This is a genomic window from Apilactobacillus zhangqiuensis (genome assembly GCF_019656215.1).
Taxonomy (GTDB): domain Bacteria; phylum Bacillota; class Bacilli; order Lactobacillales; family Lactobacillaceae; genus Apilactobacillus; species Apilactobacillus zhangqiuensis.
In genome coordinates this window covers 230,029-270,737 of sequence record NZ_BPLK01000002.1, presented here as the reverse complement: position 1 = coordinate 270,737, position 40,709 = coordinate 230,029, and the positions used below count along the sequence as shown (strand labels likewise).

Here is a 40,709-nt window from a genome sequence, read left to right as displayed (position 1 = left end):
TTTAATTCTTACAACCAAGTTGTAAGTTCCTTACACATCATCGATTATCAATCTTGTTCAGTTTTCAAAGATCTACCCTTTTTTAATATCAACTGTTGTCTCATTCGACAACTATTTAATATTAACAAATTATCAACACAGTGTCAATAACTTTTTTATTTATTTTGCTGATGAATGTTTTAACATCAACGTTTGTCGCTTATCGACAACAATAAATATTATGCCATCTTATTAACGTAAAGTCAACAGTTTTTTTATTGATTTTTTAGCGTTTTTTGTGAGGTTTTTGACCGCCTCATCAACAGCAATATTTATATTATCAAAATATCGACACGGCGTCAACATTAATTTCAAAATAAAAAGGGACGACTTTAAAAGTCATCCCTTTCGTTTTGATACTATTTCAATTCTGGTGCATCGGTCTTGTATAAGTTCATTGTGTCTTTCTTCTTCAACTTATTCAATAGATCGGTTTTCTTCTTCTTATCCATTTCCTTAAGAAGTCTCATTCCATCAGCGTACTTGTAGCTGTAATCCTTCTTATCTACCTTCTTGAATCCTTTAGGTGTGTAGAAACGTAGTAAGTCACCTAATACTACCTTATCTGAAAGTGATAGTTCTGTAGTAACGTGGTTTTGCATCTTCTTAATTTCATCAGCTTGTTTCTTATTAGGTGTAATTTGTTTACCTGTCTTAGTTAGGTATACACTTCCACCGACTACTGTGTATTCAGGAGATACAAAGTCCCCATTTCTAAATGCAACAACTTGGTTTCTCTTCTTAGATAGTAAGTCATTACCGAATTGAATTGTATTATCATCCTTTACACCTAGTAAATGTAATAGTGTTGGTAATACGTCAATTTCACCACCATAGGTATGATCAATTCCACCCTTTAGGCCATCCATGTGAATCATGAATGGAACCTTTTGGAATTGTGCTAAGTCATAACTATTGATGGACTTCTTGTGTAGTAATTGCGCAATAGCTGGTCTATGGTTGTTTGAAATACCATAGTGATCACCATATAGCACAATCATACTGTTCTTCATTAGACCTGTCTTAGTTAGGTAATTAATGAATTCACCAAAGGCTTGGTCTAGGTAATGAGCAGTTTGTACGTATGGATCTACAGTATCATCACCAGTCTTAGTAGCTGGGAATGATACATTTTGTTTATCCAATTCGTATGGGTAATGGTTAGTTAATGTAATTAGTTTTGCATAGAATGGTTGTGGTAATTGTTGGATGTATTGAGCTGCATCCTTGAAGAAGATTTTATCCTTCAAACCGTAACCAACACTGTATGATGGTTTTTCAGTGTAGTAATTTGAGTCAAAGAAGTATTGGTAACCCCATGACTTGTATGCATTATCTCTATTCCAGAAACTTGGAACATCCCCATGGAATGCAGCAGTACTGTAACCCTTTTGAGCTAAGATAGCTGGTGCAGCTTGGTAGGTGTTTTGGGTACCATAAGTAACCATTGCTGATCCTTCTGGTAGACCAAACAATGAATTTTCTAGCATCATTTCAGCATCAGAGGTCTTACCTTGTGCTACTTGATGATAGAAGTTATCAAACGATAGTGTGTTTTGGTTATGGTAGAACTTGTTTAGGTTTGGAGTTACTTCCTTACCGTCCACCTTGTAATCAATTAAAAATTGTTGAAAACTTTCCAAATGAATTATGAATACGTTCTTACCTTTAGCCTTACCGTAGTATTCAATATTAGCTTTACTGCGGTTATGCTTTAGATATGTAAATACACTATTCAAGTCAGATGGTTTAGCATGCGCTCTAGTTTCACTTTCCTTGTGAGTTTGGTATGCGTTAAATGCTGCATATTCATTTAAGCCAAGGTACTTAACAATGTAGTTGTTATCAAAAGTTCTTGTTAGTAGTCCTGATCTATCTGCATTAGATACACCAAATTCAGCAAACATCAATACTAAGGATAGAATGGTGATTGCAAAGGCGTTCTTCTTTTTAAATGGAGCATGATCAACCTTAATTACTCTGAATAACAATAATAAAATCAATACAATAATATCAATAAATACGAAGAAATCTAATGGATGTAAGATTTCAGCTAAACTCTTACCGAGGTTATTTTGCACAGTACCTGAACCCTTGATAATTCCAAATGATAGGAAGTCTGAGAATTCACGGTAGTATAAAACGTTGGCAAAAATCCAGATTGATTCAATTAAATCAATAATAAGCATTAGCCAGTAAGCTAACTTACCTCTAAAGTACAAAGCAATCCCAAAGATTAGTAAGGCAGCTGGTAATGGATTAACAGCTAAAAGGAATTGTTGAATTCCTCCCTTTGCACCTAAGGTAAAATCAATACGGTATGAAATATATGTTTTCAACCAGAATAAGGCCACAATTAATACAAAAAAGCCAAATTTTGTATTAAAGAACTTTCTGGTGTTCTTAATATGACTAGACATTTCTATGCCTCCAAAATAAAAAAATATAAAGTGTTAGTAAACTTACTTATCAATCTTATTAGGACGAATGAAGAATGCAACCGCCCCTAAAATCATTCCTAAGTAATAAGTTATCAAGCGCCAAGCAATTAACGCTAGAATCAACTTCGTGTTATTGGTGATAAAACTCTTGAACAAAGTCTCGAAACTGTACTCTGCTCCCCCAGCTCCCCCAGGGATTGGGAATAACGAGATTATCATAAAGATTAAAACATGTAGGCTAACAATCATGATGATGTTAACTTGATCAAACCCTAACGCCAAAATAATAAAGTATGGAATTAGGTAATAGAAAGCTAGTTGGAAGAAAGTAATAACAATAATCTTTAACATTAACTTCCATTGTTTAGCGATTCTGATGCTTTCCATATGGAATGTATCAATTTTATTGTCCAACATTTCTTTGAATGAAAGATACTTGTCGTCCTTCATGAATATCTTAAGTGGTTTTACCAAATTATCAACAAGTTTCTTAGTAAATGTATACCAATACATAATTAATAACAAGGCAATAATCACAAATAAGTGAACGAAAAAGCCAAACAATACAAGCCAAGCTAAGTAGTGCAACTTTTCTTCAACATATTGAAATCCGACAATAAGACTCAAAATGAAATTAATTACTATCATGGTCTGAAAGACCACGAACTTCATCAAAAGCGTTGAGCTAGCCTTACCAGCATCCACACCGGTTTGAACCATGACGTATAGTTGTCCGGGTTGTCCACCAGATGAAAATGGTGTAATTCCATTGAATAGTTGTTCAACCAATGGAACCCTAATCGCATCCCACCATGTAAAGTGATCAACTTGGGTATCGACAATTGTCTTCGTGACCACAGCTTCCAGTCCTAAGTATAACAACATACATAGGAAAGCAACGGCGATCCACCACCAATTAATAGTAAAAAAATCTGCAATCAATACATTCATGTTGATGTCTCTAACAAAATACCAAAAAATCAGTATCCCAATTAGAAACATCATAAAGAACGTTATTACATTTCTCTTCGACATTACTATCCCTCTTTTATCTGACCTTTATAGAATTTATGCCAAATTGAAGCTAGATGATCTTCTGAATAGTAATCAGATGCAGCCAAAGCTTTATCAGATAACTCTTTTAGTTCATCTCGATTATCAATTAAGCGATGCAAACTATCATTCATTTCTTCAAAAGTAGTAAATGGTTCATAGTAACCACTGATGATTTCTTTATATAAGTCCAAACTTCTTAACATCACTGGAGTTCCACAAGAAAATGCTTCCAATACTGACATTGGGAACAATTCATTAAATGATGGTAATAGGAACAAATCAGCAACATTATAGTATTGAACAAGCTTATCACGATCAACAATTCCTGGGAAATGAAGATTTGCAGGTGGAGTATCTACCAATAGTTTTAATTTCTTATATCCATCAGTAATTTTACCAAAAGAAAAACCACCTGCCCAAATAAATTCGACATTTGGATTTTCCTCTGCTAGTTTGGCAAAATCCAGAATTCCCTTTCTAGTTTGCACCTGGCCTGTTCCAACCACTACGAACTTGTCTTTATCAATACCAAGTTCTTTTCTAACATTTAACTTTTCATCTTCAGTAAAAGGATAGAATTCCTTTTTGCTAACAAAGTTTGGAATATAAGTAATTTTATCACGATTAATTCCATATGCTTCCAACTTAGGTATAAAAGTTGGGTTAACAACTACAATGTGTTCCATTCGTTTGTAGAACGCAATTACATACTTATAAAAAATCCATTTGATTGGCTTAGGTAGACTTAAGCTACCTTCCAATGTTTCTGGTAGAAAATGCACGTATCCAATTCTTCTTCCACGTTTCTTTTGAAAAGTAGAAAAGTAATATCTTAGATTAATTGTATGGTAGTGAGTAATGTCAGATTTCTTTGGATCATTGATTTCAATCTCAAACTCATCTGAAAAACGCTTTTCCATTAATTTAATTAACTCTAGATAGGCACTACCGACTCCTTGTCCCTTTACCTTGTCGGCAGTTGAAAACATATCTATTTTTATCATAAATCCTCCTAGTCGCTTATCCCATTATCATCACTAAATTCTTTGTTGAAATCCAATTGGGCAGCCTTGTAGAAAGCCACAATGCGATTGGCAAAGTTTTCTGATGATATTTCATGTAACTTAGTTTGTCTAAGTTCTTCCTTTGATGGATCTGGTTTAGCTTTAGTTTGATTCAAGTATTCCAATACGCTTGAAACATAGCCATCATTATTTGAGAAAGTCATCCCTAATGCTTTATCACTTAATAAGTCTTCTGTATATGGACTTGATGCAACCACTACTTTGACTCCGGCAGCCATTGCTTCAATATACGTTAAACCTTGTGATTCTGAATTTGATGTCGATACAAATAAGTCGGCATCTCGGTAATATTTATATACCTCATCGTTATTGATTTCACCAACAAACTTAACGTTGGCGTTTAAATTCATGTCATCGACTTGTTTCTTCAAATCGTCTCTAGCTGGTCCATCCCCTACAATCACAAGTTGGGTTGATGGTTTGTCAGCTAAAATCTTAGGCATAGAGCTAATCAATTCTTCAATATTTTTCTCATAAGCCAAACGACTCACTGATAATAACACAGGCGCATCACCTTGAACGCCTAAATTTTTGCGTATGTCAAAATCAGATTCAGTCGCAAACTTATTGATGTTAATTCCGGTTGGGATAATCCTAATCGGACTCTTTACCCCGTATCTTACTAGTGTATCTAATACCTTCTTACTTGGCGCCACTACCCCTGACATATTGTGACAAAATGCTAACGTTGCATCTTTAACATGTACTGGTCTTAATAGCTTACCTTTGGCCACATAGTGTAAATAGTCTTCATACATTGTGTGATAAGTATGTATACATGGTATTCTTAAAAATTTAGCCACAAACTTACCAATGATCCCCATTGAGAACTCGGTTTGTGTATGAACAATGTCCAAGTTAAGTTTCTTAGCAATTTGATAAGCTTGGATCATTCCCCTTACCGCAATTCGGCGGTCAGTAAAAGAAATAAAGGGGATACTGGAAAATCTAAAAATATTTTTTTCATATGCGGTCTTATCAACGTGGGGATCAGTAGTTGTGAAGATATATACCTGATGACCATCTTTTTCCAATTGATCCTTTAGTGTCTTAATAGATGTGGCAACCCCACTGACCTGTGGAAAATAAGTATCAGTAAAGATCCCAATATTCATAGTAGCACCTCTCTTTCTTTTAATATTAATTATTTGTAATTATATTGTTTTGCTGTTTGCATTGCAAACTCATACGAATGCCATAATTGTCTATTCTAATAAAAAAACGAGCCAGAACAATTCTATCGAAGTAGTTGTTTCCATATTTGTTCAATAATGACAATGAACTATTATGACAACCAAACATAAAATATTTCTGACTCATTATTTTAATAAACTTACCATATATAACTTGTAATTAATCAGTTAATCCTTCATCTTTGAATGATTTTGCAATTGCTTCAATTGCGTCTTTTTCGTCAGGACCATCAGCAATAACAGTTACTTCGGCGTTTTGACCAACACCTAATGACATAACACCCATGATTGACTTTAAGTCAACAGTGTTGCCAAGGTATTCTAGTTTTAATTCTGATTTGAATTTAGTAGCAGTTTGAACTAAAAGTGTTGCAGGACGAGCATGGATTCCGGTTTCAGAAACAACTTTAAATTGACGTTTTTCCATTTTGAAAATCTCCTTTTATTCTTATACTAATTTTAGAATATCAATTAATGTGATAAAACTCAACATTTTTAACTATTGGTACCACTATCAGATAGGTAAGTATACGTAATTATACCGTTCTGATCGGCCTTCCCTATCACGCGCTTTCTAGTATCAAAGTTCATGTATGCAACTTGAAACTCAGTGAACTCGTCGGGTTTGACTACCAATTCTTTGATTTTGTTGTCTTTTAGGTCATTTAATAATTCAGTATAATTCTTATCTGCGATAATTATATTCCCTCTTTCAATATATATTATATACGATTGGTACTAATTAAAACATATCATAATTAAAAAATATGAAAAAAATCATCATTATTTTAATCTAAACAAATTGCTTGCACTAAATTTACGATGAGTTATAATATTTCTACAAATGGTCAGTAAAGGTCAAAATAATCTTTAACCATTTAGTTGTTTTCAGAAAGGAGCAGTCGTATGAAATGTGAAAACTGCCATATAAATGAGGCAACCATTCATTTACTCGTCAATTTCAATGGCGAGAAAAGACATATCGATATTTGTCAGGACTGTTACCAGAAATTGAGTCAGCAATCCGAACAATATCGCAATAACGGAGGTGTTGATATGATGAATGATCCATTTGGATTCAGTAGCTTAGATGATTTATTTAATGCGATGAATCAAAATAATCAAAATTCTATCCGCCGTCCTGACAACAATCAGCAAAAAAATAACAATAACAACAATTCCAATTCTGTGTTAGCAAAGTATGGATATGATTTAACCGACCTAGCAAGAAAGAACAAGATTGATCCGGTTATTGGTCGTGATAAGGAAATCAATCGTGTGATTGAGATCCTAAACCGTAGAACCAAGAACAATCCTGTTTTGATTGGTGAAGCTGGTGTTGGTAAGACTGCTGTCGTTGAAGGACTAGCACTTAAAATTGCCCATCACGAAGTTCCAGATAAATTAAAGAACAAACGTGTTATTAGATTAGATGTTGTTTCCATTGTTCAGGGAACATCAATGCGTGGTCAATTCGAACAAAGAATGCAAGAACTAATCAAGGAAGTTCAATCCAACAAGAACATCATTTTATTTATTGATGAAATTCATGAAATTATGGGCGCAGGTAACGCCGATGGTTCAATGGATGCCGGTAATGTATTGAAACCTGCCCTTGCTCGTGGTAGTTTCCAATTAATTGGTGCCACTACTCTTAACGAATACCGTGGTATCGAAAAGGATTCAGCACTTGCTCGTCGTTTCCAAACAGTGCAAGTCGATGAACCTTCATTGAAACAAGCTCTTCATATCTTAAATGGTATCAAGGGACGTTATGAAAAGTATCACCACGTCAAATACAGTGATGATGCAATCAAGGCTGCCGTTTACCTATCAAATCGTTATATCCAAGATCGTTTCTTACCGGACAAGGCAATTGATTTAATTGATGAAGCTGGTTCAAAACTTAACATTAAATCAGACGTTAAGTCCCCAGATGATTTAAAGGATGAACTAAGCAAGTGTGAAAACGAAAAGAAGGATGCTTTGAAGAAAGAAGATTACGAAAAAGCCGCCTTTTATCGTGACAAGATTGAAGAACTTAACTACAAGTTAAAGGACTTCGATGAATCAGACAATACCTACCCTACTGTATCTACGAAGGATATCGAAGGAATTATCGAATCCATCACTAAGATTCCTGTTGGTCAATTACAAGAACAGGAACAGGACAATCTAAAGGATCTTGATAAGAAACTTGCGGGTAGCGTTATTGGTCAAAATCAAGCAATCGAAAAGGTTGCTCGTGCCATCAAACGTAACCGTATTGGCTTCAATGGAACCGGTCGTCCAATAGGGTCATTCCTATTCGTCGGAACTACTGGAATTGGTAAGACTGAACTTGCTAAGCAATTGGCAAAGCAACTATTCGGTTCTAAGGAAGCCATGATTAGATTTGACATGTCTGAATATCGTGAACCACATTCAATTTCAAAACTAATCGGTTCACCTCCTGGCTATGTTGGTTATGATGAAGCCGGACAATTAACCGAAAAAGTTAGAAGAAATCCATACAGCCTAATTCTTTTTGATGAAATTGAAAAGGCTCACCCAGACGTTCTTCATGCATTCCTACAAATTCTAGATGATGGTCGTCTAACCGATTCTAAAGGTCGAACAGTATCATTCAAAGATACCGTCATCATCATGACAAGTAACGCTGGTACTGGTGCTTCAACCGCTAGTGTTGGTTTTGGTGCCGAAGCTAACAACAAGACTCATTCTGTATTGAATAAGTTAGGAGATTATTTCAAACCAGAATTCCTAAACAGATTCGATGACATCGTTGAATTTAACCAACTAAGCAAGGATGACTTGAAGAAGATTGTCAGCCTAATGCTAGACAATGTGAATAAGATGCTTGAAAACCGTGGTATTACCATCGATGTTTCAGATGCTGCCAAGGATAAATTGGTTGAAAAAGGATACAATCCTGAAATGGGAGCTCGTCCCCTTCGCCGAGTAATCCAAGAGGAAGTTGAAGATAAAGTCGCAGACTACTATCTAAACAATCCAAGTAGTAAGCATTTGAGCGTTGAAGTTGACGACGAAAACAAAGTATTCGTTAATGCTAAATAATTGAATAAATATAAAAACAGCTAAGATTATTCTTAGCTGTTTTTTTAACTTTTTTTGTACTATCATATGTTAATATGGTTGTTAGAGAGGAGGAGAAGGTATGTTTCATTTTATCCATGACATTATTCGTCGATTTAAACGCAAACATGATTCAGACGAGCCACAAGTAAATGATTTCGATGACTCAACCAACAAAACAGTTGATAAGGACGTCGCAACAACCACCGAAAATATTGAAGAAGCCCCTTCTTCTCCTAAACCAAGGGCAAAAATGACTATTTACTATGTGGACGAAGAAGGACATTATCTCCACGAGTTTAATGTTATTCACGGTTTCGTCGGTGATCCAGTAAGTTTCATTATCCCCGATTTTGATCACTATGTTTTGTTCAAAATAATGGGCGTTTCAACCTACATGCGAAAAGAAGATAATCAAGTTACCCTTCAATACAATCGATTGAACGGAAAGCCAGTTAATATTTTCTTCATTAACTATGATACATATTCAATGATTCGTCTTCCTCAAATGGCAATTGGAAAATATAATAATAAATTCGAAATTAATATTCCGGAGCTAGCTGGCTTTAAATTAATGAACTACTCTGGTGATGAAGACGGTATTTTTAATGACTACATGAAACATTTAATCATATACTACCGTCGAGATGACTGGCACAACGTGCAAAAGAACACGTTCTACATTCGTTTAAGAGAATACACTAAAGTCTATAATGACACTAACGGTGAAATTCTCCATGTCTTATTACCAAAGAAAAGTATTTGGAAGGTCTTTTATCAAGTTACCACCGACAACGCACTGTGGTTAAACATTGGTCCTAACCAATGGATTGTCGATAGAAACTTCTACAGAATGCAATATCCATTTGCAAAAGAGCTAACCAATACTGATTCATGGAAAATTAAAAAAGTTCACTACCCTGCCACAATTCAAAATGATAATCATCAAAGTGTTACCGTTTACAACTTTCCTTACGGTAGCTGTATTGGATTCCTCCATAACGGTAACTCCTTCTTCGTTACCCAAGAAATCATCGATCAAAAAGATGTTCATTGGATGGAAATTAATAACCTTCACTACATCGTTAGTGAAGACGTAAAAAAAGAGCTTAGATAATATCTAAGCTCTTTTTATTTTATAGTTTTGAAGTAAGTTCTACATCAGGGTACTTTTCTTTGAACCAGCGTTCAGCAAATGAGTTTTCGAATAAGAACAATGGATCGCCATGACCATCTTTTACTAGGATGTTTCTTGAAGAAGACATCTTTTCGTCTAATTGGTCTGGGTTAATCCAACGAGCAGTCTTACTACCCATTGGTTCCATTACAACTTCAGAGTTGTATTCATTTTTCATTCTGAATTGGAAAACTTCAAATTGAAGTTGACCAACGGCACCTAGGATGTAATCACCGGTAGTGTAAGAAGTGTAAAGTTGAACCGCTCCTTCTTGAACTAGTTGTTGGATTCCCTTATGGAATGATTTTTGTTTCATAACATTCTTAGCAGAAACCTTCATGAATAGTTCAGGTGTAAATTGAGGTAACTTGGTGAACTTAACATCACGTTTGTCTGAATAAATAGTGTCACCAATTTGGAAGTTACCAGTATCGTATAAACCAATGATGTCACCGGCTACGGCATTTTCAACATTTTCACGAGTGTTAGCCATGAACTCAGTCACGTTGGATAGACGTAGTTTCTTTTGGTTTCTTTCCAAAGTAACGTCCATTCCACGTTCAAACATTCCTGAACATACACGTACAAACGCGATACGGTCTCTGTGCTTAGGGTTCATGTTAGCTTGAATCTTAAAGATAAAACCAGTAAATTGTTCGTCTTCAGGTTTTACATCAACATCGTTTTCGGTTTCGTGTTCACTTGGTTTTGGTGCAAAATTTAGATATGCATCTAAGAAAGTCTTTACCCCGAAGTTAACCAAGGCTGAACCGAAGAAGACGGGAGTTTGTTCACCATTCTTGATTTTTTCTTCGTCGAATGGATTACCAGCTTCGGTGATTAAATCCATGCTTTCTTTAGCATCTTGATAAACACTGTCTTCTGATAACTTGTTGTCTTCTAACAAGTTACCTTCATCATCCAATGGTAAGTATGGATTGTTTTCGTCTTCTGGACGGTATAGTTCGACACGTTTGTTGTATCGATCGTACAGTCCTCTTAGAATTTTTCCTGAACCGATTGGCCAGTTCATTGGGTATCCTTCGATTCCCAAGACATCTTCTAGTTGACTGATTAATTCCATTGGGTCTCGACTATCACGATCAAGTTTGTTCATGAAAGTAAAGATTGGAATTCCACGCATCTTACAAATTTGGAATAATTTCTTAGTTTGTGGTTCAATCCCCTTGGCAGCATCAATAACCATGACTGCAGAGTCAACGGCCATCAAAGTACGATAAGTATCTTCTGAGAAATCTTGGTGACCAGGGGTATCCAAGATGTTGATACGCTTACCGGCATAATCAAATTGCATCACAGAACTAGTAACGGAAATTCCACGTTTCTTTTCAATTTCCATCCAGTCAGATTTTGCAAAGTTACCAGACTTCTTCGCCTTAACAGTTCCGGCTTCACGAACAATTCCACCAAACAATAGCAATTGTTCAGTAATTGTTGTCTTACCAGCATCCGGGTGAGAGATGATGGCAAAAGTACGACGTTTATCAACGCTTTGCTCTATTTTTTTATTACCCATTATTCGAATCCTTCCGTTTTATAATATATAAATACAATTGTAACATATTAAAACAATCTTCCATATGTGAATTAAAAAACATCCCCGATTAAATCGAGGATGTCTTTTTTATTTCTTCCAATCGTCTTCGTCAGTTAGACCTAAGTCTTTCTTGATCTTAGAAGTTGAAATACCTTCTGTTCTTGGTAAGTAAACAACCTTACAGTAATCCTTTAGGAAGTCGAATTTACCTTCCCAATCATCTCCCATAACGAAGATGTCGATGTTGTTATCAACAACGTCTTTAATCTTTTGGTCCCAATTATTTTCTGGAATAACGTGATCAACGTAACGAATTGCTTCCAATACATACTTTCTATCTTCGTATGAAGTATAAGCCTTCTTACCTTTTTCAGCGTTAAATTCGTCGGTAGAAACACAAACTGTTAAGTCGTCGCCTAATTCCTTGGCACGTTTTAATAAACGAACATGACCCTTGTGTAGTAGGTCAAATGTTCCATAAGTAATTACTTTTGTCATAGTATCTCCTGCTTTGTCTCTCTTTGTTTTTTTGCTAACTCACTTGTGTGATTGTTCAATCATCCAAATACTGTATAGATATTGAACGACCACTTTAACAACGGCATATAGTGGAATTGCTAGAATCATTCCCATTAATCCAGCGATATTTCCGGCAGCCATTAAAATAATTATAATGGTTAACGGATGAATATTCAAAGACTTTCCGATTACATTTGGATAAACCAAGTTACCGTCTAGTTGTTGAACAATAATTACCACAATTACAACCCATACTAATTCACCAACACTGTTTGAAAGTGCAACGAATACAGATGGCATAATTCCAATATATGGACCAACGTATGGAATGATATTGCAAATACCGGCAAACACTCCCAATAGTAGTGCATACTTTTGGCCGATTAAAACATATCCGATGGATGTAAATACACCAACGAATAGACATTCAATCATTTGACCGCCAATGTAATGAGAAATGGTATCGCTCATCTTGCCCAATAACTTAATGGTTCTACGACGGCTTCTTGGTGGTAACATCTTGGCGATGTTTGGAATCATTTTATGACCGTCTTTTAACATGTAGAACAATACAACTGGTACGGTAATCATCACAATTACGGCTGATGCCGCTGTTGAGATGATTGTTCCAACGCTTGAAGTAATTCCACCTAGACTGTGTTGGAAGTAGTTATAGACATAGGATTGTAATGAAGAAATGTATTCAGATGAATAGAATTTCTTAAAAATCCCCTTTTGACTATGTACTTCAACATAATGGTTAATGTCGTCTGCAATCTTTGGTAAGTTGGTAACTAAGTTAGTAACTTGTGTTATCAATCTTGGTAGAAATGATGAGAATAGATATACGATTATTCCAATTAGAAATATGTATACGATGGCGATTGCCCAGTTACGGGAAATCTTTTTGGTTTTACTAATTTTAATTTTCATTAATAGGTTAACCACTGGGTTTAACATGTAGAACAATACCCCAGCGATTAGGATTGGCATGAATACTGCTGAGATAAACATCCCAATTGGGCTGAAAAGGAACTCAAGTTTTGTACATATCCAGATAATACTTACCACCAGTAGCAATTCGACTGTCCATAAGATCATCGAGGAATTTTTTATTTTATTAAACATATCCGAAACCTCCAGTAATCATTATACCATTTTATTCATCTATATTTTTATCATCTATGAATGAATTGATATCATCCATATCAAACCCCTTACGATAAAGCGCTTGTTTAGTCTTCATGATTCGTTGCATCCCGTCGTACTTACGGTTACGATGCCAAATTTTTTCACCCTGTTGTTTCAATAAATCCATTTGTTGTTCTTCATCGACGTAAAAATCCATGTCTTCCATGACGCTTAGGACAACGTCAGTTGGATAACCCTTCTTCATCAATGCAAGCTTAGTCTTATCTAAACGATTCTTGAATGCATCGCGCTTATGCTTTTTAAAAATCTTATCTGCTTGAATTTGGCAGTTTTCAATCATTTCATCGTGTGAATAGAAGTTATTTAAGGCATTTTCAATCAAGTTTTCGTTGATTTGTTTTTCTTTTAACTTATAAAAGACATTCGATGGTCCCTTATCCTGCTTCTTAACTTCTGTTCGAACATAACTGTCAGCATAGCTTTGATCGTTAACTAATTTTAGTTCCACTAGCTTTTGCATCACTGCCGCAATGTGTTGTTCGTTTTCACTGTACGATTGAAGTTTCTTAACGACTTCATTTTCCGTTCTTAATTGATGGGATAAAAAATTAATTGCCTTACTATAAAGTTTTGAAATATCATCGGCATTAACAAGTTCTTCCTTTAACTCATCATCAATTTCCATTCCCTTAAAAATACGGTATTTAATCATGACATTTTCACTAATTGGGAACGCGTATGCCCCGTCTACATATACATTAAAACGCCCTTTTCTCTTTTGGGCCTCAATCATGGTGATTTTAGATGCCATTACTCTCACTCCTTTATTTAACATCCCATTTTACATTTGGTATAATTAGTTATCAGATTGCGAAAGGACGTATATTACTTTGAAAGCACATGTAGTTTTTGCAACCATCACAGGTAACAACGAAGACGTCGCTGATATCATTACTGAAGGTCTAGAAGATTTAGGCGTTGATGTAACTCAAACCGAAATCTCACAAACAGATGCACAAGATTTTGAAGATGCAGATATCTGTGTCGTTTGTGCATACACCTACAACGAAGGTCACCTTCCAGAAGAAGGATTGGACTTTTTCGATGACTTAGGTGACTTAGATCTTTCAGACAAGGTCTTCGGTGTTGCCGGTTCTGGTGATATCTTCTACGAAGAATTCTTCAACACTTCAGTTGATGACTTCATCAACCAATTCAAGAAGACTAACGCCACTCAAGGTTTTGAAGGTGTTAAAATCAACTTGGAACCGGATGAAGACGACATTGAAAAGCTTGATCAATTCGCTTCAAGTTTAGTTGATACTTACAAAAAAATAAATGGTTAAAAAGAAAATCGTTGATGTTTATCAACGATTTTTTTGTTTTACAATCTTATCTATTCTTGTTTGGTATAAATGATTTGATGCTGGGCTTTCTACTCCTAATTTCGACGTTCTTAACATCTTGAACAGAAGCATTGATAACGGCCCCTAGAATCAATATCATCCCAATGATGTATAACCAAAGCATTAAAATAACAAAGGTGCCTAATGCCTTGTAAGCATCGACACTACGTGCAAAGTAGTGCAGATAAATTGAGAATCCTTTGGATAGAATTATCATGCCAATTGTAACAATCAATGATCCCATCCAAACATAACGCCACTTGGTGTTTACGTTTGGTACGAAGTAATACATCAGCAATACCAATAAAAAGACACCGATAATGGTTAGTGGATATCTTAATAGAATAAATAGTCCTACGTTCATCTTCGATAATCCCATTAGGTAAGCTGAGTAGCTGATGATGACCTTTCCAAATCCGAAGAATAATAGGAAAATTGCCAATGAGATTACCAACAATAGCATCCAGATAAACGAAACGATTCGATTCATTAGATTACTTTCATTTTTTATTCCATACGATGAATTAACCGCACGTTGAAACGCTGCTAATGCTCGACTGGCTGACCAGATGGCAACAATTAACCCAATAGATAATTTATCCGCATTAGCGCCCTTTAGTGCCGAAATAACGATTGGACTAACCGTCTTAAATACCGTTGATGGTAGTAGTGGTTCTAGATAGTCTAGAATTTCGTATTGATTAACGTGTAATAATTCTAGTAGGTTTCCAACAATGATTGTCGCTGGAAATAGTGATAACAATGAATAGAATGCAATTACTACTGCTGAATCAGATACGTTTGATTCCTTGTAATGCTTCTTTACGACTAAGAAAAATCGTTTCCATTTTATAGCGTTATCCTTAATCTTCATTACGATCACCACTTAGCTTATTGGTAGCAAATGCTTCCTTAATCGCTGCTAGGATTTGCTTAGAAGCAGTTCCATCTCCATATGGATTCTTGGCAGTGGCCATTTTGTTGTATTCTTCTTCATCATCCAATAGTTGGTCGATGCTTGCACTAATCTTTTCAGGGTCTGTTCCCACTAGTTTTAATGTTCCAGCATCTACCCCTTCTGGACGCTCAGTCGCTTCTCTTAGAACCAATACTGGTTTACCTAATGAAGGTGCTTCTTCTTGGACCCCACCGGAGTCAGTCATGATGAAATGACTGCGTGCCGCCATATTATGGAAGTCCACAACATCCAATGGTTCAATTAAATGCACACGGCTTACCCCATCGAATACACTATGGGCAACGGATTGAACCGCTGGACTTAAGTGAACAGGATATACAACTTCAATGTCTTTTCTGTTCAGTACTTCTTTTTTGATAGTTTCAAAAGTACGACGCATTGGTTCACCTTGGTTTTCACGTCGGTGCATGGTCAATAGAATAATCTTGTGAGTCTTATCGATATCATCTAACACGCTGTGGTGGTAGTTTCTATCAACCGTTTGTTTTAAAGCATCGATTGCGGTGTTCCCTGTAATATAGATACGATCGTGGTTTAGGTTTTGTTTTAATAAATTTTCTTTACTTAATTCTGTGGGTGCAAAGTACACATCAGATAAAATATCGGTCATTTGACGATTCATTTCTTCTGGGTATGGAGAATACTTGTCCCATGTTCTTAGTCCCGCTTCGACGTGACCAAGTGGAATTTGGTGATAAAAAGCACTCACTGCCGCTGCAAACGTAGTGGTTGTATCACCGTGAACTAAAATAATATCTGGCTTAGCTTCGTTAATAATACTGTCTAGCTTGTTAATGACAGTGGTTGTAATTGAACTTAATGTTTGTTGAGCCTTCATTACGTGTAAGTTGTAATCAGCTTCAATATGGAAAATATCCATAACTTGATCTAGCATTTCTTTATGTTGGCCAGTCAAAACGGTGATGGGTTGAAACTCATCTAAATTATTTTTCATTTCTAGAATGATTGGAGCCATCTTAATAGCTTCTGGACGAGTTCCAAAGATGGTCATCACTTTAATCGGTTTTTTCAAGATTATGCCTCCACAAAAAATTATATTTACCTAATTATAACAAAATAATTGCATCATTGCCGATTAGAAATATATCTTAAGAAAAATTTAGTGCTATCTATGAAAACCTTTTTGAAGTATTATGATAAAATATAAATAATTATGGATTAATGAAGGAGGTTACAATTATGGAAACTATTGGTTTAATTGTACCCTGTTATAATGAAGAACCTTCCATTAAAATCTTTTATGATGAAGTAGAAAGAGTCTTTAGCGAAATGCACGCTAACAACCTTAACTACAATCATGAATACTGGTTTATCAATGATGGTTCCTCAGACAATACTTTGGAAGAAATTAAGAAATTGCGTGAAAACGATGAAAACGTTCATTTCGTATCATTCTCACGTAACTTTGGTAAGGAATCTGCAATGTCAGCTGGACTAGACAACGTTGGTGGTGACTATGTCGCAGTTATGGACGTGGATTTACAAGATCCACCTGCATTGCTTCCTCAAATGATTAAGTACATAAAAGAAGACGATTACGACGTCGTTGGCTGTGTGCAAAAGAGTAGAAAACAAAACTTCGTAAGAGCTTTCCTATCTTCAAGCTTTTACAAGGTGATTAATAAAATGTCTGACGTTGAAATCAAACAAAACGTTAGAGATTACCGTCTAATGACTCGTCAATACGTTGATAATGTTTTAAAATTAACTGAATACAACCGTTTCACTAAGGGTATCTTTAGTTGGGTCGGATTTAAAACTAAGTACATTGAATATGATGGTGTTGAAAGAGCTGCTGGTGAATCTCACTGGTCACTATACCAACTACTTGAATATTCACTAGAAGGAATCGTTGATTTCTCAGATGTACCACTTAAAGTGGCAACCTGGGTTGGTGGTGTTTCATTCTTCTTATCACTAATTGGACTTATCTTTGTTATTTTAAGAGCAATCTTATTCGGTGGTTCAGTATCAGGATGGCCATCATTAGTATCAATCATTCTATTAATTAACGGTGTTCAACTATTCTGTCTAGGAATCGTTGGTAACTACATTGGAAAGATTTATCTAGAAACAAAGCACCGTCCTAAATACATTGTGAAAGAGAAGAAATAATGAAAAATTTGTGGAATAAATACAAACAGGTAATTGCCTACTTGTTTTGGGGTGTATTAACCACTGTTATCGACATTGCTGTCGCATTAGTGCTTTATCACCTAGTACCGAACATGTATGTATTTTGGAATACATTTATCGCTTGGGTAGCGAGTGTATTATTCGCCTACTTTACCAATCGAAAATGGGTATTTGAATCTAAAGCAAGTACCGCTAAAGAATACATCTCAGAAATGATTTCATTCTTCCTTGGCCGTGTGGCTTCATTAATTTTAGAAGAAATCATCTTAATAATTGGTGTTAACATCATCAGTCAAAACAACTTTGACCTACTAAAAATATTTGGTCAGATCGTCGTAATTGTATTTAATTACTTCTGGTCAAAACTAGTAGTATTCGTCAATGATAAAGAAGCATAAAAAAAGCGATGAGATAAAATTATCTCATCGCTTTTTTTTCGTATCTAAATTATTAGTGAACGAATAGACTTAGTAGTAGAACCATCAATAATCCAGTAATGGAAATGACTGTTTCTAGCACGGTCCAAATCTTCAATGTTTGTTTTACATTTAAGTCAAAGTATTCTTTGAACATCCAGAATCCGGCATCGTTAACGTGTGATGCAGCAAGTGATCCAGCACCAATTGCTAATGCCATTAATACAGGGCTTACGCTCATTGTGTGCATTAGTGGAGTTACTAGTCCAGAAGCAGTCATACCTGCGACAGTAGCTGAACCAAGTGAAACACGTAGGATAACGGTAATCAACCAAGCTAGAATAATTGGTGATAAATTAGCGTGACCCATTACATTTTGAACGGCTTTACCAACACCACCATCAATTAATACTTGCTTGAATGCTGATCCACCACCAATAACCATTAGAAGCATTGCGATTGACTTAATAGCTTCAGTAACAGTGTTTGTGATGTCATCCATCTTCTTACCGCGGTGGAATCCCATTGCCCAGATAGCAAATAATAAAGTAACAATCATGGCGATAACTGGGTTACCAAACATAGCAACAACAGCACCAATACCATGTGGATCTTTAACGGCTTTACCACCGTTAAATACCATATCGTAAACAGTTGAGATTGCCATTAAGATAACTGGTAGTAATGAAGTAAATGCGGCAATTCCAAAGCTTGGAGTGTCTTTTAAATCATACTTCTTCATTTCACCAAAGGCTGGTAGAGATTTCTTAACAACAAAAGTTTCTGGAGCAATCTTCTTAGCAATCTTTGTGTATAAAGGACCGGCTACAATCACACAAGGAATCGCAACGATGATACCTAATAGAAGTGTTTGACCAATGTTGGCACCCAATGCGGTAGCAACTGCAGTTGGTGCAGGTTGTGGTGGTAGGAATCCTTGAGTAGCTGATAATGCAGCTGCCATTGGAATACCTAGGTAAACGAATGGAACTTCAGCTTCAAGCGCTACGGCGAATACGATTGGAGTTAATAGAACCAATCCAACTTCGAAGAATAATGACATCCCGATAATAAATGAAGCAACAACAATTGCGAATTGAAGTCTCTTTTTTCCGAATAGATCGATTAGTGTTCTGGCAATTCTGTAAGAACCACCGGCATCAGAAACTAAACGACCAATCATTGCACCAAATCCAAAGACGATAACTAGTTCCCCCAAAGAACTTCCGATACCGTTTCTAATGGAAATAGCGATGTGTGCTGGGTTCATTCCTAAACCTAAAGCAACAACAACAGATGTAACAATCAATGAAATAAATGTATTTAATTTACATTTAATGATTAGGAACAAAAGCAATAATATTCCTAACACTAATACGACAAATGGCATATTTTAATACCCCTTCTTTTATTAAAAAAATTTTTTATGTTCCATAAATGTAAGCGCTTTACTTTTCCGTAAAAATAATATAACATAATTCTTGGAAAATGAAAACGATTTCATTACGTTTTTTAAAACATAGTCCCTAATAAATATGTTATATTACTTTAGGCGTTTTAAAACTTAAGATTTATTTAAGTTTAAATGAAATACGTTTGATTTCTAACTATGATACCAACACTTGTGGTAAATTGTTAATTATAGAAATAATATATAAGGATAAGGAGGACACGCTTTGAACGCTGTTGCTTTATTAATTGGACTAGGTCCAGTTCTAGGTTGGGGTCTATACCCTACTATCGCTTCATTATTTGGAGGCAAACCTACTAACCAAATTTATGGTTCCACTCTAGGAACACTTATTTTCTCTGCTATTTTTCTTTTAATCTCAGGTAATTCAATTCCGACTGGTATGGATTTTGCACTTGCATTACTTTCAGGTGCTGGTTGGGCTTTCGGACAAATCATGTCATTTAAAGCCTTTGAATTAGTTGGATCATCAAGAGTAATGCCTATCACCACTGCGTTACAATTAATTGTAACCGCATTATGGGGTGTATTTGCATTAGGTAACTGGCACTCAGAATCACACCGTATTATTGGTTTTATTGCTTTAATCGTAATCATCATCGGTGCTACTATGACTGCTTGGCAAGAAAACAAAGATACTAAAAGTTCTGCTGACTTAAAGAAAGCAATTGGTCTTTTAGTTATCGGTGTTATTGGTTACTGGGGTTACTCAGCTGCACCACAAGCATCAAGTCACTTAGATGGTATGCATGCGTTCTTCCCTCAAGCTCTTGGAATGTTCTTAATTGCCGTTGTATACTGCTTGTTCCACGTTAAGAGCAACAATGTATTTGCTACTAAGTCTTCTTATCTACAAATCATTTCAGGTTTCTTCTTCGGATTTGCAGCTCTAACTTACCTAATCTCTGCAGAACCTAAAATGAATGGTTTAGCTACTGGTTTCGTGTTATCACAAACATCAGTTGTATTAGCTACTTTAACTAGTATCTACTTCCTACATCAAAACAAAACTAAAAAAGAAATGGTTGTTACAATAATCGGTTTAATTATCATTATTTTAGCAGCTGCAGTTACTGCATTCTTAAACTAATAAATTCTAAACAAAAATCCCGCTTGGAAATTCCAAGCGGGATTTTTTATTGTAATACGTATCCGAACCCACGAACCGTTTTAATTTCAACGTCATTTCCAGGTAAGTCTTTGAGTTTATCCCTAACGTGACTAACGTGCATATCAACGATACGAGATGATATAAATGCATCACCATCGTCTCGATCTTCACGCCAGACACCATTAAAAATTTGCTCACGACTCAATACCTGGTCATGATGTCTGATTAGGTAATAGAAGATGTTAAATTCCTTCGGTGTGAAATTTAAAACCTCACCCTTATACTTTACCTGAAAATGCTTCAAACTAATCTCAAAGTCCTTAAAATGCTCTTTGCGTTTAGTCTTATCAGTATTCTCTACCATCTCATCGTATATTTTGACATGTTTTAATGTTCTTAACATGATTCTTTGGGCACCAACGAAATCACTGAAGTAATCGTTAACACCTAATTCAAAACAATCTCTTTCTTTTAAATCATCGTATTGGTCATCAAAAGTAATAATAGGGCCTGAGAATGTCTTAGCAACTTGTTCAATCAGCCTTTTAACGTGACTAAAGTCTTCAAATATTGATAAATCGATAATGACGGCAAAGACGTTGTTCTTTTTAGCCATAATTTCGATATCTTCGTCATCACTGACGCTATTAACAAAATATTCGTCTTGCAACGCCAATTGACTCACATCAGCGGCTAATCTTAATTGTTTTGTTACTAACAACAGACTTTTCATCCCATCTAAACCTCCCTATTTTGGACTGTTTTTTAGTTCTTTTGCAATCAATTCCGGTTCAATCTTACCAGGGTTCAATTCGACAATCTTACCAGTTGAATTATATACAATCCATTCTGATAAGTTAACAATATGATCCCCAATTCTTTCTAAGTAACGAACTACCATTAGATAGATAGTTGCAAGTTCAATTTTATCACTATTCTTTTCCATTTCAGAAACGATTAGATTTTTAGCTAGAACAAACTTCTTATCAATTAGGATATCTTCTTGTGCAACCAGCTTTGCTGCTTCTTGATCGGAATGAACGTAGGCATCTAATGATGATTCTAGCATTCCCCTAATTTTTAAAGCCATTTGGTTAATTGCTTCGTTAACTTCTGGAATACGACTTTCTGTGTTAATACGAAGAGTTTCTCTGGCAATTGATGATGCGTGATCACCAATTCTTTCCAAATCAGAACTAGCTTTCAATAATGTAATGATTGAACGGAAGTTAGAAGCAACTGGTTGTCTTAACGCAATTAAGTTTAATGCTTCTTTTTCTAGATCAACTTCTTCGTCATTAACCTTGCTATCACGATTAACGATCTCGTTTGCTAACTTTTGATTGTTTTCTGTGAAAGCTTTGATTGATTGATAAATTTGATCAGAAACATTAATCCCCATCTTCATGTAGGTTTGTTGTAATAATTTTAGTTTATCGTTAAATGTTTGACTCATAATCAGCTCTCCTATCCAAATTCTCCATTTAAGTAGTCACTAGTTTGTTGCTTGTCAGGATTTAAGAACATCTTGGAAGTCTTGTTGTATTCAATTAAATCCCCGTTTAGCATGAATGCAGTTTTGTCAGCAATTCTTGAAGCTTGTTGCATGTTGTGAGTAACAATAATGATCGTAAAATCTTTCTTTAATTCTAACAGAGTATCCTCAATCTTGGCACTTGAGATTGGGTCTAGCGCACTTGTGGGTTCGTCCATCAAAATAATCTTAGGCTTTACCGCCAATACCCTAGCGATACAAATTCTTTGTTGTTGACCACCTGAGAATGACAACGCATTCTTGTTTAAGTCATCCTTTACTTCTTCCCAAACGGCAGCTTGCTTTAAGCTCTTTTCAACTACTTCATCTAGCACTTTTTTATCCTTAACACCGGCAATCCTTAGACCATATGCAACGTTGTCGTAGACTGAGAAAGGAAATGGGTTTGGTTGTTGGAACACCATTCCGATTTCTTTTCTTAATTCGGTCATGTCGGTAGTTGGTGCATAGATGTCTTGATCGTTAATCTTAAAACTACCAGTGATAGTTGTGTTGTTTCTTAAGTCATTCATACGGTTTAAACATCTTAGAAATGTGGATTTCCCACAACCAGATGGTCCGATTAAAGCCGTGATTTCATTTTTTTCAAACTCGATGTCAAAGCCATGTAGGGCTTCCTTTTCACCGTAGTACAAATGAACGTTTTCTGTTTTTAAAATAGAAGTCATGTAATTCACCTACCCGAAGTTTCCTGAAATGTAGTCTTCTGTTGCTTGCATCTTTGGTCTGGTAAAGATGTGAGAAGTCTTGTTGAACTCAATTAAATGGCCTTGGTGGAAGAATGCAGTGTAATCACTCATTCTAGAAGCCTGTTGCATGTTATGAGTAACAATGATGATTGTGTATTTCTCTTTCAAACGATTTAGTGTGTCTTCAATCTTTGAAGTTGAGATTGGATCTAGCGCTGATGCTGGTTCATCAAGGAGTAAAACATCTGGTTTCATGGCAATCGCACGTGCGATACATAAACGTTGAGCTTGTCCACCTGATAATGATAAAGCACTTTCGTCTAGTTTGTCCTTTACTTCATCCCATAAAGCCGCTTCTTTTAGACTGGTTTCAACACGTTGGTCTAGTTCCTTTTTGTCCTTAATGCCGTGCTTTTTAAGTGCAAACGTGATGTTTTCACGAATGGACTTAGCAAATGGGTTGGGACGTTGGAACACCATTCCGATGTGTTTTCTTAATTCGTAAACGTTAATCTTATTGTCGTTGATGTTAACGTCTCGATACATAATGTCCCCGTCGACGGTAGCAACGTTATCGTTCATTCTATTAATTGAACGTAGAAAAGTTGATTTACCTGATCCTGAAGCACCAATCATGGCAGTTACTTTGAAACGAGGAAATGATAGTGATACGTCAAAAATTGATTGGTGTTCACCGTAAGAAACGTTTACATGGTGAGCTTCAATTGCGTTTTCGACTGCGAAGTCACGTACATATTGTTGATTTAAATTGTAGTTTTTCATGTTAAACCTTCCTTACTTACTAGAAGTCATTTTCTTGTACAAACGGTTTCCAATCCAATGCGCGAAAATGTTAAATAGTAGAATTACGATAATTAATACGGCTGATGATCCACTTGAGATGGCGTTAGCATCAGGAGTAATTCCTTCAGAGTTAACTTTCCAAATATGAACGGATAGTGTTTCTGCCGGACGTAGTGGATTCAAGAAACTAGTGTCAGAGAAGATGTTCCAGTTAGTGTAATCAACAAATGGAGCACTTTGACCTGCTGTGTAAATCAATGCGGCAGCTTCACCGAATACTCTACCAGCACTTAGGATAATCCCTGTGATGATTCCAGGAACTGCGGCTGGTAGGATGATGCCAGTGATTGTCTTCCATTGTGATAAACCTAGTGATAATCCTGCTTCTCTTTGTAGTGATGAAACTGATTCTAGTGATGTTTCAATGTTTCTTGTTAATAGAGGTAAGTTGAAGAATGTAAGTGCAATCGCACCTGATAGGATTGAGAATCCCATTCTCATTTGAACAACAAATAATAGGTAACAAAATAGTCCCACAACAACTGATGGAAGTGAACTTAATACTTCGATGGTTGTCTTAATGATTTCAGTAAACCAGTTCCTAGGAGCGTATTCAGCTAAGTAAATTCCAGCTCCTAAAGCAATTGGAAATGAAATGATTAATGTAAGCACTAATAGGTAGATTGAGTTAAATAGTTGATCTCTAATTCCCCCACCAGCTAAGAATGATTGAGCCGGACTGGTTAAGAAGTGCCATGAAATGTGAGGCACACCGGTTACCAAGATGTAACCGATTAAGGCTGCTAGGATTGCAACGACTAGGATTACTAAACCGTAAATCACACCGGTTGCAATTTTATTAACTACTTTTGGATTCATAATTAGAACTTACCTCTCTTTCCAATTAACTTAACCAAGATGTTAAAGAATAGTGACATTAGAAGTAGAACCAAGGCTAATGACCATAGTGCATTGTTGCCTAGAGTTCCCATTACAGTGTTACCAATTCCGGTAGTTAATTGACTGGTTAATGTTGATGACGGTGTAATCAAGTTCTTAGGCATTAAGATAGCGTTACCGATTACCATTTGTACGGCTAAGGCTTCACCGAATGCTCTGGCCATTCCGAAGATGATGGCTGTTAAGATCCCTGGAGTTGCTGATCTTAGAATAACTTTGTAGATTGTTTGCCAACGTGTGGCACCTAGTGCAAGTGATGCTTCAGATAAATGCTTTGGCACTGCGTTTAGACTATCAACAGTTAGTGACGTGATGGTTGGTAGCACCATGACGAACAATACTAATGTTGCTGATAGAATTCCAAATCCGGTTCCTCCAAATAAAGTTCTAACGATTGGAACAATAATGGTTAATCCGATAAAACCGTAAACAACTGAAGGAATCCCAACTAGTAATTCGATAACAGTTTGTAGAAAGCCACGACTCTTCTTAGGCCCGATTACTGTCATGTAAATACCAGCGGCAATTGCAAATGGTGTGGCAAGTAGTGCGGATAGGAAAGTAACACTAAATGATGTCACGATCATAGGTAGCGCCCCTACTTCTGGTTTACCATCTTTACCGATGGTTGAAGGTGACCAATCTGTTTTACTGATAAAGTCCCACAAGTTAACGTGGTTTTCAGTAAATGTAGAAATCCCTTTTGAGATAATGAAGTATAAAATCAACGCCACCAAGACGACAATTGCTGAAATGCTGATAAAACTTAAAGTACGACCAAATCTTTCTTGGCGCGTTTCCTTGGATGGCATTAATATTTTCTTATTAATTTCCATGAGTCTTCCCCCCAATTAGTTAATTACTTTGTTGTTAGCATCCCTTTTCACTTTCATATCACTGATACTAATGTAACCTAATTTCTTTACTAAACCTTTTTGTACCTTTTCTGAATTCATGTATGCCAAGAACTTCTTGGTGTTATCACTAATCTTCTTAGCTGTGTACATGTGTTCATAAGACCAGATTTTCCAAGCGTTGGTTTCAACGTTCTTATCGATTGGTTTTACGTTATCAATTGATAGTGATTGAATGGTCTTGTCGACAAACGAGAATGACAGATAACTGATTGCTCCAGGTGTGGTAGCAATAATTCTTCTAACAGTTCCGTTTGAATCTTGTTCCTGTGCTTTAACGGTACTGTGGCCATCCATTACATTTGCTTCAAATGTATTCCTGGTACCACTACCTTTTACACGGTTGATGACTTCGATTGGAATATTTTTACCACCTACTTGTTTCCAGTTGGTAATCTTTCCTTCGAAAATCTTTTGTAAATTCTTCATGCTGATGTTTTTAATTCCGACACCCTTATTAACTACAGGTGTGATTCCGACTACCGCGACTTGATGATCGACGATGCCTTTGGCTTTGATTCCCTTTTGGTTTTCAGCAAACACGTCTGAGTTACCGATTGTAACGGCTTTGGCTTGTAATTGACTCAAACCAGTACCAGAACCCCCACCTTGGACCGTAATTGATAGGTTTTTGTGGTCCTTTTGGTAATCGTTTGCTGCTTCTTCTACTAACGGTTGTAAAGCAGTTGATCCAACCGCTGTAATTTTATCGTTTGACGCAGAGCTAACTCCGCACGCTGTTAATACTGTCCCAGCGAATAAGACTGCCGATGTCATAATCGCTAATTTCTTAATTTTTATCATAATACAATCATCCTTTTTCAATTTACAAAACTAAGTATAACGATTTAATGTAAATCTAATTTAGATTTTTTGTAAATTTTATGTAAATTTTAGAATTTTGTGCAAAAAAAGAGACCAGCTTACTTAAGTTGATCTCTTTTAATTGGTTTATTTTACGATTTTATTGTTACTGTCCTTGGTTACTTTCATGTCTGAAATGCTGATGTAACCTAGCTTGTTAACTAAAGTCTTTTGAACTTTACCAGATTCAATGTACTTGATGAACTTAGTAGCGTTCTTGTCGGCTTTCTTTGGTGTGTACATGTGTTCATATGACCAAATCTTCCAAGCGTTAGTTTCAACATTCTTGTCTGTTGGGGCAACATTATCGATTGATAGTGGTTGAAGACTACTGTCAATGAATGAGAATGCTAGGTAACTAATTGCTCCGGGTGTTGATGAAACAATCTTCTTTACTGCACCATTAGAATCTTGCTCTTGAGTTTGAATAGCTGAAGCACCCTTCAATACGTTGCTTTCGAAGGTCGCTCTAGTTCCACTTCCCTTTACACGATTAATAACATCAATCTTTTGGTTCTTACCACCAAGTTCTTTCCAGTTAGTAATCTTACCTTCGAAAATCTTCTTTAGGTTTTCTAGTGAAATGTTCTTAACGCCAACACCCTTGTTAACAACTGGTGCCATCCCAACTACGGCAACCTTGTTATCTGTTAGCTTATTAGCATCAATTCCGCTTTGGTTTTCGGCAAACACATCTGAGTTACCAATTGAAACACTCTTGGATTGAACTTGGCTTAATCCTGTTCCAGATCCGCCACCTTGAACAGAAATGTTAACACCTGAATTATCCTTTTGGTAATCCTTTGCAGCTTGTTCAACTAATGGTTGTAAAGCAGTTGAACCGACTACTGATACATCCCCACTAGCTTGTAAACCGCTTGTGCTACCACAGGCAGCTAATAGTGAACCTGAAACTAAAACAACTGAAGCAATTGATAGAACCTTATTCATTTTAATCATATCAATATCTCCTAACCAATATTTTATGTTACAAGCTTAGTATATCGGCGGGTTGTAAATTTAAAGTCATTTTAATGTAAAAGTTATGTAAATATAAAAAAGAACTCACCTGAAAAATGTGAGTTCTTTTTTATGACTCCACTCGGAATCGAACCGAGATCAGCCGCTTAGGAGGCGGTCGCCCTATCCAGTTGTGCTATGGAGCCATAAAACGACAATTAATATTGTCGCATTTTAATAAAATAATGTAAAGTTCCTTAACCCTGCTTATTGCTGTTTTTTCGCCATTTGTTACGCATTCCCTTGTTCTTGGTATGCTTGTTTTTCTTGACGCGTTTTTTAGGTGCTGGATTAGAAACCACTTGTTTTTTAACCTTCTTAACACGAGGTTTACTTGATTCATCCTTAGATGATTTATCCTTTTTAGTTGGTTTTTCAACAATTTCGACAACCTTTTCAGCAGTCTTTGGAACGGATTTTACAATCTTATTCTTATAGAAGTAACTTGGTTGGAAGTCAAAATCATAATCAGATAATAGGTTCTTTAAGTCCCTCAAATCGTGGTCATCACCGAAGTTAATTACCATTCCGTCTTCACCCATTCGACCGGTTCTACCAACACGGTGTACATAGTCGATGGCTTCATCAGGTAAATCGTAGTTAACGACCGCTGGTAGTTTAGCAATATCCAAACCACGCGCAGCCACATCGGTGGTCAATAACAATTTGATACGTCCAAGTCTGAAATCATCCATCGCCTTTTGACGCTTAGTTTGATTTTGATCAGAAGTTAGCTTAGCAACTCCTTGATAATGATTGTGGACAAAGAAACTGTAGGTCTTGTTCAAATCAACGGTCTGATTGAAGAATACCAATGCCTTAAAACCTGCCACGTGTTGTAAACGTGCTAGCATCTTGTTTCGATTCTTACGTAAAACATTCATCATCCCATGTTCAACGTGACCTTGGGTCTTATCTTCAGCTCTAACATCAACCTTTACGATTTCACGATTACCAAACCAACCTGATAGTTGGTCTAGAATTGGTGTCGCTGTCGCTGAGAAGAATTCCAATTGAACATCCGACATCATGGAAGAAACAATGTCTCTAACCGTGGTCAAAGTTTCACCTTGTAATAGGTCGTCAGCTTCATCAATTATAATAGTAGAAAAAAGATGAGTTTTTAATTTTTTATCGTCAATTAAGTTCTTGATTCTACCTGCTGTACCGACAATTATTTCAGGATGCTTCTTCAAACGTTCCATTTGACGTTTGATGTTAGCACCACCGGTTAACGCCAACACTTTCATCCCACGCAAATTAGCCCAGTTTCTAGCTACCTTTGCGGTTTGAATTGCTAGTTCTTGAGATGGTTCGATGATTAATAGTTGTGAACCACCTTCAGGTTCTAGAATTTCGATACTTGGAATTAAAAATGCGACTGTCTTTCCTGATCCAGTTGGTGATAGTCCTAAGACACTATCATGGTTCTTGATGATTGGATAAACACGCTCTTGAATCAGCGTCTGTTTGTCATATCCAAGCTTGTTAAAATACATTTGAAATTGTTCTAACATTCTGGGTTCCCCTACTTAAATTCGAATTAATATATCTTCTATTTTAGCAAATATCTTCATTAATATCGATATATATTAACGGTCTTGATTCTTCAATAAATATTCTTGCCAACCTTTTTTATTACCGTTAAAGGCAATCTGGTTAACATAAACATTTGACCCATCAATACTAATCTTGCGATCATTCCTGACTTCAATAAAATTAGCGCGTTTATTGTCCACATTGCCACTAAAGAATTGCACGTCGTGTTTAATCTTTTTGTCTAAACGGTTAAACACACTCGTGCTACTTCTAACAACAACGCTGGTATCGTAATACTTGTGGACCATGTAAATGAATTCGGAAAGTCTGTTGACCTGATCATCAGATAAAGGCGAAGTCACCTCTACCAATGGTGGTAGTGTTCCATAGTCATCGCCAACTTCTCTAGTAAAGTTCTTCAATTGATCCTTAACTGCAGTTTGCGTACTGAAAACATGGTAAGAACCAACCTGTAAACCAGATCCTTGGCTGCGTTGGAAGTTATCACTAAAATCATCATCCGTATATGTAGCACCCTGACTAGCTCGAATATAGACAAACTTTTGGCCGGTATTGGCTAAGGTAACAAAATCAATATAGCCATTTGATTGACTAATCATGATTCCCTTAACTTGATACTTATTAATCATATTATTTTCATAACTTTGGTATGCAACATATCCAAAGATTGAACCTAGTAAAACAATTAAAATTGCAATTAACCATGCATATTTTTTAAAAAACTGCCCGTAGTTTTTAGTAGACTTTGGTTTCTGATGATACAAAGACATTCTGGTATCCATTCACTCACCTCTTTTATACAATTAACCTTATTATAATCATAATGACCGCAAATTACTATAAAACACGTTAAAACACTTGAATCGGCCTTTTGTTTTCAATATAATGAAAGCGGTAACTAAATAAATTAGTGATGACTTTTTATGCGGATTTTATTATAATAGTTAACATTATTAAAAAATAAATTAAGTCTCTCTTTTTAGATCGAAAGGAAGTTATGTTATGAACTACATCATTGGTGTTGATATTGGAACAACCAGTGTAAAAACTGTTTTGTACGATACCGATGGAGAAGTTAAGGGATACTCAAACGATGGTTATCCTTTATACCAAGATACTCCAGATATGGCCGAAGAAGATCCAGAAGAAATCTTCTCTGCCATGCTTGCAGGTCTAACTGAAGTTTTACGTAAGGCTGACCTTAAGCATGGTACATTGAAGGGTATCTCATTCTCATGTGCTATGCACAGTTTGATTTTACTTGATGAAAACCACAAACCATTAACTCGTGCTATTACATGGGCTGATAACCGTGCCGTTAACTACGCTGACCAACTAAAGGAAAGCGGTAAGGCTAAGGAATTATACGAAAAGACTGGTACTCCAGTTCACCCTATGACTCCTCTAACCAAGTTAATGTGGTTGAAGAATGAAAGAAAAGATGTATACGACAAGGCTGCCTACTTCGTAGGTATCAAGGAATACATCCTATACAAACTATTTGGTGAATTAAAAGAAGATTACTCAATTGCCAATGCTACTGGTATGTTCAACATCTTCAAGATGGATTGGGACGACGAAGCACTTGAATTAACAGGTGTATCACGTGACCAACTTCCTGAACTAGTTGACACTACATACCAATTCAAGGGACTAAACAAAGCTTACGCTAACGTAATTGGTATCGATGAAGATACTCCATTCGTTATCGGTTCTTCAGATGGTCCTTTAGCTAACCTTGGTGTTAATGCTATTAAGCCAGGTGTTCTAGCCGTTACAATTGGTACTTCTGGTGCCGTTCGTGTCGTTACCGACAAACCTGTTATTGATCCTAAGGGTCGTGTTTTCTGTTACTACTTATCAAAAGACAAATGGGTTGTCGGGGGACCTGTTAACAACGGTGGTATCGTCTTCCGTTGGGTAAGAGATCAACTATGTGCACCTGAAAAGGTTACTGCCGAACAAATGCACATGGATTCATACGACCTATTAACTGAAATCGCCGCAAATATTCCAGCAGGTTCTGATGGATTACTATTCCACCCATTCTTAGGTGGTGAACGTGCTCCTATCTGGGATGCTAACGCTCGTGGTTCATTCTTCGGTCTAACTCGTATCCACACTCGTGCTCATATGATTAGAGCCGCTCTAGAAGGAATCGTATTTAACCTATACACTGTTAGTCTTGCCCTAGAAGAAGTTATTGGTAAGCCAACAAGTATCCAAGCTACTGGTGGTTTTGCTCGTTCAGAACTATGGCGTCAAATGTTAGCTGACATCTTCGAACAAGATGTTAACATTCCAGAAAGTTTTGAAGGTACTGCTTTAGGTGCTGCCACATTAGGTATGTACTCATTAGGTATCATCGATGACCTTGAAAAGGTTAAGGACTTTGTTGGAGTAACTAACGCCCACAAGCCAAATCCTGACAACTACAAGGTTTACCGTGAATTAGCACCTATCTACATTCGTTTAAGTCGTCAACTTCAAACTGAATACAAGAACATTGCTGAATTCCAACGTAAACACGATGTTGAAAGCGAAGACAAATAATAACTAATATTATTTTTGAAAAAGGTTGGGTGTCTATTTAGACCCCCTCCTTTTTTTAGATAAAAATTATCTAGGAGGAAATTCGTCATGCAAGAAAACGAATTAAAACGTGGAATTGGCATGATGGCTGCTCTTTCAACAGTTATGGGAACTGTTATTGGTGCTGGTGTGTTCTTCAAGACCGCGAGTGTTGTTAACAGTACTCATTCATTTACACTAACCGTTTTAGCATGGATTGTTGGTGGTCTACTAACTATCTGTGCCGGTTTGACTGTATCTGAATTAGCAGCTGCCATTCCTAAGACCGGTGGAGCCATCAAGTATCTTGATTATACTTATGGACCACTTACCGGTTTCTCAATGGGTTGGGCCCAAATCCTGGTCTACTACCCTGCTAACATTGCTGCTGAAGCAATTATCTTCTCAACACAATTAATTAACCTATTCCATTTAAACCCAAACATCCTAAACCCAATGGCAATCATCGTGGCATTGAGTGTGTTATTCATTAACTTATTGGGATCAAAGATTAGTGGAAACGTTCAAACAATTGCCCTTATTTGTAAGCTAATTCCAATTATTTTAATTGCTATTTTTGGTCTATTTATTCCTGGCGCTGTTCACGTTTCATTCTTACCAATTAGTCCAAGTAATCACGCTAATGTCTGGACTGCATTCGGGTCAGGTTTACTAGCAACTATGTTTGCATACGATGGTTGGATTGGTGTTTGTGACGTTGCCGGTGAAATTAAGAACCCTAAGAAGAACTTACCAAAGGCCATCATTATCGGTCTAAGTTTGATTATGGTTATCTACACATTGGTAAACGTTGCCTTCCTAAAGACACTACCAATTGATCATATCGCTGGTAATCAAAACACCGCTTCAGAAACTGCTATCAAGTTATTTGGTGAATTCGGTGGTAAGTTAGTTACTATCGGTATCCTAGTTTCTGTTTACGGTTCATTGAACGGATACACCCTATCAGGTATGAGAATTCCTTATGCCATGGGTCAAAGCAAGTCACTTCCATTTAGTGATTGGTTCACTAAACTTTCAAAGAAAACTCGTGTGCCATACACTTCAGGAATCTTCCAATTTGTAATCGCTATTCTAATGATTTTTGCTGGTAGTTTTGACCTATTAACTGACATGTTAGTGTTCGTTATGTGGATCTTTAACTGTCTACTATTCATTGCGGTGTTCAAACTACGTCGTAAGGAACCTGAAATGATTCGTCCATACAAGGTGCCATGGTACCCAATCGTACCAATAATCGCCTTAGTTGGTGGTATCTTCATCCTTGCTGAAACATTGATTACTCAAACTGTTTTAGCATTAATCGGATTACTATTAACATTAATCGGTATTCCAGTTTACTACCTACAACAAAGACATTTGAAAAACAGTAAATAATAAAAAAGCATTCGATTAAGTTCGAATGCTTTTTTTAATGCTAAATGATTGCTTAAATCAATCTTAGTAGACTCTGCGTCTATTTATATTAATAATTAATAAAGTGGCTAAAATGACGATTATTTGCCTTGTGTGATGTAATCCAAAATTGCATACATCACTTGTTTGTTTTCTTTTGGTACTGGTCTAGCTAAGATATCTTCATTAGTTTGATTCAATGCTGATCCAGCAACGTACTTGTTGTCGTTGGTAACGATTTCTCTGACTTCGTCAGTACCTAATTCAAAGTGGAATTGTAAACCAACAATTCTGTCGCCAATAATGAATCCTTGGTTTTCCACCAAATCACTGGAGAATAATAATTCCCCATTCTTAGGAATTTCAAACATTTCACCATGCCAGTGCATTGCAGTAAGCTTATTATAAATGCCAGGGATGCGTTCGGATCTTAAATATACTGGTGCCCAACCAACTTCCTTTTCTGTTGAGGTGGTAATCTTGGCACCAAATGTTTTGGCAATTTGTTGCGCACCAAAACAGGCACCATAGATTGGAACATCTTTTTCAGCAAGTTCTCTGATAATGTCCCGTTCGAACTCAATCCAATCAATATCATCGTTAACACTCATTGGACCACCCATGATAACTAACATATCAGTTTCATCTACCTTTGGTAGGATACCAAATTGGTATGGATGGTAGATGTAAACGTCATGTCCCCTGTCATGTGCCCAATCCAAAATCGAACCTGGTCGTTCGTTTGGAGTATGTTGAATAATATTAATACGCATATATTTCGCCTACTTTTATGTTTAATTTTGTGTTTTCAATAGAAAGTAATATATACCCAAATCTTGGGAAGTGCAAAAAAGACACCTGTGAGGGGTGTCTCTTTTGTCTATTTGCTTTGTCTGATTAATTCTTTTCTTAGTTCGTCATCAACAGCATAGATGAAAAGTCCATGTACCCCACGTTTTAGTAGCACGTTTAGTTGATTGCGAATTAACTCAGATGATATATCCTTTTGTTCTCCGTTTTTCATTGTTCTTTTGTCTGTAACTTGTCTGTCAAAGCTTTCTGTTCCATCATAAACTACTTTTCCGTTCCTAAACTTGATTGAAGGACCAAGAATAACACCACAATAATTCAAATCAAAGCCTTGAATTGTAAATGTAGAACCAACTTCATTAATTGTTTGAGGTTGCTCTGCCCATGATAAGTCTTTATATTTCTTCTCAACCGGTAATTGATAATTCCAAGGAAGATTAAATTTATCACCAATTGAAACTCGCCATAAATCATCGACCACAGTACCATCATTTTGAATAATTTTATTATATCTACTTGATCTAAATTCCCAATCATAAGTAGCAACCATTCTTGATAAACCCTTTGTTAATGATTGAATACTATCATTATGCTTTTTAATTTCTTTATACATATTATTAACATCATTAAAGACTCTTAAATCATACTTATCATCTCTAGGAATCTTATTAATTTCATTTTTAGTAACAATATCTTCAATCCAATCAATGGTTTCTATAGAAGCATCCATTCTATTTTGTTCAGACAACTCTATTAATTGATTATTCTCTCTTGACTTACTAATTAATTTATCATAATACGATTTTTCAACATATCCATTGCCCTTTAATACCTGCATTGGATCCAATACAGCTACGACAACATTTGATATGCTTCTTATATCTTTCAAATGACCTGAACCTTGATAAACCATATAACCTTCAGTAAGCAGTAAGTGTGCTTCGTCTATTAAAGCAATATCTATTTTTGAATTTTCATCTCCAACTTGGTGTTTATTTAAAAACTTTGTTGGTTTATTAACTATTGAATCACCAAGTCTTGTTTTAATACCTATTTTTTGAGCTATATTTTCATATACTTTAACCTGTTGATTGTGATTTACAAGCATATATGCTTCTTGATTATCAGGTTTATTGAGCTCAGCAAATAAAGAGCTTAATAGAACCGTCTTACCTGTTCCTGCAGAACCCTTGATAATAATTAAATTATCCGTGCCATTTCCTTTTTTAATATCTTTGATTTTATCAATTATTTCATCTCTGGCATCTAATTGTTCATCAGTTAACTTATGAAAGGGAGATGCTTTAAAAATTGCAGAATTGGTAATGTCATCAACACTCGGGAAGATATCTTTATTTTTCTTAGATAATTCTTCCCAAATATTTTGAAAAATATCTCTAAAATGATCTCTTGTAAAGTATAAATCTTGATCATTAGATCTACGATTATTTAGTTCACCAATTGCGTCATCACTAAGAAGATATTTCATTAATTGATTTTCAATATCTAAAGTTAACGACTTGTTAAATTCTTTATGGGCAATAACAATAATCTTAGCATCCTTAGAATTATTTAGTTCTGTCCAATCCGTTCTATCTTCTGATTCGCTATTTAAATGCTCTTCTGTTCTACGTACAATATTGTTGGTTTCACCAACGTACGCTTTGAATTGACCAAATTTCTTTTTTTTACCACGAATTTTATCTATAACTATGTATACTGTTGGAAATCTGGTTATTAGTTCATGTTCTTCTTTAGTATTATTTTGTTTTAAAATTTCTTGTTTTATGTCACTATTAATGGTGTAATCATATTTTTTAATAATTGGTTTAGCTATGTTGCTATCTGACATTTATAAAGTACCTACCTTAAAGGAGATTTTTATGGAATATAAAGATATAATTCAAGAATTAATTGAATTTAGAAACGACAGAGGCTGGAATGAATATCATACTCTTATATCATTATCTAGAGCTTTAGGTATTGAAGCTTCTGAGGTCGAAAAAATATTTCTTTGGAAAAAAGATGATAGTTCTTTATCATCCACGGATAAGGAAAACTTGAAGTCAGAATTAGCAGATGTATTAATATATTGTTACTACATGTGCGAAAAACTACAAGTTGAACCTAATGATATTATACAAGATAAAATAAACATTAATAAAGGTCGAAATTGGAAATTCGACAAATAAAAAAAGACACCCTCTCGCAGGGTGTCTTTTCTCTTATCTATTTCTTTTCAAATACAGTCACTGATTCAACGTGAACAGTTTGTGGGAATTGGTCAACCGGTTGAACTGGTTGAGTAATTTCATAACCGTATTCAGCTAAACGACGAGCATCACGTACTAATGTTGATGGGTTACATGATACATAAACAATCTTCTTAGGTGCTACTTGAGCAGCACTGTCGATGAATGATGATGCAAGTCCCTTACGTGGAGGATCAACCATGATAACATCTGGTTTCAATCCTTGTGCTTGCCATTTTTCCATTTGGTCTTCTGCACTACCGGTTACGAAAGTAGTGTTGTTAATGTGGTTCTTTTGCGCGTTAATCTTAGCATCTTCGATGGCTTCCTTAACGATTTCCACACCGTAAACTTTCTTAGCATGTTCGGCAACAGCTAATGAGATAGTACCGATACCACAGTAAGCATCGATTACTGTTTGAGTACCATCTAGTTGCGCCTTTTCAATTGCTAGAGAGTAAAGTTTTTCAGTTTGTTCTGGGTTAACTTGGTAGAATGAGTTCAATGAAATAGCGAACTTCAAACCAAGTAACTTGTCTTCGATGTACTTCTTACCATAAAGGCAAACAGTACTCTTACCTAACAAACCGTTACCATCTGACAAGTTGATGTTTTGCATGATACTTGTTACTTCAGGTAAAGCTTCCTTAATTTCACGGACGATGATATCAACCATTGGAATCTTCTTGGTACGAGTAATCAATCCAATCATCATTTGATTAGTGTAGTGACCTCTTCTAACCATGATGTTTCTAATCACACCATTATGTTGAGTTTCATTGTATGGTTCAATGTGATACTTACGTAGAATGTCTCTAACTACCACGATGGCCTTATCGATTTCTGGATCTTGAATGTAGAAATCTTCAATGGGTACTAGGTCGTGTGAATGCTTACGGAAGAAACCAGTTTGTAGTTTACCGTTAATTGAACGAACTGGAATTTGGGCCTTGTTTCTGTAATGAGTTGGGTCATCCATCCCAATAGTTGGCAATATTTCAACATCCATCTTGGACTTGTCGAAAAGTTCTTGAATTTGGTGTTGTTTGAATTCCAATTGTGCATCATATTTTAGATGTTGTAATGGAGCAATTCCTGTACGAGTGTAATTTTTGTCGATGTTTTCAACACGATCAGGTGATTTAGTTAGTAACTTTTCTAACTTCGCGAAACCAAAGTTTTGGTTAACTTTGATTACCTTAATCAAAGCTTTTTCGCCTGGAAGAGTGTCTTCAATAAACAAAGGATAATCTTCAATCTTGGCTACTCCTAAGCCTTGGTATGTTAAGTCGACAATATCGACTTCATATTCTTCGTTCTTTGTAACTGGTGCTTTAAATTTCATATTTACCCCTTTTTCTAAACAAAAAAGTTTTGTTGTAATCTTCTAAAATAATCATACAACAAAACTTTTCGTTTTTAAATTCCACTATGATAATTTATCAACTTTATCGACGAATTCTTTTTCAATCTTTTCAGCATCAAAACTGATAGATTTCTCTGGCATTTCATCGACATTCGCAAACATTTCAATGTGTTGCTTTAAGTCAATAAATGTCATTGGTGCGTCGCCACCATATTCACCATCTAAGTTAATCTGCATCTTGTCTTCGACAGGATTAGCAACTAACTTGCTGGTCTTCTTGTAAATGATTCGAGGGTCATTGATATGGCGACCACCACTTAAGACTTTCGCAAGTAATTGAACAATTTCAATAATGTTACTAGTCTTAACAATAATCATTGTAAACTTGCCATCGTCTAACTTGGCATCCGGAACAATTTGTTCTAAACCACCGATTGAGTTAGTCATAGCAAGCAAAAACATTGAAGCTTTACCTTTAAATTCTCCATCATCAAATTCAAGATCCATTTCAATTGGCTTAATTCTTGGAAGCAATTCAGCTCCACGAACTAGATAAGCCAAGTAACCAAAAATAGTCTTTAAATCAGAAGGAACATCGTAAGTTAATTCGGTTAACAAACCTCCACCCGCGATATTCATGAAGTATTTTTCTCCGGCTTTACCAATATCCATGTTGAAAGTTTGTCCCTTCAACACAACTTTGGCCGCTTCAATTGGATCTTCTCTTGGAATATGCAATGCACGGGCAAAGTCATTGGTAGTCCCTGCTGGAATAATTGCCAGCTTAGGACGTTTTTCTAGTGGTGCAATCCCGTTAACAACTTCGTTAATGGTTCCATCCCCACCTGCAGCAACGATTAAATCAAAGCCATCTAACGATGCGCGTTTGGCTTCATCACGTGCTGAATTAGGTTTAGGAGTAGTTGCATATGCACTAGTTTCATAACCAGCCTCTTCGAAAACAGCGAGAATATCAATCAGACTTCGTTTCAAAGCCTCACGGCCAGATGTTGGATTGTATATTACACGTGCTCTTTTTTGCATTTCCAATTCTCCTAAAAATTATTTATTAATTGATGCCATTAATAACTTGTTAACAACTTGTGGGTTAGCTTTACCACGAGTTTGTTTCATAATTTGACCAACTAAGAAACCGATAGCACGATCTTTACCATTATGGAAGTCTTCCACAGATTGTGGGTTGTTTGATAGAACTTCATCAATAATTGGTTGTAATTGTGCTGGGTCTGATAGTTGAACCATTCCATTATCTTCAACGAACTTCTTAGGTTCCTTACCTTCAGTAATACCCTTGAAGACCTTCTTAGCCATCTTAGATGAAATAGTGCCATCTTCGATTAACTTAATCATTGTAGCTAAGTATTCCGGTGTGATTTCTGTTTCTGATAAGTCTTTTTGTTCATCATTTAAGTAAGCGTTAACGTTAACTTGTAGGTAGTTTGATGCCATCTTAGGATCCGCACCTAGCTTAATCATGGCGTCGAAGAAGTCAGCCATTTCCTTAGTTTGAGTAAGAACCATTGCATCGTAGTCCTTCAAACCAAAGTCGTTAACGTAACGTTGACGACGACTAGCTGGCATTTCAGGCATATCATCGTTAATTTCGTTAATCCATGCATCTGTGATGTCTAGTGCTGGTAGGTCAGGTTCTGGGAAGTATCTGTAATCATCCGCACCTTCCTTAACACGCATTAGAACAGTCTTACCAGTTGTTTCATCGAAACGTCTAGTTTCTTGTTGAATTTCGCCACCAGCCATGATTACACGTTGTTGACGTTTTTCTTCGTATGCAAGACCTTTTCTTACGTAGTTAAATGAGTTCAAGTTCTTTAATTCGACCTTAGTACCGAATTCTTTTTGACCGTATGGGCGGATTGAAACGTTAACGTCCACACGCATTGAACCTTCTTCCATCTTAACGTCAGAAATTCCTGTAAATAGGATTCTTTCACGTAAAGCTTCAAGGTAAGCATATGCTTCATCAGGTGAAGCGATATCTGGTTTTGAAACAATTTCGATAAGTGGAGTACCTTGACGGTTCAAATCAACGTAAGAGAACTTGTTTCCGTGGGTATTCTTACCGGCATCTTCTTCAATGTGCATTTCTTCAATACCGATTTTCTTCTTCTTACCGTCTACTTCAATTTCAATCCAACCATCATGCGCATCAGGAGTATCCTTTTGTGTGATTTGGTAAGCTTTTGGATTATCTGGGTAGAAGTAGTTCTTACGATCAAAGTGAGGGTGTTTTTCAACTTCAGCATGTAGTGCTAAAGCAGCCATAATACCAGACTTAACAACACCTTTGTTGGTTGATGGTAATACCCCTGGGTATCCCCAATCAATTACGTTGGTATTTAAGTTAGGGTCAACCCCGTATTGTACGGGAGATGGACTGAAAATCTTAGAGTTAGTCTTTAATTCAACGTGGACTTCTAGTCCAATTGTAGTTTCAAAGTTCATTATTGTGCTCCCCCCATCTTTGGATCTTGCTTATGGAAATCAGTGTTTTGTTCGAAAGCGTAAGCAGCTTGGTATAGAGTTGATTCATCAAATGGCTTACCAATTAATTGCATACCAATTGGTAGTCCGTTTGAGAAGCCTGCAGGAACTGACATTCCTGGAAGACCTGCCATGTTAATAGGAATGGTTAAAACATCATTCATGTACATAGTGATTGGGTCTTTTTCATCTTTCAAGCTGAAAGCTGGAGTAGGAGCTGTTGGAGTTAGGATTACATCGTAATCTTGGAAAACCTTCTTGAAGTCGTCAATTATTAAGGTACGAACTTCAGCAGCCTTCTTGAAGTAAGCATCAAAGAAACCAGCTGATAGTGAGTAAGTACCAACCATGATACGACGTTTAACTTCGTCACCAAAACCTTGTGAACGACTCTTAACGTATAGTTCTTCTAGGTTCTTAGCATCTTGAGCTCTGTAACCGTAACGAATACCATCGAAACGTTGTAAGTTTGATGATGCTTCTGAAGGAGCAATGATGTAGTAAGCTGCTACACCGTACTTACTGTTTGGAAGAGATACTTCTTCAACA

Annotated in this window: 38 protein-coding genes and 1 tRNA gene (1 of these 39 running past the window's edge); 9 read left to right on the top strand and 30 right to left on the bottom strand. The window is 36.2% G+C overall.

The window, feature by feature from the left end; translation table 11 throughout:
* Positions 1-398: 398 nt before the first annotated feature.
* The 6 genes from K5Q07_RS02635 to ykzS all read right to left on the bottom strand — a co-directional run bounded on the left by K5Q07_RS02635 (position 399) and on the right by ykzS (position 6,510).
* Complete coding sequence (locus tag K5Q07_RS02635) at positions 399-2,459, bottom strand: LTA synthase family protein (protein ID WP_220729416.1); 2,061 nt, start codon at positions 2,457-2,459, stop codon at positions 399-401.
* A gap of 42 nt (positions 2,460-2,501) precedes the next feature.
* A complete protein-coding gene (locus K5Q07_RS02630) occupies positions 2,502-3,515 on the bottom strand; it encodes a lysylphosphatidylglycerol synthase transmembrane domain-containing protein (protein WP_220729415.1) in 1,014 nt (337 codons plus the stop codon).
* Between the two features lie 2 nt (positions 3,516-3,517).
* Positions 3,518-4,540, bottom strand: a complete 1,023-nt coding sequence (locus K5Q07_RS02625; RefSeq protein WP_220729414.1) for a glycosyltransferase family 4 protein — start codon at positions 4,538-4,540, stop codon at positions 3,518-3,520.
* Positions 4,541-4,548: 8 nt separating this feature from the next.
* Positions 4,549-5,736 (bottom strand): glycosyltransferase family 4 protein, encoded by a 1,188-nt coding sequence (locus K5Q07_RS02620; RefSeq protein WP_054606752.1) that lies wholly within the window; start codon positions 5,734-5,736, stop codon positions 4,549-4,551.
* Between the two features lie 238 nt (positions 5,737-5,974).
* A complete protein-coding gene (locus tag K5Q07_RS02615) occupies positions 5,975-6,241 on the bottom strand; it encodes a phosphocarrier protein HPr (protein WP_034531608.1) in 267 nt (88 codons plus the stop codon).
* A gap of 68 nt (positions 6,242-6,309) precedes the next feature.
* On the bottom strand, positions 6,310-6,510 hold the full coding sequence (ykzS, locus tag K5Q07_RS06895) for a protein YkzS (protein WP_237756869.1): 201 nt from the start codon (positions 6,508-6,510) through the stop codon (positions 6,310-6,312).
* A gap of 210 nt (positions 6,511-6,720) precedes the next feature.
* Here ykzS and K5Q07_RS02610 point away from each other — a divergent pair, with 210 nt between their 5' ends.
* Both K5Q07_RS02610 and K5Q07_RS02605 read left to right on the top strand, forming a co-directional pair.
* On the top strand, positions 6,721-8,892 hold the full coding sequence (locus K5Q07_RS02610) for an ATP-dependent Clp protease ATP-binding subunit (protein ID WP_220729413.1): 2,172 nt from the start codon (positions 6,721-6,723) through the stop codon (positions 8,890-8,892).
* A 100-nt stretch (positions 8,893-8,992) separates the two neighbouring features.
* Complete coding sequence (locus K5Q07_RS02605) at positions 8,993-10,027, top strand: MucBP domain-containing protein (protein WP_220729412.1); 1,035 nt, start codon at positions 8,993-8,995, stop codon at positions 10,025-10,027.
* A 19-nt stretch (positions 10,028-10,046) separates the two neighbouring features.
* Here the strand turns inward: K5Q07_RS02605 and K5Q07_RS02600 are convergent, their stop codons facing one another.
* The 4 genes from K5Q07_RS02600 to recX form a co-directional block, all read right to left on the bottom strand.
* On the bottom strand, positions 10,047-11,624 hold the full coding sequence (locus K5Q07_RS02600) for a peptide chain release factor 3 (protein ID WP_220729411.1): 1,578 nt from the start codon (positions 11,622-11,624) through the stop codon (positions 10,047-10,049).
* A 108-nt stretch (positions 11,625-11,732) separates the two neighbouring features.
* Positions 11,733-12,143 (bottom strand): glycerol-3-phosphate cytidylyltransferase, encoded by a 411-nt coding sequence (tagD, locus tag K5Q07_RS02595; RefSeq protein WP_034531602.1) that lies wholly within the window; start codon positions 12,141-12,143, stop codon positions 11,733-11,735.
* Positions 12,144-12,182: 39 nt separating this feature from the next.
* Complete coding sequence (locus tag K5Q07_RS02590; protein WP_220729410.1) at positions 12,183-13,292, bottom strand: AI-2E family transporter; 1,110 nt, start codon at positions 13,290-13,292, stop codon at positions 12,183-12,185.
* A gap of 31 nt (positions 13,293-13,323) precedes the next feature.
* Positions 13,324-14,127 (bottom strand): recombination regulator RecX, encoded by an 804-nt coding sequence (recX, locus tag K5Q07_RS02585; RefSeq protein WP_220729409.1) that lies wholly within the window; start codon positions 14,125-14,127, stop codon positions 13,324-13,326.
* Positions 14,128-14,206: 79 nt separating this feature from the next.
* Between recX and K5Q07_RS02580 the strand changes: the two genes are divergently transcribed.
* Positions 14,207-14,662, top strand: a complete 456-nt coding sequence (locus tag K5Q07_RS02580) for a flavodoxin (protein WP_285289175.1) — start codon at positions 14,207-14,209, stop codon at positions 14,660-14,662.
* A 46-nt stretch (positions 14,663-14,708) separates the two neighbouring features.
* Here the strand turns inward: K5Q07_RS02580 and K5Q07_RS02575 are convergent, their stop codons facing one another.
* Together K5Q07_RS02575 and wecB are read right to left on the bottom strand one after the other, a co-directional pair.
* Complete coding sequence (locus K5Q07_RS02575; protein WP_220729408.1) at positions 14,709-15,596, bottom strand: YihY/virulence factor BrkB family protein; 888 nt, start codon at positions 15,594-15,596, stop codon at positions 14,709-14,711.
* Positions 15,586-16,713 carry a non-hydrolyzing UDP-N-acetylglucosamine 2-epimerase gene (wecB, locus tag K5Q07_RS02570; RefSeq protein WP_220729438.1) on the bottom strand — a complete coding sequence of 376 codons (1,128 nt, stop codon included), beginning with the start codon at positions 16,711-16,713 and terminating at the stop codon, positions 15,586-15,588. Before wecB ends, K5Q07_RS02575 begins: the two co-directional genes overlap by 11 nt.
* Before the next feature lie 188 nt (positions 16,714-16,901).
* On the opposite strand from wecB, the gene K5Q07_RS02565 reads away from it, so the two are divergent.
* Positions 16,902-17,837 carry a glycosyltransferase family 2 protein gene (locus K5Q07_RS02565; RefSeq protein WP_054606760.1) on the top strand — a complete coding sequence of 312 codons (936 nt, stop codon included), beginning with the start codon at positions 16,902-16,904 and terminating at the stop codon, positions 17,835-17,837.
* Positions 17,837-18,256, top strand: coding sequence for a GtrA family protein (locus tag K5Q07_RS02560; RefSeq protein WP_220729407.1), 420 nt, complete (start codon positions 17,837-17,839; stop codon positions 18,254-18,256). Before K5Q07_RS02565 ends, K5Q07_RS02560 begins: the two co-directional genes overlap by 1 nt.
* Positions 18,257-18,308: 52 nt before the next feature.
* Here K5Q07_RS02560 and K5Q07_RS02555 read toward each other — a convergent pair whose 3' ends face one another.
* Positions 18,309-19,664, bottom strand: coding sequence for a gluconate:H+ symporter (locus K5Q07_RS02555; protein WP_220729406.1), 1,356 nt, complete (start codon positions 19,662-19,664; stop codon positions 18,309-18,311).
* Positions 19,665-19,950: 286 nt separating this feature from the next.
* On the opposite strand from K5Q07_RS02555, the gene rbsU reads away from it, so the two are divergent.
* Positions 19,951-20,835, top strand: a complete 885-nt coding sequence (rbsU, locus tag K5Q07_RS02550; RefSeq protein WP_220729405.1) for a ribose/proton symporter RbsU — start codon at positions 19,951-19,953, stop codon at positions 20,833-20,835.
* A gap of 46 nt (positions 20,836-20,881) precedes the next feature.
* Here the strand turns inward: rbsU and K5Q07_RS02545 are convergent, their stop codons facing one another.
* The 11 genes from K5Q07_RS02545 to K5Q07_RS02495 all read right to left on the bottom strand — a co-directional run bounded on the left by K5Q07_RS02545 (position 20,882) and on the right by K5Q07_RS02495 (position 30,004).
* Entirely contained in the window at positions 20,882-21,589 is a 708-nt protein-coding gene (locus K5Q07_RS02545; RefSeq protein ID WP_220729404.1) for a response regulator transcription factor, read from the bottom strand.
* A 15-nt stretch (positions 21,590-21,604) separates the two neighbouring features.
* A complete protein-coding gene (gene phoU / locus K5Q07_RS02540) occupies positions 21,605-22,312 on the bottom strand; it encodes a phosphate signaling complex protein PhoU (protein ID WP_220729403.1) in 708 nt (235 codons plus the stop codon).
* 11 nt (positions 22,313-22,323) lie between these two features.
* Entirely contained in the window at positions 22,324-23,079 is a 756-nt protein-coding gene (pstB, locus tag K5Q07_RS02535; RefSeq protein WP_220729402.1) for a phosphate ABC transporter ATP-binding protein PstB, read from the bottom strand.
* Positions 23,080-23,088: 9 nt separating this feature from the next.
* Positions 23,089-23,883, bottom strand: coding sequence for a phosphate ABC transporter ATP-binding protein PstB (gene pstB / locus K5Q07_RS02530; RefSeq protein WP_220729401.1), 795 nt, complete (start codon positions 23,881-23,883; stop codon positions 23,089-23,091).
* 12 nt (positions 23,884-23,895) lie between these two features.
* Complete coding sequence (pstA, locus tag K5Q07_RS02525) at positions 23,896-24,783, bottom strand: phosphate ABC transporter permease PstA (RefSeq protein ID WP_220729400.1); 888 nt, start codon at positions 24,781-24,783, stop codon at positions 23,896-23,898.
* Positions 24,784-24,785: 2 nt separating this feature from the next.
* Positions 24,786-25,700 carry a phosphate ABC transporter permease subunit PstC gene (pstC, locus tag K5Q07_RS02520; RefSeq protein ID WP_220729399.1) on the bottom strand — a complete coding sequence of 305 codons (915 nt, stop codon included), beginning with the start codon at positions 25,698-25,700 and terminating at the stop codon, positions 24,786-24,788.
* 15 nt (positions 25,701-25,715) lie between these two features.
* Entirely contained in the window at positions 25,716-26,573 is an 858-nt protein-coding gene (locus K5Q07_RS02515) for a phosphate ABC transporter substrate-binding protein PstS family protein (RefSeq protein WP_285289177.1), read from the bottom strand.
* A gap of 156 nt (positions 26,574-26,729) precedes the next feature.
* Positions 26,730-27,593 (bottom strand): phosphate ABC transporter substrate-binding protein PstS family protein, encoded by an 864-nt coding sequence (locus tag K5Q07_RS02510; RefSeq protein ID WP_220729437.1) that lies wholly within the window; start codon positions 27,591-27,593, stop codon positions 26,730-26,732.
* A 142-nt stretch (positions 27,594-27,735) separates the two neighbouring features.
* Positions 27,736-27,808: transfer RNA gene (locus K5Q07_RS02505), tRNA-Arg, on the bottom strand.
* 51 nt (positions 27,809-27,859) lie between these two features.
* Positions 27,860-29,179: a DEAD/DEAH box helicase gene (locus K5Q07_RS02500; RefSeq protein ID WP_220729397.1), complete on the bottom strand. Its 1,320-nt coding sequence runs from the start codon at positions 29,177-29,179 to the stop codon at positions 27,860-27,862.
* Positions 29,180-29,254: 75 nt separating this feature from the next.
* Positions 29,255-30,004, bottom strand: coding sequence for a GH25 family lysozyme (locus K5Q07_RS02495; RefSeq protein ID WP_220729396.1), 750 nt, complete (start codon positions 30,002-30,004; stop codon positions 29,255-29,257).
* Between the two features lie 220 nt (positions 30,005-30,224).
* Between K5Q07_RS02495 and gntK the strand changes: the two genes are divergently transcribed.
* Positions 30,225-31,775 carry a gluconokinase gene (gntK, locus tag K5Q07_RS02490; RefSeq protein ID WP_220729395.1) on the top strand — a complete coding sequence of 517 codons (1,551 nt, stop codon included), beginning with the start codon at positions 30,225-30,227 and terminating at the stop codon, positions 31,773-31,775.
* Between the two features lie 87 nt (positions 31,776-31,862).
* The gene (locus tag K5Q07_RS02485; protein WP_220729394.1) at positions 31,863-33,191 is read left to right on the top strand and encodes an APC family permease; all 1,329 of its coding nucleotides are present in this window, start codon (positions 31,863-31,865) and stop codon (positions 33,189-33,191) included.
* Positions 33,192-33,310: 119 nt separating this feature from the next.
* Here K5Q07_RS02485 and K5Q07_RS02480 read toward each other — a convergent pair whose 3' ends face one another.
* Both K5Q07_RS02480 and K5Q07_RS02475 read right to left on the bottom strand, forming a co-directional pair.
* Complete coding sequence (locus K5Q07_RS02480; RefSeq protein ID WP_220729393.1) at positions 33,311-33,982, bottom strand: type 1 glutamine amidotransferase; 672 nt, start codon at positions 33,980-33,982, stop codon at positions 33,311-33,313.
* Between the two features lie 107 nt (positions 33,983-34,089).
* The gene (locus K5Q07_RS02475) at positions 34,090-35,871 is read right to left on the bottom strand and encodes a DUF2075 domain-containing protein (RefSeq protein ID WP_220729392.1); all 1,782 of its coding nucleotides are present in this window, start codon (positions 35,869-35,871) and stop codon (positions 34,090-34,092) included.
* Positions 35,872-35,902: 31 nt separating this feature from the next.
* On the opposite strand from K5Q07_RS02475, the gene K5Q07_RS02470 reads away from it, so the two are divergent.
* Positions 35,903-36,211 (top strand): nucleotide pyrophosphohydrolase, encoded by a 309-nt coding sequence (locus K5Q07_RS02470; RefSeq protein WP_220729391.1) that lies wholly within the window; start codon positions 35,903-35,905, stop codon positions 36,209-36,211.
* A 37-nt stretch (positions 36,212-36,248) separates the two neighbouring features.
* Here K5Q07_RS02470 and rlmD read toward each other — a convergent pair whose 3' ends face one another.
* From rlmD to gatA, 4 genes are all read right to left on the bottom strand, one after another.
* On the bottom strand, positions 36,249-37,616 hold the full coding sequence (gene rlmD, locus K5Q07_RS02465) for a 23S rRNA (uracil(1939)-C(5))-methyltransferase RlmD (RefSeq protein WP_220729390.1): 1,368 nt from the start codon (positions 37,614-37,616) through the stop codon (positions 36,249-36,251).
* An 84-nt stretch (positions 37,617-37,700) separates the two neighbouring features.
* Positions 37,701-38,681, bottom strand: a complete 981-nt coding sequence (locus tag K5Q07_RS02460; RefSeq protein WP_054606778.1) for a diacylglycerol kinase — start codon at positions 38,679-38,681, stop codon at positions 37,701-37,703.
* Positions 38,682-38,699: 18 nt separating this feature from the next.
* Positions 38,700-40,121: an Asp-tRNA(Asn)/Glu-tRNA(Gln) amidotransferase subunit GatB gene (gene gatB, locus K5Q07_RS02455; RefSeq protein WP_220729389.1), complete on the bottom strand. Its 1,422-nt coding sequence runs from the start codon at positions 40,119-40,121 to the stop codon at positions 38,700-38,702.
* On the bottom strand, positions 40,121-40,709 hold the final stretch of the coding sequence (gene gatA / locus K5Q07_RS02450) for an Asp-tRNA(Asn)/Glu-tRNA(Gln) amidotransferase subunit GatA (protein WP_220729388.1). It continues 872 nt past the right edge of the window; the window shows 589 of its 1,461 coding nt (coding positions 873-1,461); the start codon falls outside the window, past its right edge; it ends in the stop codon at positions 40,121-40,123. The genes gatB and gatA overlap by 1 nt, the downstream gene beginning before the upstream one ends.

Coding starts and splice junctions, on each gene's coding strand:
- K5Q07_RS02635 (WP_220729416.1), bottom strand. CDS start 2,459: ATGTCTAGTCATATTAAGAACACCAGAAAGTTCTTTAATACAAAATTT.
- K5Q07_RS02630 (WP_220729415.1), bottom strand. CDS start 3,515: ATGTCGAAGAGAAATGTAATAACGTTCTTTATGATGTTTCTAATTGGG.
- K5Q07_RS02625 (WP_220729414.1), bottom strand. CDS start 4,540: ATGATAAAAATAGATATGTTTTCAACTGCCGACAAGGTAAAGGGACAA.
- K5Q07_RS02620 (WP_054606752.1), bottom strand. CDS start 5,736: ATGAATATTGGGATCTTTACTGATACTTATTTTCCACAGGTCAGTGGG.
- K5Q07_RS02615 (WP_034531608.1), bottom strand. CDS start 6,241: ATGGAAAAACGTCAATTTAAAGTTGTTTCTGAAACCGGAATCCATGCT.
- K5Q07_RS02610 (WP_220729413.1), top strand. CDS start 6,721: ATGAAATGTGAAAACTGCCATATAAATGAGGCAACCATTCATTTACTC.
- K5Q07_RS02605 (WP_220729412.1), top strand. CDS start 8,993: ATGTTTCATTTTATCCATGACATTATTCGTCGATTTAAACGCAAACAT.
- K5Q07_RS02600 (WP_220729411.1), bottom strand. CDS start 11,624: ATGGGTAATAAAAAAATAGAGCAAAGCGTTGATAAACGTCGTACTTTT.
- tagD (WP_034531602.1), bottom strand. CDS start 12,143: ATGACAAAAGTAATTACTTATGGAACATTTGACCTACTACACAAGGGT.
- K5Q07_RS02590 (WP_220729410.1), bottom strand. CDS start 13,292: ATGTTTAATAAAATAAAAAATTCCTCGATGATCTTATGGACAGTCGAA.
- recX (WP_220729409.1), bottom strand. CDS start 14,127: ATGGCATCTAAAATCACCATGATTGAGGCCCAAAAGAGAAAAGGGCGT.
- K5Q07_RS02575 (WP_220729408.1), bottom strand. CDS start 15,596: ATGAAGATTAAGGATAACGCTATAAAATGGAAACGATTTTTCTTAGTC.
- wecB (WP_220729438.1), bottom strand. CDS start 16,713: ATGACCATCTTTGGAACTCGTCCAGAAGCTATTAAGATGGCTCCAATC.
- K5Q07_RS02565 (WP_054606760.1), top strand. CDS start 16,902: ATGGAAACTATTGGTTTAATTGTACCCTGTTATAATGAAGAACCTTCC.
- K5Q07_RS02560 (WP_220729407.1), top strand. CDS start 17,837: ATGAAAAATTTGTGGAATAAATACAAACAGGTAATTGCCTACTTGTTT.
- K5Q07_RS02555 (WP_220729406.1), bottom strand. CDS start 19,664: ATGCCATTTGTCGTATTAGTGTTAGGAATATTATTGCTTTTGTTCCTA.
- K5Q07_RS02545 (WP_220729404.1), bottom strand. CDS start 21,589: ATGAAAAGTCTGTTGTTAGTAACAAAACAATTAAGATTAGCCGCTGAT.
- phoU (WP_220729403.1), bottom strand. CDS start 22,312: ATGAGTCAAACATTTAACGATAAACTAAAATTATTACAACAAACCTAC.
- pstB (WP_220729402.1), bottom strand. CDS start 23,079: ATGACTTCTATTTTAAAAACAGAAAACGTTCATTTGTACTACGGTGAA.
- pstB (WP_220729401.1), bottom strand. CDS start 23,883: ATGAAAAACTACAATTTAAATCAACAATATGTACGTGACTTCGCAGTC.
- pstA (WP_220729400.1), bottom strand. CDS start 24,783: ATGAATCCAAAAGTAGTTAATAAAATTGCAACCGGTGTGATTTACGGT.
- pstC (WP_220729399.1), bottom strand. CDS start 25,700: ATGGAAATTAATAAGAAAATATTAATGCCATCCAAGGAAACGCGCCAA.
- K5Q07_RS02510 (WP_220729437.1), bottom strand. CDS start 27,593: ATGAATAAGGTTCTATCAATTGCTTCAGTTGTTTTAGTTTCAGGTTCA.
- K5Q07_RS02500 (WP_220729397.1), bottom strand. CDS start 29,179: ATGTTAGAACAATTTCAAATGTATTTTAACAAGCTTGGATATGACAAA.
- K5Q07_RS02495 (WP_220729396.1), bottom strand. CDS start 30,004: ATGGATACCAGAATGTCTTTGTATCATCAGAAACCAAAGTCTACTAAA.
- gntK (WP_220729395.1), top strand. CDS start 30,225: ATGAACTACATCATTGGTGTTGATATTGGAACAACCAGTGTAAAAACT.
- K5Q07_RS02485 (WP_220729394.1), top strand. CDS start 31,863: ATGCAAGAAAACGAATTAAAACGTGGAATTGGCATGATGGCTGCTCTT.
- K5Q07_RS02480 (WP_220729393.1), bottom strand. CDS start 33,982: ATGCGTATTAATATTATTCAACATACTCCAAACGAACGACCAGGTTCG.
- K5Q07_RS02475 (WP_220729392.1), bottom strand. CDS start 35,871: ATGTCAGATAGCAACATAGCTAAACCAATTATTAAAAAATATGATTAC.
- K5Q07_RS02470 (WP_220729391.1), top strand. CDS start 35,903: ATGGAATATAAAGATATAATTCAAGAATTAATTGAATTTAGAAACGAC.
- rlmD (WP_220729390.1), bottom strand. CDS start 37,616: ATGAAATTTAAAGCACCAGTTACAAAGAACGAAGAATATGAAGTCGAT.
- K5Q07_RS02460 (WP_054606778.1), bottom strand. CDS start 38,681: ATGCAAAAAAGAGCACGTGTAATATACAATCCAACATCTGGCCGTGAG.
- gatB (WP_220729389.1), bottom strand. CDS start 40,121: ATGAACTTTGAAACTACAATTGGACTAGAAGTCCACGTTGAATTAAAG.